Source organism: Falsiroseomonas sp. E2-1-a4 (assembly GCF_051433165.1).
Classification (GTDB): Bacteria; Pseudomonadota; Alphaproteobacteria; order Acetobacterales; family Acetobacteraceae; genus Falsiroseomonas.
Map to the genome: position 1 here is coordinate 221,031 of NZ_JBHMFS010000005.1, position 44,209 is coordinate 265,239.

44 protein-coding genes and 1 pseudogene (1 of these 45 running past the window's edge) are annotated in these 44,209 nt (G+C 68.6%); 28 read left to right on the forward strand and 17 right to left on the reverse strand.

Annotated features, from left to right (window positions below; translation table 11 throughout):
- The 7 genes from ACFHNC_RS07880 to ACFHNC_RS07910 all read left to right on the forward strand — a co-directional run.
- Window positions 1–112, forward strand: the 3' portion of a protein-coding gene (locus ACFHNC_RS07880; protein ID WP_437168670.1) for a pyruvate dehydrogenase complex E1 component subunit beta. 1,247 nt of this gene lie to the left of the window's left edge; only the last 112 of its 1,359 coding nucleotides appear in the window; its start codon lies off the left edge, out of view; its stop codon occupies window positions 110–112.
- Between the two features lie 12 nt (window positions 113–124).
- A complete protein-coding gene (locus ACFHNC_RS07885) occupies window positions 125–1,462 on the forward strand; it encodes a pyruvate dehydrogenase complex dihydrolipoamide acetyltransferase (RefSeq protein ID WP_437168671.1) in 1,338 nt (445 codons plus the stop codon).
- A gap of 127 nt (window positions 1,463–1,589) precedes the next feature.
- Window positions 1,590–2,075, forward strand: a complete 486-nt coding sequence (locus ACFHNC_RS07890; RefSeq protein WP_437168672.1) for an N-acetyltransferase family protein — start codon at window positions 1,590–1,592, stop codon at window positions 2,073–2,075.
- 1 nt (window position 2,076) lies between these two features.
- Window positions 2,077–3,471, forward strand: a complete 1,395-nt coding sequence (gene lpdA / locus ACFHNC_RS07895; RefSeq protein WP_437168673.1) for a dihydrolipoyl dehydrogenase — start codon at window positions 2,077–2,079, stop codon at window positions 3,469–3,471.
- On the forward strand, window positions 3,449–4,288 hold the full coding sequence (locus tag ACFHNC_RS07900) for a class I SAM-dependent methyltransferase (RefSeq protein WP_437168674.1): 840 nt from the start codon (window positions 3,449–3,451) through the stop codon (window positions 4,286–4,288). Before lpdA ends, ACFHNC_RS07900 begins: the two co-directional genes overlap by 23 nt.
- A gap of 40 nt (window positions 4,289–4,328) precedes the next feature.
- Window positions 4,329–5,294 carry a lipoyl synthase gene (gene lipA / locus ACFHNC_RS07905; protein WP_437168675.1) on the forward strand — a complete coding sequence of 322 codons (966 nt, stop codon included), beginning with the start codon at window positions 4,329–4,331 and terminating at the stop codon, window positions 5,292–5,294.
- Window positions 5,294–5,767, forward strand: coding sequence for a type II toxin-antitoxin system RatA family toxin (locus ACFHNC_RS07910; protein ID WP_437168676.1), 474 nt, complete (start codon window positions 5,294–5,296; stop codon window positions 5,765–5,767). The genes lipA and ACFHNC_RS07910 overlap by 1 nt, the downstream gene beginning before the upstream one ends.
- Window positions 5,768–5,841: 74 nt before the next feature.
- Here ACFHNC_RS07910 and ACFHNC_RS07915 read toward each other — a convergent pair whose 3' ends face one another.
- A complete protein-coding gene (locus ACFHNC_RS07915; RefSeq protein WP_437168677.1) occupies window positions 5,842–6,846 on the reverse strand; it encodes a TraB/GumN family protein in 1,005 nt (334 codons plus the stop codon).
- A 124-nt stretch (window positions 6,847–6,970) separates the two neighbouring features.
- On the opposite strand from ACFHNC_RS07915, the gene ACFHNC_RS07920 reads away from it, so the two are divergent.
- On the forward strand, window positions 6,971–8,038 hold the full coding sequence (locus ACFHNC_RS07920) for a threonine aldolase family protein (RefSeq protein ID WP_437168678.1): 1,068 nt from the start codon (window positions 6,971–6,973) through the stop codon (window positions 8,036–8,038).
- 48 nt (window positions 8,039–8,086) lie between these two features.
- On the opposite strand, the gene ACFHNC_RS07925 is transcribed toward ACFHNC_RS07920, so the two are convergent.
- The 5 genes from ACFHNC_RS07925 to ACFHNC_RS07945 are packed head-to-tail and all read right to left on the reverse strand — an operon-like array spanning window position 8,087 to window position 13,215.
- On the reverse strand, window positions 8,087–9,472 hold the full coding sequence (locus tag ACFHNC_RS07925; protein ID WP_437168679.1) for a dipeptidase: 1,386 nt from the start codon (window positions 9,470–9,472) through the stop codon (window positions 8,087–8,089).
- Window positions 9,469–9,966 (reverse strand): CinA family protein, encoded by a 498-nt coding sequence (locus tag ACFHNC_RS07930; protein ID WP_437168680.1) that lies wholly within the window; start codon window positions 9,964–9,966, stop codon window positions 9,469–9,471. The genes ACFHNC_RS07925 and ACFHNC_RS07930 overlap by 4 nt, the downstream gene beginning before the upstream one ends.
- Entirely contained in the window at window positions 9,966–10,412 is a 447-nt protein-coding gene (locus tag ACFHNC_RS07935) for a phosphatidylglycerophosphatase A family protein (RefSeq protein ID WP_437168681.1), read from the reverse strand. Before ACFHNC_RS07935 ends, ACFHNC_RS07930 begins: the two co-directional genes overlap by 1 nt.
- On the reverse strand, window positions 10,409–11,260 hold the full coding sequence (locus ACFHNC_RS07940) for an alpha/beta fold hydrolase (RefSeq protein ID WP_437168682.1): 852 nt from the start codon (window positions 11,258–11,260) through the stop codon (window positions 10,409–10,411). Before ACFHNC_RS07940 ends, ACFHNC_RS07935 begins: the two co-directional genes overlap by 4 nt.
- On the reverse strand, window positions 11,257–13,215 hold the full coding sequence (locus ACFHNC_RS07945) for a transglycosylase SLT domain-containing protein (RefSeq protein ID WP_437168683.1): 1,959 nt from the start codon (window positions 13,213–13,215) through the stop codon (window positions 11,257–11,259). The genes ACFHNC_RS07940 and ACFHNC_RS07945 overlap by 4 nt, the downstream gene beginning before the upstream one ends.
- Window positions 13,216–13,319: 104 nt before the next feature.
- Between ACFHNC_RS07945 and dapA the strand changes: the two genes are divergently transcribed.
- Both dapA and smpB read left to right on the forward strand, forming a co-directional pair.
- On the forward strand, window positions 13,320–14,198 hold the full coding sequence (dapA, locus tag ACFHNC_RS07950) for a 4-hydroxy-tetrahydrodipicolinate synthase (RefSeq protein ID WP_437168684.1): 879 nt from the start codon (window positions 13,320–13,322) through the stop codon (window positions 14,196–14,198).
- Window positions 14,198–14,686 (forward strand): SsrA-binding protein SmpB, encoded by a 489-nt coding sequence (gene smpB, locus ACFHNC_RS07955; RefSeq protein WP_437168685.1) that lies wholly within the window; start codon window positions 14,198–14,200, stop codon window positions 14,684–14,686. The genes dapA and smpB overlap by 1 nt, the downstream gene beginning before the upstream one ends.
- A 10-nt stretch (window positions 14,687–14,696) precedes the next feature.
- Here smpB and ACFHNC_RS07960 read toward each other — a convergent pair whose 3' ends face one another.
- Window positions 14,697–15,092, reverse strand: coding sequence for a hypothetical protein (locus tag ACFHNC_RS07960; RefSeq protein WP_437168686.1), 396 nt, complete (start codon window positions 15,090–15,092; stop codon window positions 14,697–14,699).
- A 90-nt stretch (window positions 15,093–15,182) separates the two neighbouring features.
- Between ACFHNC_RS07960 and ACFHNC_RS07965 the strand changes: the two genes are divergently transcribed.
- Window positions 15,183–16,016 carry an alpha/beta hydrolase family protein gene (locus ACFHNC_RS07965; protein ID WP_437168687.1) on the forward strand — a complete coding sequence of 278 codons (834 nt, stop codon included), beginning with the start codon at window positions 15,183–15,185 and terminating at the stop codon, window positions 16,014–16,016.
- A 3-nt stretch (window positions 16,017–16,019) separates the two neighbouring features.
- On the opposite strand, the gene ACFHNC_RS07970 is transcribed toward ACFHNC_RS07965, so the two are convergent.
- A complete protein-coding gene (locus ACFHNC_RS07970; RefSeq protein ID WP_437168688.1) occupies window positions 16,020–16,487 on the reverse strand; it encodes a hypothetical protein in 468 nt (155 codons plus the stop codon).
- Complete coding sequence (locus ACFHNC_RS07975) at window positions 16,484–16,981, reverse strand: hypothetical protein (RefSeq protein ID WP_437168689.1); 498 nt, start codon at window positions 16,979–16,981, stop codon at window positions 16,484–16,486. Before ACFHNC_RS07975 ends, ACFHNC_RS07970 begins: the two co-directional genes overlap by 4 nt.
- 138 nt (window positions 16,982–17,119) lie before the next feature.
- On the opposite strand from ACFHNC_RS07975, the gene ACFHNC_RS07980 reads away from it, so the two are divergent.
- Both ACFHNC_RS07980 and ACFHNC_RS07985 read left to right on the forward strand, forming a co-directional pair.
- Window positions 17,120–17,791: a sulfite oxidase-like oxidoreductase gene (locus tag ACFHNC_RS07980; protein ID WP_437168690.1), complete on the forward strand. Its 672-nt coding sequence runs from the start codon at window positions 17,120–17,122 to the stop codon at window positions 17,789–17,791.
- Window positions 17,784–18,329: a glutathione peroxidase gene (locus ACFHNC_RS07985; protein ID WP_437168691.1), complete on the forward strand. Its 546-nt coding sequence runs from the start codon at window positions 17,784–17,786 to the stop codon at window positions 18,327–18,329. The genes ACFHNC_RS07980 and ACFHNC_RS07985 overlap by 8 nt, the downstream gene beginning before the upstream one ends.
- Window positions 18,330–18,516: 187 nt before the next feature.
- On the opposite strand, the gene ACFHNC_RS07990 is transcribed toward ACFHNC_RS07985, so the two are convergent.
- Entirely contained in the window at window positions 18,517–19,197 is a 681-nt protein-coding gene (locus ACFHNC_RS07990; RefSeq protein ID WP_437168692.1) for a uracil-DNA glycosylase, read from the reverse strand.
- Between ACFHNC_RS07990 and folK the strand changes: the two genes are divergently transcribed.
- The 7 genes from folK to era all read left to right on the forward strand — a co-directional run bounded on the left by folK (window position 19,196) and on the right by era (window position 25,587).
- Window positions 19,196–19,705: a 2-amino-4-hydroxy-6-hydroxymethyldihydropteridine diphosphokinase gene (folK, locus tag ACFHNC_RS07995; RefSeq protein WP_437168693.1), complete on the forward strand. Its 510-nt coding sequence runs from the start codon at window positions 19,196–19,198 to the stop codon at window positions 19,703–19,705. The genes ACFHNC_RS07990 and folK overlap by 2 nt on opposite strands.
- 117 nt (window positions 19,706–19,822) lie before the next feature.
- Window positions 19,823–20,218, forward strand: a complete 396-nt coding sequence (rpoZ, locus tag ACFHNC_RS08000) for a DNA-directed RNA polymerase subunit omega (protein WP_168052456.1) — start codon at window positions 19,823–19,825, stop codon at window positions 20,216–20,218.
- Window positions 20,219–20,285: 67 nt separating this feature from the next.
- Entirely contained in the window at window positions 20,286–22,556 is a 2,271-nt protein-coding gene (locus ACFHNC_RS08005; RefSeq protein ID WP_437168694.1) for a RelA/SpoT family protein, read from the forward strand.
- Window positions 22,557–22,565: 9 nt separating this feature from the next.
- Complete coding sequence (gene acpS, locus ACFHNC_RS08010) at window positions 22,566–22,988, forward strand: holo-ACP synthase (protein WP_437168695.1); 423 nt, start codon at window positions 22,566–22,568, stop codon at window positions 22,986–22,988.
- Window positions 22,989–23,093: 105 nt separating this feature from the next.
- Window positions 23,094–23,846: a signal peptidase I gene (gene lepB / locus ACFHNC_RS08015; RefSeq protein ID WP_437168696.1), complete on the forward strand. Its 753-nt coding sequence runs from the start codon at window positions 23,094–23,096 to the stop codon at window positions 23,844–23,846.
- An 89-nt stretch (window positions 23,847–23,935) separates the two neighbouring features.
- Complete coding sequence (gene rnc, locus ACFHNC_RS08020; RefSeq protein WP_437168717.1) at window positions 23,936–24,664, forward strand: ribonuclease III; 729 nt, start codon at window positions 23,936–23,938, stop codon at window positions 24,662–24,664.
- Window positions 24,661–25,587 carry a GTPase Era gene (era, locus tag ACFHNC_RS08025; RefSeq protein WP_437168697.1) on the forward strand — a complete coding sequence of 309 codons (927 nt, stop codon included), beginning with the start codon at window positions 24,661–24,663 and terminating at the stop codon, window positions 25,585–25,587. The genes rnc and era overlap by 4 nt, the downstream gene beginning before the upstream one ends.
- Here era and ACFHNC_RS08030 read toward each other — a convergent pair whose 3' ends face one another.
- The gene (locus ACFHNC_RS08030; protein ID WP_437168698.1) at window positions 25,588–26,259 is read right to left on the reverse strand and encodes a DUF6498-containing protein; all 672 of its coding nucleotides are present in this window, start codon (window positions 26,257–26,259) and stop codon (window positions 25,588–25,590) included. It lies immediately after the preceding gene.
- A gap of 63 nt (window positions 26,260–26,322) precedes the next feature.
- Between ACFHNC_RS08030 and recO the strand changes: the two genes are divergently transcribed.
- The 4 genes from recO (at window position 26,323) to ACFHNC_RS08050 (ending at window position 32,681) form a co-directional block, all read left to right on the forward strand.
- Window positions 26,323–27,051, forward strand: coding sequence for a DNA repair protein RecO (gene recO / locus ACFHNC_RS08035; RefSeq protein ID WP_437168718.1), 729 nt, complete (start codon window positions 26,323–26,325; stop codon window positions 27,049–27,051).
- A gap of 77 nt (window positions 27,052–27,128) precedes the next feature.
- On the forward strand, window positions 27,129–29,144 hold the full coding sequence (locus ACFHNC_RS08040) for a cache domain-containing protein (protein ID WP_437168699.1): 2,016 nt from the start codon (window positions 27,129–27,131) through the stop codon (window positions 29,142–29,144).
- Window positions 29,145–29,231: 87 nt separating this feature from the next.
- A complete protein-coding gene (gene parC / locus ACFHNC_RS08045; RefSeq protein WP_437168700.1) occupies window positions 29,232–31,472 on the forward strand; it encodes a DNA topoisomerase IV subunit A in 2,241 nt (746 codons plus the stop codon).
- A gap of 63 nt (window positions 31,473–31,535) precedes the next feature.
- Window positions 31,536–32,681 (forward strand): alpha/beta hydrolase, encoded by a 1,146-nt coding sequence (locus ACFHNC_RS08050; RefSeq protein WP_437168701.1) that lies wholly within the window; start codon window positions 31,536–31,538, stop codon window positions 32,679–32,681.
- Window positions 32,682–32,684: 3 nt separating this feature from the next.
- Here ACFHNC_RS08050 and ACFHNC_RS08055 read toward each other — a convergent pair whose 3' ends face one another.
- The 6 genes and pseudogenes from ACFHNC_RS08055 to ACFHNC_RS08080 form a co-directional block, all read right to left on the reverse strand.
- Complete coding sequence (locus tag ACFHNC_RS08055; protein ID WP_437168702.1) at window positions 32,685–33,467, reverse strand: arginyltransferase; 783 nt, start codon at window positions 33,465–33,467, stop codon at window positions 32,685–32,687.
- 38 nt (window positions 33,468–33,505) lie between these two features.
- Window positions 33,506–33,988, reverse strand: coding sequence for an RDD family protein (locus ACFHNC_RS08060; protein ID WP_437168703.1), 483 nt, complete (start codon window positions 33,986–33,988; stop codon window positions 33,506–33,508).
- A gap of 19 nt (window positions 33,989–34,007) precedes the next feature.
- Window positions 34,008–36,347 carry a penicillin acylase family protein gene (locus ACFHNC_RS08065; protein ID WP_437168704.1) on the reverse strand — a complete coding sequence of 780 codons (2,340 nt, stop codon included), beginning with the start codon at window positions 36,345–36,347 and terminating at the stop codon, window positions 34,008–34,010.
- A gap of 47 nt (window positions 36,348–36,394) precedes the next feature.
- A complete protein-coding gene (locus ACFHNC_RS08070) occupies window positions 36,395–36,958 on the reverse strand; it encodes a hypothetical protein (protein ID WP_437168705.1) in 564 nt (187 codons plus the stop codon).
- A complete protein-coding gene (locus ACFHNC_RS08075; protein WP_437168706.1) occupies window positions 36,955–38,466 on the reverse strand; it encodes an aldehyde dehydrogenase family protein in 1,512 nt (503 codons plus the stop codon). Before ACFHNC_RS08075 ends, ACFHNC_RS08070 begins: the two co-directional genes overlap by 4 nt.
- 148 nt (window positions 38,467–38,614) lie before the next feature.
- Window positions 38,615–39,028 (reverse strand): annotated as a pseudogene (locus ACFHNC_RS08080) (Bug family tripartite tricarboxylate transporter substrate binding protein); the annotation flags it as partial.
- 244 nt (window positions 39,029–39,272) lie between these two features.
- Here ACFHNC_RS08080 and ACFHNC_RS08085 point away from each other — a divergent pair.
- From ACFHNC_RS08085 to ACFHNC_RS08100, 4 genes are all read left to right on the forward strand, one after another.
- On the forward strand, window positions 39,273–40,298 hold the full coding sequence (locus tag ACFHNC_RS08085; protein ID WP_437168707.1) for an AI-2E family transporter: 1,026 nt from the start codon (window positions 39,273–39,275) through the stop codon (window positions 40,296–40,298).
- Window positions 40,299–40,606: 308 nt separating this feature from the next.
- A complete protein-coding gene (locus ACFHNC_RS08090; protein WP_437168708.1) occupies window positions 40,607–41,833 on the forward strand; it encodes an HlyD family efflux transporter periplasmic adaptor subunit in 1,227 nt (408 codons plus the stop codon).
- A 6-nt stretch (window positions 41,834–41,839) separates the two neighbouring features.
- A complete protein-coding gene (locus tag ACFHNC_RS08095; protein ID WP_437168709.1) occupies window positions 41,840–43,801 on the forward strand; it encodes a glycosyltransferase in 1,962 nt (653 codons plus the stop codon).
- Window positions 43,802–43,821: 20 nt separating this feature from the next.
- Window positions 43,822–44,091: a S24 family peptidase gene (locus ACFHNC_RS08100; protein WP_437168719.1), complete on the forward strand. Its 270-nt coding sequence runs from the start codon at window positions 43,822–43,824 to the stop codon at window positions 44,089–44,091.
- The last annotated feature ends 118 nt before the right edge of the window (window positions 44,092–44,209 follow it).

Sequence of the window (44,209 nt, forward strand, 5' to 3'; positions counted from 1 at the left end):
GCGCGTGCATGGGCTGGACATTCCGATGCCCTATGCCGCGAATCTGGAGAAGCTGGCCCTTCCGCGGCTGGAACAGGTGGTCGATGCCGCCAAGCGCGTGACCTACAAGTAAGGGGGACAGCTCATGGCCACGAACATCCTGATGCCGGCGCTGTCCCCCACCATGACCGAGGGCACGCTGGCGCGCTGGCTGAAGAACGAAGGCGACACGGTCAAGGCCGGCGACATCATCGCCGAGATCGAGACCGACAAGGCGACCATGGAAGTGGAAGCCGTGGATGAGGGCGTGCTGGGCAAAATCCTGGTGCAGGGCGGCACTGCCGGCGTGAAGGTCAACGACCCGATCGCCGTGCTGGTGGAGCCGGGCGAGAGCGTCGCGCCGCAAGGTGCGCCAGAGGCTCAGGCCGCGCCGGCGCCGAAGGCGGAGGCTCCGAAGGCCGAAGCCGCCAAGCCGGCGCCTGCGCCGGAGACTCCGAAGACCGAGCCGGCCGCGGCTCCGAAGGCGGAAGCGCCGAAAACGGTGGAATCGGGCGACCGCACCATCGCCTCGCCGCTCGCCCGCCGCATGGCGGCGCAGGCCGGGCTGGACCTGGCTGGCATCAGCGGCACCGGGCCGAATGGCCGCATCGTGAAGACCGATGTGGAGGCCGCGCTGGCCAAGCCGCAGGTCGCCACGAAGGCCGAGGCAGCACCGGCGCCCGTATCGGCCCCGGCACCTGCCGCCGCACCTGCGCCGAAGGCGGCGCCTGCGCCGGCCATCACGGCGCCGCACACCGCGGTGCCGAACAGCAGCATCCGCAAGGTGATTGCGCGCCGCCTGTCGGAATCGAAGCAGCAGGTGCCGCATTTCTATGTCTCGATGGATATCGAGATCGACGCGCTGCTGAAGCTGCGCTCGCAGTTGAATGCGACGTCCCCGAAGGATGGGCCGGGCGCCTTCAAGCTTTCGGTGAATGACCTGGTCATCAAGGCTGCCGCCGTGACGTTGCGGCGTCTGCCGCAGGTCAATGCGACCTGGACCGAGGATGCGATCCTTCAGTACCACGACGTCGATATCTCGATCGCCGTCAGCATTCCGGACGGTCTGATCACGCCGATCATCCGCAAGGCCGACCAGACAGGGCTTGCCTCCATCAGCGCGCAGATGAAGGACCTCGCGGCGCGGGCCAAATCCGGCAAGCTGAAGCCTGAGGAGTTCCAGGGCGGCGGCTTCTCCATCTCCAACATGGGCATGTATGGCGTGCGCGACTTCGCCGCCATCATCAACCCGCCGCAGGCCGGCATCCTGGCGGTCTCCGCCGGGGAGCAGCGGCCGGTGGTGAAGGATGGCGCGCTGGCGATCGCGACGGTGATGACCTGCACCCTGTCCGTCGATCACCGCGTGGTGGATGGCGCGCTGGCGGCGGAGTGGATCGCGGCGTTCAAGAAGATCGTCGAGGAGCCGTTGAGCTTGATGCTGTGATGATGCGCCGGCCCCCACCCCGACCCTCCCCCGCAAATGCGGGGGAGGGAGCTGTAGTCCGTCCCCCGCTCGCGGGGGGTCGCGGCACTGCCGCGACGCCATGGGCTGGTCGGGGTGGGGGTGTGACGTGACGGACTTCACCCTGCGCGACGCGACCGAGGCGGATCTGCCGGAAATCCTCCGCCTGGTCCGCGACCTCGCCGAGTACGAGAAGCTGCTGCACGAGGCGGTCGGCACCGAGGCCGATTTCCGCGAGGCCCTGTTCGGCGCCAACCCGCGCGTGTTCTGCACCCTGGCCGAGCGTGATGGCCGCGCCGTTGGCCAGGCGATCTGGTTCTACAATTTCTCCACCTTCACCGGCCGGCCGGGCATCTATCTCGAAGACATCTATGTCGAGCCGGAACACCGCGGCCTCGGCGTCGGCATGGCCTTCTTCCGGCACCTGGCGCAGCGCGCGGTGGCGGAGAACTGCACGCGGATGGAATGGCAGGTGCTCGATTGGAACGCCCCCTCCATCCGCTTCTATGACCGCATCGGCTCGGAAAGCCGCGATGAATGGCGCTCACGGCGCCTCTCGGGCGACGCGCTGCGCGCCCTCGCAGGAGAATTCTGAAATGGCCGAGACTTTCGATCTCGTCGTCGTCGGCGGCGGCCCCGGTGGCTATGTCGGCGCCATCCGCGCCAGCCAGCTCGGCATGAAGGTCGCGCTGGTGGAGCGGGAGAATCTGGGCGGCATCTGCCTCAACTGGGGCTGCATCCCGACCAAGGCGCTGCTGCGCGCCAGCGAGATCAACCATCTGCTGCACAGCCTCGATGCCTATGGCTTCGCGGCGGACAACATCCGTTTCGACTTCGCCAAGGTGGTAAAGCGCAGCCGGCAGGTCGCCGGGCAGCTCTCGGGTGGCGTGAAGCACCTGATGAAGAAGAACAAGATTACCGTCTTTGACGGCCACGCGAAGCTCGCCGGTCCGGGCAAGGTTTCGGTGTCGAAGGACGGCAAGCCCGTTGCGGAGCTTTCGGCCAAGCACATCCTGCTGGCCACCGGCGCGCGCGCGCGCATGCTGCCGGGCATGGAGCCGGACGGCAAGCTGATCTGGTCCTACCGGGAGGCGATGACGCCCGCGGCGCTGCCGAAAAAGCTCATCGTCATGGGCAGCGGCGCCATCGGCTCCGAATTCGCCAGCTTCTACCTGAACATGGGCGCCGAGGTCACATTGATCGAGGTGATGGACCGCATCCTGCCGGTGGAGGACGAGGAAATCTCCGCCTTCGTCCACAAGGCCTTCACCAAGCAGAAGATGCAGATCATCACCGGCGCCCGCGTGCAGGGCGTGCGCAAGGGCGCGGACAGCATCACCGCCATCGTCGAGGCGAACGGCAAGGTGCAGGAGATTACCGCAGACCGCATGATCTCTGCCGTCGGCATCGTGGGCAATGTGGAAGACCTCGGCCTCGAAGGCACGAAGGTGAAGGTGGAGCGCACCCACATCGTCACCGACGCCTTCGGCAATACCGGCGAGCCGGGCGTCTATGCCATTGGCGACCTCACCGGCGCCCCCTGGCTGGCCCATAAGGCGAGCCATGAAGCCGTGATCTGCGTCGAGGCCATCGCCGGTAAGCACCCGCACCCGATGGACGTGCTGAATATCCCCGGCTGCACCTATTGCCGCCCGCAGGTCGCCAGCGTCGGCCTGACGGAGAAGCGCGCAAAGGAGCTCGGCCACGAGGTCCGCGTTGGCCGCTTCCCCTTCATCGGCAACGGCAAGGCCATCGCCATGGGTGAGCCGGAGGGCCTGGTGAAGACCGTGTTCGACGCCAAGACCGGCGAATTGCTCGGCGCCCACATGGTCGGCCCGGAGGTCACCGAGATGATCCAGGGCTACGGCATCGCCCGCACCCTCGAATCGACCGAGGCCGAGCTGATGCACACGGTCTTCCCGCACCCGACAGTGTCTGAGACGATGCATGAATCGGTGCTGGACGCCTATGGCCGCGTCATCCACATCTGATTGGCGCCGCCTGAACCAGGCCAATTGGGATGAACGTACCGGCGTTCATCTTGGCCCGCGCGGCTACGACCTGTCGCGTGTGCGGGCGGGACTTGGGCGGCTGGATGCGATTGTGGCGGCCGAGATTGGCGATGTCGCCGGGCTGAACATCCTGCATCTGCAATGCCATCTCGGCGACGACAGCATCGCGCTGGCGCAGCGCGGCGCAGCGCGGGTGGTGGGGCTGGATTTCAGCCCGCCGGCGCTGCAGGCGGCGCGCAGCCTCGCCACGGAATGCGGCCTGACCAATCTGCGCTTCGTGCTGGCGAATGTGCTGGAAACGCCCGCCGCGATCCCGGAGGAGAGGGGTGCATTCGACCTGGTGTTCACCAGTTGGGGCACCATCACCTGGCTGCCGGACCTCGATGCCTGGGCGGCCGCCATTGCCTTCGCGCTCCGTCCCGGCGGCGCCTTCTATTTCGCCGACATGCACCCCGTCGCCTGGGTCTTCGATGATACGGGCCTCGCCGTTCCAGGCTTTCCCGGCTGGCGTTATCCCTATTTCGAGCCCGGCCCGGTCGCCTTCGACAACCCGACCGACTACATGGACACTGAGGCCGCGTTGACCAACCGCCAGACCATCGAGTTCCCGCACAGCCTGGCGGAGATCCTCGGCGCGCTGCGGCGTGCCGGCCTTCGGCTGGACTGGCTGCACGAACACCCGCGCATGGTCTGGAAACAATTCGAAGGCAGTGTGCAGGATGCGGAAGGGATGTGGACGTGGCCAGATCGGCCCTGGCTGCCTTTGGCGCTCAGCCTTCGCGCGGTAAAGCCATGAAGCCCTCGTCGGATCGGCTGCGCGTCGCTATATCCATGCCATGATCACACGCGTCGAGATCAATCACGCCCGGACGGGCGCCGAACGGCACCCTGAGAAGGCCAAACGCCCCGACAACCCGATCCAGCGCAAGCCTGACTGGATCCGGGTGAAGGCGCCCACCAGCCCGGTCTATCGGGAGACCCAGGCGCTGATGCGCGCAAATGGCCTGGTCACGGTGTGTGAGGAAGCGGCCTGCCCGAATATCGGGGAATGCTGGTCGCAGCGCCACGCCACCATGATGATCATGGGTGACACCTGCACGCGCGCGTGCAGCTTCTGCAACGTCATCACCGGCATGCCCAAGGCGCTGGATACGGATGAGCCGCGCCGGGTCGCCGATGCGGTGCAAAAACTCGGCCTGCGCCATGTGGTGATCACCTCCGTGGACCGGGACGACCTGGCCGACGGGGGCGCGGAGCATTTCGCCCAGACCATCCGCGCCCTCCGCGCCGCAGCACCCGAGACCACCATCGAGATCCTGACGCCCGACTTCCTCCGCAAGGATGGCGCGCTGGAGGTGGTGATCGATGCGCGGCCGGATGTGTTCAACCACAATCTGGAAACCGTGCCGGCGTTGTACCCCTCCATCCGCCCCGGCGCGCGCTACTACCATTCGCTGCGGCTGCTGGACCGGGTGAAGCAGCGCGACCCGACCATCTTCACCAAATCCGGCATCATGGTCGGCCTCGGCGAGAAACGGATCGAGGTGCTGCAGGTGATGGATGATCTGCGCAGCGCGGAGGTCGATTTCCTCACCATCGGCCAGTACCTCCAGCCTTCCGTGAAGCACGCCGCGGTGGATCGCTTCGTCACGCCGGATGAATTCGCCGACTATGCCCAGGCGGCGCGCGGCAAGGGCTTCCTGCTGGTGTCCGCCACGCCCCTGACCCGGTCTTCCTATCATGCCGATCGTGACTTCGCGGCGCTGCGGGATGCGCGGATCGCGAAGCTGAAGGCCGCCTGATGCCCACCCATGCCGAAAAGCGCGTGCTGCCCTACACGGATGAACAGTTGTTCGACATGGTGGCGGATGTGCGCCGCTATCCCGAATTCCTGCCCTGGTGCGTTGGCGCGCGCATCGTCTCCCGCACCGAAAGCGAACTGGTCGCTGACCTCACCATCGGCTTCAAGATGTTCCGCGAGACCTTCCGCAGCCATGTGACGCTGGAGCGGCCGCATCATGTGCATGTGCGCTACCTGACCGGTCCCTTCCGCTATCTGAACAACCACTGGCGCTTCCGGCCCGTCGCCAACGGGACCGAGGTCGATTTCTTCGTCGATTTCGAATTCAAGTCGCGTCTGTTGCAGGCCGTGATCGGCACCGTGTTCAATGAGGCGGTGCGGCTGATGGTGCGGTCGTTTGAGCGCCGCGCCACCATCCTGTACCGCCGCGCATCGCCGCCGCCCGCGGCCGCGACGCCCGCACCCTCCGCCTGAGCGACGCCCTACGGCCTGCCGGCCGGTGGGCAGGTAGGGCCAGACCCAGCCGGCTTCACGCCGCGGGTTGCTTTCTACCGGCGTGCCGCAGCACCTGCGCCATAGGCGGGAATCCGCACCCGTTCCACCCGCAGCCCGGCCTGGCGCAGCAATTCGGGCACGCCGGTGGGGCCGGCGACATGGGTCGAGCCGAGTGCAACGACCACGCTCTGTCGCTGCAGGACCGGCAGCAGGCGCGCGGCCATCAACGCGTTGCGCTCATCGATGAAGTACCGGCCCAGAATGATGCGGTCTGCCGGGTCGGCCGCGAGACTTGCCAGGGCTGCCGCGCGAAGCCGTTCAAAATCATGGTTGGCGGAGGCATCCTCGCGGCTGCGCCGCAGCAGGGTTTCGCGTTCCGCGGCGGCCTGGTCGGCCAGGACGTCCAGGGTCTGCCGCCAGACGCCATACCAGATCCGGTCCGGCGTTCGCGCGATGATCGCCATGGCCTCGGTATGCGTCTCGACCCCGTCCAGGGAAATGTTCCGCCTGCGGGCTTCGGCGGCCAGCCATCGATCGCCACCAATTCCGGGTGGTGGCATCGGCAGCCTGGGTGGTGAGGTGGCTGCGCGTGCCGGCATCGCTCGCCTTGCGACGCCCATCGGCTGGACGCAGGCCCCCTGCGTCAGTTGCGCGGGCGAAATCGCCGCGAAGCGGCTGAAAAGATAATATGGGCGAAGCCGCGCCAGGGGGGTGTCCGAGAGGCCCAGGCAATGGGTAACGGCGGTCAGAAAGGCAATGTGCCGAGGCTCCAGATAGGCCGCGGGGTCCAGGGGCGGATCGGCCAATGCTGGCGCCGCATCAACGCGCCCGTCATTGCGCGATTCCAGCAGGAACCGGCTGGCGCCATCCAGGATTGAGGGATCCGGCGGCCAGTAGCCTGGCGCCGGGCGATGCGGTCCGGGCAGGATGTGGGAGACAGGCGTCGCACGATCAGCCGGCGTTATGCGGAAGGCGATGACGGTGGCCGGGCCAGGCGGCGCCGTTCCACACGCGGCCAGCAGCAGCAGCCAGAATGCGAACAAGCCCATGCGCATCATGCCACGCATCCTGCATACCATCCTGCCGCGCGCAAAGAACTTAAAGCTGGCATCAGCGCCACCGGCTTGACGTCGCCCGCCCGGCATAGCGGAGTGCGCCGGCACAAGCCGGAGCCCTAGCCTGATGGTCCATGCCCCCGAACGCCCGCCCGAGGGCGCGCCACCCGTCCGCATCAACCTGTATTCGGACACCCAGACCAAGCCCAGCGCGGCGATGCTGGAGGCGATGATGCGCGCCGAGGTCGGCGACGAGCAGCATGGCGACGACCCCACCGTGCACGCTTTGTGCGACCGCATGGCGGCGCTGATGGGCAAGGAGGCGGCGGTTTTCATGCCGACCGGCACCATGTGCAACGTCGCCTCCACCCTGGTGCATTGCCGCCCGGGGGAGGAGATCATCGCGCATGAGACGGCGCATATCCTGACCAGCGAGGGCGGCGCCCATGCGGCGCTCGGCAGCGTCCAGATCTACCCGCTGAAGGGTCCGCGCGGCATGTACACGCCGGACCAGTTGCGCGGCGCGCTGCGCGGCAAATCCCGCCACACGCCGACGCAGCGCCTGGTGGAGGTGGAGCAGACGGCGAATACCGGCGGCGGCGCCGTCTGGGACCACACCGTGCTGGCGGAGATCGCGGAGATCGCCCACGGCGCCGGCCTGTCCACCCATATGGACGGCGCGCGGCTGATGAATGCCTGCGTCGCCGCCGGCATTGCGCCGGCCGAGATGGTGGCGGGCTATGACAGCGTCTGGCTGGATTTCACCAAGGGACTGGGTGCGCCGCTGGGTGCCGTGCTCTGCGGCTCGCGCGACTTCATCGACGAGGCCTGGCGCTGGAAGCAGCGGCTGGGCGGCGCGATGCGGCAGGCAGGCGTCTGCGCCGCGGGCTGCCTCTATGCGCTGGACCACAACATCGACCGCCTGGCGGAGGACCATGCCAATGCCAAGGCGCTGGCCCGCGGCCTGGCGCAGATGGAAGGCGTGGAGGTGCAGGACCCCGACACCAACCTGGTCTTCTTCACCATCCCCGGCACCGGCGTGGCGGCGGCCGATCTGGTGAAGCGCCTGCGGATGGAAGGTGTGGCGCTGTCCCTGCTCGGCGGGCGCCTGCGCGCCTGCACGCACCTGGATGTGACGGCGCCGATGATCGAGGAGGCGCTGACGGCGATCCGCGGGGCGCTCGCCCGCGGCTGATCCAGGCGGCGGCGCGGACCGCGCCGCCGTCCCAAACCTGCCCCAGCTTCAGCCCAGCTTCGCCAGCAGCCGCGCATGGCTGCGCGCGCCCTGGTGGAAGCAGCGCAGGTCGAACTTCTCGTTCGGGCTGTGAACCTGGTCGTCCTCCAGGCCGAAGCCCATCAGCACGGTATCCAGCCCCAGCACCTCCTTCATCGAGGAGACGATGGGAATGGACCCGCCGCAGCCGATCATGGCGGCTGGGCGGCCGTATTCATCAGCCAGCGCCGCCTGGGCGGCCTTCACGAAGTCGCTGTCCGCCGGCACCTCGATTCCCGGGCTGGCGCCGCCGCCCTGGAAGGTGGCGGTGGCGTCGGCGGGAAGCCGCGCCCGCACGAATTCCTGGAACGCCGCAAAAACCTTCTCGTGGTGCTGGCCGGGGACGAGCCGGAAGGTGATCTTGGCGTGCGCCTCGCTGGGAATGACCGTCTTGCTGCCGGCGCCGATATAGCCACCCCAGATGCCGTTGATATCCGCCGTCGGCCGCGCCCACAGGCGTTCCAGCGCGCCGCGATCCTTCTCCCCCACCGGGACCGAAAGACCGATGGCGCCGAGGAAATCGTGCTCGGAAAAGCCCAGCGCCTGCCACTGCGCGCGCAGTTCGGGCGAAAGCTCCGGCACGCCGTCATAGAAGCCGGGAAGCTGCACGCGGCCATTCGCGTCGTGCAGGTCGCCGAGGATCTTCGTGATCAGGTTGTTCGGGTTCAGCGCGCTGCCGCCATACATGCCCGAATGCAGGTCCCGGCTGGCCGCCTTGATGTCGAGCTGCACGAAACACATGCCGCGCAGGCGGGTGGACAGCGCCGGCGTGTCGATGTCCCACATGCCGGTATCGCTGATGATGGCGACGTCGGCCTTCAGCTCCGCCGCATTCGCCGCCATGAAGGGGGCGAGATTGGGGGAGCCGATTTCTTCCTCGCCCTCGATCACCGCGGTGATGGCGCAGGGCGGGCCGCCGGCCACCTTCTGCCAAGCGCGCAGCGCCTCGATCCACATCAGCACCTGACCCTTGTCGTCCACCGCGCCGCGGGCGACCACGCGCTGGCCGTTCGGGCCATGCACCAGCACCGGCTCGAAGGGTGGGCTGGTCCACAGCTCCAGCGGGTCCGGCGGCTGCACGTCGTAATGGCCGTAATACAGCAGGTGGCGCTTGGCGCCGCCGGCGGGGCCGGGGTGATGCGCGACCACCACCGGGTGCTTCGGCGTCTGCCGCAAGCTGGCCGTGAAGCCGAGTTCCAGAAGTTGGTCGCGCACCCATTCGGCGGCGCGCACGCAATCCGCCGCATGGTCCGGCTGGGCGCTGACGGAAGGGATGCGGAGCCACTCCACCAGGCGTGCCACCGCGGCGTCGCGGTCCGCATCCAGGGTGGAAAGAAGCTGGTCGGTCAGGCTCATGCGTGGTGCTCCAGGGCGCGGCGGATCAGGGCGAAGGCGGCGGTGACGGTGGCGGCCCGGATGGCGGTGCGATCGCCGGGAAAGATGTGGTGCTCGGCGAGCGTCGGCGACCCCCGCAGCGCGCAGGCCAAATGTACCAGCCCCACAGGCTTGGCCGTGCTGCCGCCTGCGGGGCCGGCGATGCCGGTGCAGGAGACGGCGATGTCCGCGCCGGAATCGCGCGCGGCGCCTTCGGCCATCTGCCGCGCCACCGGCTCGCTCACCGCGCCCATCGCCTCGATCATCGGGGCGGGCACGCCGAGCATGCGGGTCTTGGCCTCATTCGAATAGGTGACGTAGCCGGCCAGCACCGTGGCGGAGGACCCGGCGACGGCTGTCAGCGCCGCGGCGATCAGCCCGCCGGTGCAGGATTCGCCAGTGGCGAGGGTGAGCTTGCGCGCTTGCAGCTCCGACAGCAGGCGTTGCGCATCGTCGAGTGTATCGGCGGGCAGCATCACGAAAGCCCTCCCGGAAAGAAGTGGAAAAATGCCAGCAGCGCAGCGCCGGCGATGGCACCCGCGACCACATCATCCAGCATCACGCCGAAGGCGCCGGGCTGGCGGTCGAACCAGGAAATCGGCCAAGGCTTCGCAATGTCCAGCAGCCGGAACAGCGCGAAGGCCGCCAGCGCGCCGGGCAGGGTGGCCGCGGGCAGCGCGGCCAGCGCCAACAGCATCCCCGCGCCCTCATCCGCCACGAACCAGCCGGGGTCCTCGGCGCCGTCGTGCAGCACCTCGCCTGCCGCCCACCAGCCCGCCACCAGGCACAGCGCCGCCAGGCCGAGGCAGGCCCAGGGGCCGAGCCACAGCGCCGGCAGCACGATGGCCGAGCCCCAGGTGCCGGGCCCCGGCCGCAGCCGGCCAACCCCGCCGAGCGTTGCCACCAGCAGGGCCGGCGTCATGGGATGCGATCGAGGAAGGCGTCCAGCGCCGCCACCGCCTCCGGCTCCTCCAGCGTCGGGCAGTGGCCGGTGCCGGCGATCTCGACGAAGCGCATGTCGTGCCGCGCATCGGCCATGCGGATCGCGGTGTCTTCCGACAGCAGCGCGGACAGCGCGCCGCGCAGCAGCATCAGCGGCGCATGCGCCAGCGCGCCGAAGGCGGGCCAGAGTTCAGGCATGGCGCCGCCCCCCTGCATCGCCTGGGCAATGCGGATGTCCCAGCGCGGATGCCAGGCGCCATCCGGCCCCGCCCGAAAGGTGCCGGCGGTGAAGCGCTGCCAGGCGGCCTCATCCATCACCATCGGCGGCAGCGTGGTTTTCAGATGCGCGACGGCTTCTTCCATCGAGGGCAGCGCCGGGTCGCGGCCGACGAAATTCTGCACATGGTCCAGGCCCACCGGCTCCAGCACGGGCCCGACATCGTTCAGCACCACGCCGGCCAGCGCAGTGGGCCGCAGGACGCCCAGAATCATGGCCAGAATGCCGCCATAGCTGGTGCCGACCACCACGGCGCGGTGGCAATGCAGCGCCGCCATGCAATCCAGCACGTCGCGCAGACTGTGCTCGATGCCGTAGCGGCTGACGGCATCGGCCCGGCCGCTCTCGCCATGCCCGGCATGGTCCAGCGCCAGCACCCGCCGCTTGCGCGCATGGCGATCCGCGAGCGCGTCAAAATCCTCCGCCGTGCGGGTCAGGCCGGGCAGGCACAGGATCGGCGTGCGCCCCTCCGGTCCCGCATGGTCCAGCGCGGCCAGCTTCAAGCCATCCCGCGCCGTGACAAAGACTCGGCTCACCGTTTGGCTGGTCATCGGCGGCCCGCCATCAGCGCGGCGAGGGGGTGCGGCAGGTCGCCGGTGGTGGCGGTGCGGGCGCGATAGACCACGACATTCTCGATCACCCGCTGCACATAGTTGCGGGTTTCGCTGAAGGGAATCTGCTCGATCCAGTCGAGCACATGCGGTCCGTCCGGCGCGCGCGGGTCGCCATAGGTGGCCAGCCACTGGTCCACCCGGCCCGGTCCGGCATTGTAGGCGGCGGCGGCCAGCGGCATCGCGCCGCCGAAGCGGTTCAGCATCTGGTCGATGAAGGCGCTGCCGAGCCGCAGGTTGTGCGCCGCATCGGTGGTCAGCATGCCCGTGCTATGCGGCACGCCCAGCCGCCGCGCGACGCCGGCGGCCGTCGCCGGCAGCAACTGCATCGGCCCGCGCGCATTGGCGGATGAAACCGCGGAGAGGTCGAAATTGCTCTCCTGTCGCGTGATGGCATTCACCAGCGCCGGCTCCGCGCCATCGGTGGGGGTGGGGTAGGGGGTGGGCCAGCCATCCTCGAGCAGGATCACCCCATCCGCCCCGGCGCGGCGGGCGATCCAGACCGCATGGTCCGGCCGGCCGATGGCCACGCCGAGGCGCGCGATCAGCCAATGGTCGCCCGGATTGGCCGCCAGCTCCTCCATCCGCAGCAGGAACATCCGCGCCCGGTCGGATTGGCCGAGATCGGACAGCGCCGCCACCGCCCGCACCAGCTCCCGCCCCAGGAAGCCGGAGGCCTGGTCCTGGCCCGGCGCCGGGGAGGGGATGGCGCCGATGCGCGCCGAAAGCTGCGCCGGGCTTTCGCCCAAAGCGAGGCTGGCAAGCTGGCCGTAGAAGGTGACGGGCAGCGTCGCCGCCTCCCGCCATTGTGCCTGCGCCTGCGCGGTGCGGCCGAGGGTTGCCAGCGCCGCCCCCTGCCAATAGGCGCTGCGGGCGCGGGTGATGACGCTGAGGCTGCCCTCGCCGACGCGGGCGAAGTGCCCGAGCGCCTGAGCGGGCTGGTTCAGCATCCGCAGCGCGATGAAGCCGGCGAGGAACTCCCCCTCCTGCCGCGGCAACCCGTCATCGGTCTGGCCATGATTGGCCGCCAGTCGATAGGCGGTGGCCGGGTCGCCCAGCCGCAGGATCTTGCGCGACAGCACCTGGCGTTCCACCCAGATGGCGCGCTGCGCCTCGGACGGGAGATCGCGCTGGAGAGGCTCGGCGGCGTGCCAGATGGCGGCGGCCTCGGCGTCGCGATCGGCGCGGCGCGCGATGCGGGCCAGTTCATGCGCCACGCCAATCTCTTGCGCCGTGCCGGCGAAGGTGCCGGCGCGGGCTGAAAGACGCGCCTCCAGCGTGGCGCGGCGGGCGGCGTCCAGCATCGGCAGCACGCGCGCCGCGGGGCCGGCCTGGTTTGCCCAGAATAGCCGGTCGGCGCGGCGCCAGTGATCATCCGTGGTCAGCTGCGCGGCGTAGCGGGCGAGGAGTTCCTGTTCCGCAAAGCCATCGCCATCCGCATCCCGCCAGCCCGCGCGCAGCGCCGCCTGGGCCTCCGCGGTGCGCCCGGCGCGGATCAGCGCATCGGCATGGCGCAGCACGCCGGGCAGGGTGGCGGCGGGGTTGCGGGCGAATTGCCGCAGCGCCAGCGCATCATCCGCATCGCCGACCAGTGCCTCCTCGGCACGGATTGCAACGGTGTTGGGCAGCGGCCAATCCGGGCTGGCATCCAGCCAGCGCACGATCTCCGCCGCGCCGGCGCCGCCATTGCGATTCTGCACGCGGCCCCAGACCACCAGCTTGCGCACCACCGGATCGGCGGCGAGCGAGAGGCTGTCGGCTTCCAGGAAGCGGTTCTGCCGCAGCGCCTCCAGCGCCTGGCGGCCGGCGGCCCGGGTCGAATCGTCCGCCCAGGGCTGCGCCGCGACCGGCGTGGCAAGGGCGAGGAGCATTAGGATCAAGGGGGTGCGTCGCATGGGGTGAGTGTAGCCTAAATTGCGGCGGGTCTGGCGCCCTTGTCGCAGGGCGGGCCGGCCACTACTCTCCTTCCCCTTCATCAGCTTGGCACGGCAGGAAAAACATGTTCAGGGGATCGCTCGTCGCGTTGATCACGCCCATGCACGCCGATGGGTCCCTGGACGCCAAGGCTTTTTCCAATTTTGTCGCCTGGCAGATCGCGGAAGGCACGCAAGGGCTGATCCCGGTCGGCACCACCGGCGAAAGCCCGACGCTGAGCCATGCCGAGCATCATGAGGTGGTCGATCTCTGCGTCGCCGCCGCCGCCGGCCGCGTGCCGGTGATCGCCGGCACCGGCTCCAACAGCACGTCCGAGGCCGTGGATCTTACGCGCCACGCCAAGGCGGCGGGGGCCGATGCCGCGCTGGTGGTGACGCCCTACTACAACAAGCCGACGCAGGAAGGGCTGTACCGCCACTTCATGGCGATCGCCGATGCGGTGGAACTGCCCATCATCATCTACAACATTCCGCCGCGCAGCGTGGTGGACATGTCGGTGGAGACGATGGCGCGGCTGGCGAAGCACCCGAACATCGTCGGCGTGAAGGACGCGACCGCCAACCTGACCCGCCCGCTGCACACCACCGCCGCCATCGGTGAGGATTTCTGCCAGCTTTCGGGCGAGGACCACACGGCGCTCGCCTTCCTGGCGGCCGGCGGGCATGGCTGCATCAGCGTCACCGCCAATATCGCGCCCCGCCTGTGCCGGCAGATGCACGACGCCTGGGCGGAGGGCCGCATCAAGGACGCCATGGCGATCCAGGCGCGGCTGACCCCGGTGCATGATGCGATGTTCTGCGAGACCTCGCCCGGCCCCGTGAAGCTCGCCGCCAGCCTGCTCGGCCACGGCACCGATCACTGCCGCCTGCCGATGGCCCCCGTGGCGGAGGCGACGCAGGCCCGCGTGCGCGCTGCCATGACGGGGGCCGGGCTGCTCAACTGATGGCGGAACCCAAGAAGAAGAGCGCGCTGATCAGCCACGGCATCGCCGCCCAGAACCGCAAGGCCCGCTACGACTACAAGATCGGCGAGGAGATTGAGGCCGGCGTGATGCTGGTCGGCCCCGAGGTGAAGTCGCTGCGCGCCGGCCGCGCCACGCTGACCGAGGCCTGGGCCGGGGAGCGGGACGGGGAGATGTGGCTGTTCAACTGCTACATCCCCGAATGGCAGGCCGGCAGCCACGTCGCCACCTTCGAGCCGCGCCGCCCGCGCAAGCTTCTGCTGCACCGCAAGCAGGTGAAGGAGTTGGCCGCGAGCATCGCCCGCGACGGCATTTCCCTCGTGCCGCTCGCCATCCAGTTCAATGAACGGGGCGTCGCGAAAATCCTGCTCGGCGTGGGCGAGGGCAAGAAAAAGCACGACAAGCGCGCCGCCATCGCGGAACGGGACTGGTCGCGCGACAAGGCCAGGCTGATGCGCGACCGGGGCTGATAGCGCCGCCTCAAATGCGGGAGAGGCGGATGGTGTCGACCAGGCCGTCCGGCCTCCTTCGTTCCCCACTCATGCGACCATCTGGCAGGAGGCGGAAGGTGAAGCGAAATGTGCTGCCGAAGCCGAACGCGTTGCCCTCTATCGGAGCTTGGAAGCGCGATGGGGGCGTTTGCATGAACTGGTAGCTGCCGACTGCTTCGCCAGCGGGGCTGATGCTCTCCACGATCAGCGTGCTTTCGGCATTTCCCCCCCAGTATCCGGTCCAGCGGCCGACGAATGCGGCGGGGCCGGTCTGCACTTGCGCCGTCGGCGCAGCGGTGGCCGTGGTTGCAGGGCGCGCAGGACCTTCCGCGGCGCAGCCGATAAGGACGACGCTTGCCAGGAGAAGTGGCGACTGTCGGATCATTCTGTTACCCCCATACCGGTATCAGCCGATCATCATGATAATCGACCCGTAACGGTGTCAACGGACTTCGAGATCTGGATTGGGTTGAGGATGCGCGGAACCCTGCTGGCCCTTATCCTCACCGCCTGCGCCGCGACACCTGACCCCACACTGCACAGCATTCCCGTACCTGGCACCGGCCGCAGCATCGAGGCTCGGCTATGCCGGCCAGAAATCGGCGGGCCGGTACCGCTGGCCATCATCAACCATGGCTCCCCCGGCCAGGCCGCCGCCCGCGGCGCGATGCGGCCGCAGCCCTGCACGGCGGAGGCGGTGCGCTGGTTTCTCGATCGCGGCTTCGCCGTGTTGCTGCCGCTGCGGCGCGGCTATGGCGCCGGTACAGGCGGTTGGGCCGAGGGCTTTGGCAACTGCGCCAGCCCGGATTATGCGGCGGCCGCGCGGCAGACGGCGCGGGATATTGCCGCGGCGGTGGCGCATGGAAGCCGCCTGCCGGGCATCAGGCCGCAGGGCGTGCTCGTGGTGGGCCAATCCGCTGGTGGCTGGGGCGCGCTGGCCCTGGCGGCAAACCCGCCGGAGGAGCTGGCGGCAGTGGTGAACATGGCAGGCGGCCGCGGTGGCTGGGCCGGTGGCCAGGCCAATGCGGTCTGCGCTGCGCCGCGCCTGGTAGCGGCCGCAGGCGAGTTCGGCCGCACGGCACGGCTGCCGACGCTGTGGGTCTACACGGCCAATGACAGTTTCTTCGGCCCGGACCTCGCTGGCGCCCTGCACCGCGCCTTCACCGATTCCGGCGGCCGCGCCCGCTTCCAGCCGATGCCGCCCTTCGGCCGCGATGGCCACAGCCTGTTCTTCGGCCCTGGCGGCAGCGCGATGTGGGGACCGGTGGTGGAGACATTCCTGCGCGTCGAAGGCTACGCGCCCCGGTAGTTGCTACTGCAGACCGCCCCAGCGTTCCGTCGCCGGTTCCGCGGCGGCCCATTTCCAGCCCGAATCCTGGCGGCAGGCGGTGGTGACGAACCACTGGCCCTCGCCCTCGATCGCGAAGGCAGCCTCCCGGCACTCCGCCAGCGGGTTGTCGATGACCCGCACCAGTCGCACCTGGCCGCTGCGGTTGCCGATCGGGATGAAGTGGCGCACCTGCCAGGACCCGGCCTCGCCGGGGTCGAGGCCGCCGATCGCCTCCGCCAGCGCGTCCTGTTCCGCCCGCTGCCGGCGGCGCATCACCGTCTGCATCCCGGCGGTGACGCCAGCGCGCACGCTCATGCCGATGGCATAGCCAACCGCCGGGTTGCTGCTGGCCAATGCCGCGCCGCCCCCGGCCACTGCGCCGGACAAATCCGCCACCTGGCCGCAGCCCGCCAGCATCGCGGCGAGACCCGCCACCGCGAGACGCCTCACTGCAGGCTGCCCCAGCGTTCCGTGGCAGGTTCGGCGGAGGCCCAGCGCCAGGTGGTGTCGTCGCGGCAGATGGTCGCGGTGTAAAAGCGGCGGGTCTCCGGCTCGACCACGGAGAACACGATCTCCTTGCAATCCAGCGTGCCGGCCGTGATCTGCCGCGTCACCGCAACCTCGCCGGCCTCATCCGGCTGCAACGGGATGGTGTGGTTCACGGACCAGGCGGCGACCTGGCCCACCTCCAGCGGCCCGGCGGTGGCGGCCAACCGCAGCTGGGCGCTGCGCTGGGTGCGTCGCTGGGCGTATTGCAGCCCGGCCCGCGCGCCCGCCTGCACGCCAATGCCGATTCCGGTGGTGGCCGCCGCGCTGGCGCCCACCGCCTCCGCCAGGCTGGCGCTGCCGATGCCGGCGGCGGCACCCGTGCCCTCGGATAGCAGCGCGCCGCAGCCGGGCAGGGCGGTGGCGCAGACAAGCAGCAGGCAGTGTATGCGGGTCATGTTCAATCGGATGGCCGATGCAACCGGCCCTCGCAACCCCGCATCACCATCCGGATTGTTTCGGAGAGGAATGGGTGTCAGGCGGCCCCCTCTTGCAACTCGCCCCTGTCACGGTACCTATCGCAGCAGGAGATCCCCATGCCTGACAACGAAGACATTCCGCTGACGGGCAAGCTCCGCGATAAGCTTGTGGAGGCCAAGCAGGAGTGGGCGCGGGAAGGGCGACTGTTGACCGGTACCACCGCCACGCCGGAGACCGCGCGCCTGCCGCCGGGCCAGCGCCTGGTGACGGATTTTCCGGTCCTCGACCTTGGCGTGCAGCCGGATGTCAGCGTGGAGAAGTACCGCCTGCGGATCGAGGGTCTGGTGGCCGCGCCGCTGCGACTGACGCTGGCTGAGTTCCGGGCCTTGCCACAGGCCAGCCGGACGAACGACATCCACTGCGTCACCCAATGGTCGCGCTACGACAATGCCTGGGACGGCGTGCCGGTGCCCGATCTGCTGGCGCTCGCGCGGCCGAAGGACGAGGCGCGTTTCGTCGCGCTCACCAGCTATGATGGCTACACCACCAACCTCGCGATCGAGGATTTTGCCCGGCCGGAAAACCTGGTCGCGCATGCATGGGCGGGTGCGCCGCTGGAACGGCAGCATGGCGGGCCGCTGCGGTTGGTGGTGCCGCATCTGTATTTCTGGAAAAGCCCGAAATGGCTGACCCGCATCGAATTGCTGCGCGAGGACCGGCCCGGATTCTGGGAGGTGCGCGGCTATCACAATCGGGGCGATCCCTGGATGGAGGAACGCTATGGCTGAGCTTTCGCGACGTGCGATCCTGGCCACGCCCCTGCTGATGGCCGCCGCACCCGCACCCACCATCTTCGATTTCCGGCTGGATGCGCTGGAAGGCGGGCCATTGGCGCTGGCGGATTTCCAGGGCCACGCGCTGATGGTGGTGAACACCGCCAGCTTCTGCGGCTACACCCCGCAATATGAGGGGCTGCAGGCGCTGCATGACCGCTTCGCCGGGCGCGGCTTCAGCGTTATCGGCGTGCCCTCAAACGATTTCCGTCAGGAGAACACGGACGCGGCGAAGATCCGGGAATTCTGCGAGACGGTCTATGGCATCACCTTTCCCATGGCTGGGCTGACGGAGGTGCGTGGGCCGCGAGCGCACCCGCTATTCGCCTGGCTGGCAGCGCGGGCCGGTGGGCCGCCGCGCTGGAATTTTCACAAATATCTGGTCGCGCGAGACGGGATGGCAGTGCGCGCCTTTCCCACCTCGGTCAATCCATCGAACCCGGTGCTGGTACAGGCGGTGGAGACTGCTTTGACGCAATCTGCGGTGGGGTGAAACGAAGTCTGCAACTCTGCCGCTGCTGCCTCGTTGTCCCGTCGTCGTGAACCGAGGGACATCCCATGAACAGCATCGTCTACATTGTTGGCGCCGTGGTTATCGTTATTGCCATCCTGAGCTTCATCGGGCTGCGCTGATCCGGTCCGGGGGCGCGGTTCCGCCGCGCTCCTGACCAGCCAAGCCCCTATTGCAGCAGGGGCAGGATCGCCCGCACCGCGGATTCGAACATTTCCGTGGTCAGGCGGCCCGTATTCGTGTTGTAGCGACTGACATGATAGCTGTTGGCCAGCACCACGCCATCCGGCAGCGTGTGCTGTGCGCCATGGGCGAATTTGTAGCGGGCGACCGGAATCCGGTGGCTTTTCAGCAGCGCGTTATGCGCCACCAACCCCAGCGCCAGAACCACGCGCAGACCCGGCATCGCCAGCCGTTCCGCCAGGACGAAGCGGTTGCAGGTGGTGATCTCCGCCGGTGTCGGCAGATTCTCCGGCGGCACGCAGCGCACGGCATTGGCGATGCGGACGCCGCGCAGCTCCATCCCGTCTTTCGGATCCTCCCGGTATTCGCCCGTGGCCAGCCCGTATTTCAGCAGCGTCGCATAAAGCAGCCTGCCGGCATGGTCGCCTGTGAAGGGCCGGCCGGTGCGGTTGGCACCGCGGACGCCCGGCGCAAGGCCCAGCACCAGCAGCCTGGCCTCACTGTGCCCCCAGCATGGAACAGGGCCATTGTGCCACTCCGGCCATTTGGCGCGGTTCTCCAGCCGATAGGCGACCAGGCGCGGGCAGAGCGGGCAGTCGTGGCTGGGCGTCTCCGGCAGGGGCAAGGCGTGGTCTTTCGCGGCTGCGGCTTGTATGGCGCCGAACATGATCCTGATCGCCCTTGGCGCCAACCTGCCCGGCCCGGATGGGCGGGATGCGCTGGAGACCTGCCGTGCCGCCGCGGCGCTGCTGGATACGTTGCCCGGACTGCGATTGCGGGCCCTGTCCCGCTGGTACGGCACCGCGCCGGTGCCGCCCAGCCCCGGCGTGCCGGATTACGTAAACGGCGTGGCGCGCCTCGCCCCGCACCCCGGCGCCGCGCCACCCGACCCGGCCGCGCTGCTGGCGGAATTGCAGCGAATCGAGCACCGCTTCGGCCGGGTGCGGCCCTATCCCAATGCACCGCGCACGCTGGACCTGGATTTGATCGACCTGGATGGTGCGCTGCGCGACGCACCGGACCCGATCCTGCCGCACCCGCGCGCCCATCTTCGCGCCTTCGTCTTGGCCCCGCTGGCCGATGTGGCGCCGGGCTGGGTGCATCCCCGGCTTGGTGTGACCGCGGCGGCTTTGCTGGGAACCACTGACCAGGAGGGTGTCCGGGTTCTTGCGTAATTGGCCCCGGCTGGCTACATGGAGCGTTCACCATAGGGTGGGGAGGGGAGTCCCGCGCGCAGTCGCCGCGCTTCGGGTTACCCGGACTATTCCCCCCGCATCGGGATTGGAGCCGCCATGGCGCGCGTTACTGTCGAGGACTGCATCCTCCGCGTCCCCAACCGCTTCGAACTGGTCCTGCACGCGGCGCAGCGCGCCCGCAATGTCAGCCGGGGCGAGGAACTGACGGTCGAGCGGGACAATGACAAGAACCCCGTCGTCGCCCTGCGCGAGATCGCCGAGGGCACGGTCGACCTCGACCTGCTCCAGGCGGATCTGGTCAAGTCGCTCCAGCGCGCGCCGGAGCCGGAGCCGGCGGAGGAGGAGGTGCTCGACCTCATCGCCACCGACGAGAACATTTTCGGCGTCATGGACGTGAACGAGGAAGCGATCGGCGAGGGTGCCGGCCTGGAAGATCTCTCGCCCGACGATATCGAGGCGGCGATCGCTGCCGAACTCGGCGGAAAGCGCTGACGCCAGGGCGAATGCGCAGCGGCGCTACCGCCGCCGCGCACCCGCCAACGGCCTCACGGGGCCGCGAATGAACACGCCCGGCGATCCCCCCGCGGGTCTTTCGCTGGAGCCACCGCCGCCGGCGCCGGCCCTGCTGCCCGCCGGGTCTCCGCCGGCCGGCGAGACCATCGGCCAGGAACTTGCCCGCCTTGTCTCGGCCTATGCGCCGCGGGCGGATACCTCCCTCATCGAACGCGCCTGGGTCACCGCCTGCGCCGCGCATGAGGGGCAGAAGCGGGACAACGGCGACCCCTACATCATCCATCCCGTCGCCGTGGCCCGCACACTGGTGCAGTACCGGCTGGACGCGGCCTCCATCGCCACCGCGCTGCTGCATGACGTGGCGGAAGATACCAAGGTCGGACTGGCGGAGCTGGAAAAGCGCTTCGGCAAGGAAGTCGCCCGGCTGGTGGATGGCGTCACCAAGCTGACCCGCCTCGAACTGCAATCCGAGCGCACCAAGCAGGCCGAGAATTTTCGGAAGCTGGTCCTGGCGATGTCGGAAGACATCCGGGTGCTGCTGGTGAAGCTGGCGGACCGTCTGCACAACATGCAAACGCTGCATTTCGTCCCGCAGGAAGCCCGCCGCCGCAAGACGGCGCGGGAGACCATGGAAATCTTCGCCCCGCTGGCGGAGCGCATCGGCATGGATGCGCTGAAGACTGAGCTGGAGACGCTCGCCTTCCGCGAGCTGGAGCCGGATGCCAGCCAGTCCATCGTCGCCCGCCGTGGCTTCCTCTATGGCCAGGGCGCCGACCTGATCGTCGAGATCCGGGAGGATCTGAAGCGGGTGCTGGAGGAAGCTGGCATCAACCTGCTGGAGCTGACGGGGCGGGAGAAGTCGCCCTATGCCATCTGGCTGAAGATGCACGGCAAGAGCATCGAGTTCGAGCAGCTCTCGGACATCATGGCCTTCCGCGTCATCGTCCCGGACCAGGCCGCCTGCTACCAGGCGCTCGGGGTGCTGCATTCGGCCTATCGGGTCGTGCCCGGGCGGTTCAAGGACTACATCTCGACGCCGAAGACCAACGGCTACCAGTCCATCCACACCGGCCTGACGGTACCGGAACGCCGCAACGCCAAGATCGAGGTGCAGATCCGCACGCGGGAGATGCATGAGGTCGCCGAATACGGCGTCGCGGCGCACTGGATCTACAAGCAGGGCGGCGAGGCCGCGCGCGACCAGCAGAAATTCCCCTGGGTGAAGGCGCTGCTGGAAATCCTGGAACAGGCCAGCGAGCCGCAGGAATTCCTCGACGCCACGCGCCTCGAACTGCACCGGGACGAGGTGTTCTGCTTCACCCCGAAGGGCGAGCTCATCGCGCTGCCGCGGGGTTCGACCTGCGTCGATTTCGCCTATCAGGTGCACAGCCAGGTCGGTGACCAATGCGTCGGCGCCAAGATCAACGGCCAGATCAAGCCGCTGCGCACGCCGCTGGAAAACGGCGACCAGGTGGAGATCATCACCGCGCGCGGCGGCACGCCGAACCCGCAATGGGCGCGCTTCGTCGTCACCGGCAAGGCGCGCGCGCGCATCCGCCGCTTCGTCCATGCCGAACAGCGCCAGCAGCAGCAGCAGGAAGGCCGCGCCGCGATCGCCAAGGTGTTCCGGGCGGAGGGCGTGGAATTCTCCGAGAAGCAGATGGACCCAGCGCTGAAGGCGCTGAAGCAATCGAGCTTCGAGGAATTGTGCCTGGTGGTCGCCGCCGGCGCCGTCTCGGCCAAGGATGTGCTGCACGCCATCTACCCGGAACTGCGGGGCCCGCCGCGGGCGGCCGATTCGCTGCCCCTCGCAAGGTCACGCCCGCGCGCCGTGCCGCTGGCCAAGGGCGGCTTCAAGCGCGACGTCACCATGGGCATCACCGGCCTGGTGGCGGGGATGGAGGTGCATTTCGCCGGCTGCTGCCACCCGCTGCCGGGTGACCGCATCCTGGGCATCGTCACCACGGGCAAGGGCGTGACCGTCCACAAGACGGATTGCCACAACCTGTCCGGCTTCGCCGAAAGCCCGGAGCGCTTCATCGACATCGACTGGGATTACGGCGGCGGCGTCGGCGTGGCGCATACCGGGCGGATCGAGGTGGTCACCGCCAATGACCGCGGCGCGCTGTCCGCCGTGACGGATGCGATTGCGCGCCAGGACGGCGCCATCGAGAACCTCCGCATCGTCCATCGCGGCCCGGATTTCCAGGAGATCGCGGTGGATGTGGAGGTGCAGGACCTCCGCCACCTGTCCAACATCATTGCCGCCTTGCGGGCGCTGCAGGGCGTGGCGCAGGTCGAGCGGTCGAAGGGTTAGCGCGACTTCATGATCATCGGCCTGGGCAGCGACATCATCGACATCCGCCGGATCGAGCGGGTGATGGCCAAGTACGGCGACCGTTTCCTTGCCCGCATCTACACCCCGGCGGAGCGCGCGAAGGCCGAACGGCGCACCGAAAAGATCCGCGCCGCCACCTACGCCAAGCGCTATGCGGCGAAAGAGGCGGCCTCCAAGGCGCTCGGCACCGGCTTCCGGGCGGGCGTCTTTTGGCGCGACCTGGGGGTGGTCAACCTGTCCTCCGGCCAGCCCACCCTGCGGATGACGGGCGGTGCCGCGGCGCGGCTGGCGGCGATCACCCCCCCGGGCCATGGCGCCCATGTGGCGCTGACCATGACGGATGAGTTCCCCTATGCGCAGGCCATGGTCATCATCACGGCGGTGCCGCTGCCGCGCATGATGCCGGCGTAACGGCACGTTCCTTGACAGGCCCCATCGCCTCGCGCTCTATCCCGCCCGTAGAGACGCGTCCGGCATTTGGGGCGTCCGTTGAGGATGCCCGCGCAAATTCCCTCCATGGCCAAACATAAGTCGGGCGGCTGGCTCGAATCCATCAAGACGGTGGTTTATGCCGGGCTGATTGCCATCGGCATCCGCACCGTTGCGTTCGAGCCCTTCAACATCCCGTCCGGCAGCATGATCCCCACGCTGCTGGTGGGGGATTACCTGTTCGTCTCGAAGTATTCCTACGGCTATTCGCGGCATTCCATGCCGTTCAGCCCGAACCTGTTCGACGGCCGCATCCTTGGCAGCCTGCCGCAGCGCGGCGACGTGGCGGTGTTCAAGCTGCCGCGGGACAATGCCACCGACTACATCAAGCGCATCATCGGCCTGCCCGGGGACCGCATCCAGGTCCGCGCCGGCGTGCTGCACCTGAACGGCCAGGCGGTGCGGCGCGAGCTGATCGGGCCCTTCACGGTGGAAGGCGACGGGCCCCGCCTGGTGGTGCGCGAATACCGCGAAATCCTGCCGCCGCAGCCGGGCGTCGAGTCGCATGCCCACAACATCCTCGAAATGTCGGACGACCAGCCCTTCGACAACACCTCGGAATACGTCGTGCCGGCCGGCCATGTCTTCGCCATGGGTGACAACCGCGACAACAGCCTGGACAGCCGGGCACAGAATGCGGTGGGCTTCATCCCGGTCGAAAACCTGGTGGGCCGCGCGGAGTTCATCTTCTTCTCCGTCGATGGCTCCGCCCGTTGGTGGGAGGTATGGGGCTGGCCAACGGCAATCCGCTGGAGCCGCCTGCTCAGCGCGGTGCGGTGAACCCTTCCGAGGACGGTCCGGCCGGGTCGCTGCGCGACCGGATGGACGAGGCGCTGCGCCTGGAACGCAGCCAGCGCCGGCGGGTGAAGGTGCAGGCGAAACGGGCGGAGGTGGCCGAGACCACCCGCAGCGCGCATGACGCCGCACTGACCAGCTTCGCCGCCACCCTGCCGCACCACTTCGCCCGGCCGGAATTGCTGGTGGAGGCGCTGACCCATCGCTCCTCCGCCGACCCGAACCGCCAGCAGCTCGACAGCAATGAAAGGCTGGAATTCCTGGGCGACCGGGTGCTGGCGCTGATCATGGCCGAATGGCTGGCGGAGCGGTTTCCGCAGGAGCGGGAAGGGGCGCTGGGTAAGCGGCTGGGCGCGCTGGTCTCGGCCGAGACGCTCGGCCGCGTGGCGGAACGCATGGGCCTTGGCGCAGCACTGCGGGTGCCGCCCGGCGAACAGCGGGCCGGGGTGATGGCGCGGCAATCCGTGGTGGCGGATGCGCTGGAGGCGCTGCTCGGCGCGTTGTATGTGGATGGCGGTCTGGATGCCGCCCGGGCGCTGATCCGGCGGGAATGGGAATCGCTGCTGGAGGTTTCCTCCCGCCCGCCTTCCTCGCCGAAAAGCCGGCTGCAGGAATGGACGCTGGGGCGAGCGCTCGGACTGCCGGACTATGTGCTGGTCTCCACCAGCGGCCCGCCGCATGCGCCCGTGTTTCTGGTGCGCGCCGTGGCGGCGGGGCGGGAGGCGGAGGCGACAGGCGACAACAAGCGGGCCGCGGAACAGGCGGCGGCTGAACAACTTTTGCAGGTATTGGGCGCGGCATGAGCGAGACGGAAACCCCCATCGAGGCTGAAGGCCCGCGCCGTTGCGGGCTGGTGGCCATTGTGGGTGCGCCGAACGCGGGCAAGTCCACGCTGGTGAATGCGCTGACGGGGACCAAGGTCTCGATCGTCTCGCCCAAGCCGCAGACCACGCGCTTCCGCATCCGCGCCGTGGTCATGCAGGGCCAGGCGCAGATCATCCTGGTGGACACGCCCGGCATCTTCGCCCCCCGCCGCCGGCTGGACCGTGCCATGGTCGCCGCCGCCTGGGGTGGCGCGCAGGATGCGGACCTCGCCGTGCTCATCGTCGATGCCCGCGCCGGGCTGACGGATGAGGTGCGCCAGATCACCGAGAAGCTGAAGAAGGGCGGCCGGCGGGCGATGCTGCTGCTCAACAAGGCGGATCTGGTGGATCCGACCCGGTTGCTGCCGCTGTCGCGCGACCTGAACGAGATCCTGCCCTTTGCCGAGACTTTCATGGTCTCCGCCCTGAAGGGCCGGGGTCTCGACAAGGTGCTGGCCGTGCTGGCCAACAGCCTGCCGGAAGGCCCGTGGCTGTTCCCGGAGGACGATCTTTCCGACCTGCCGCAGCGCATGTTGGCCGCCGAGATCGTGCGCGAACAGGTGCTGCGCCAGACGCATGAGGAAGTGCCCCACCACGCGACGGTGGAGACGGAAAGCTGGGCAGAGCGCAAGGATGGCAGCGCCCGGATCGACGTGACCATCTACGTCACCCGCGCCACCCAGAAAGCTATCCTGATCGGCGATGGCGGCGCCAAGATCAAATCCATCGGCCAGACCGCGCGGCGCGAACTGGAGGCGCTGCTGGAGCGGCGCATCCATCTGTTCGTCAACGTCAAGGAACGCGCCGGCTGGGACGAGGAACGCGGCCGCATCCGCGCGCTGGGGCTCGACGACCCGGGCTGATCAGGCGGCCGGTGCCTGGGCCGCACTATGCTCCGCCCGGTGCGCCCGAAGGTCCAGCACCAGCTTCAGCACCACCAGCAAGGCCAGCAGCGCCGAAGGCGAACCCAACGCCATGGTCACGGCGCCGCCCAGGATGATGACCAGGTGCAGCACGATGATACGCGGATAGGGCTGCTTCATCAGGCTGATGGCATCCGCCTGCCGCCATTCGCCCTGGCCCAGATAATTCACCACGAGTGAGAACAGGTGGCTGGCCAGCAGGGCCAGCATCGCCCAGCGCAGCCCGTCCGGCGCCAGCAGGAAGGCCAGCGCCCCACCCAGTTCCTGCCCCGTCGGCCCCAGCATGCCGACCACGAACTGGCCGTGCACGAAGGTGAACAGCCCGTAGTGCAGGGTGAAGAACCCCATCACCAGGGCCATCGGCCAGAGGCGCTTCAGCACCATCAGGCTGCCCATCCGCAGCAGCACCATCACGCCGATGACGATGTTTTCCGCCCAGAACAGCAACACGATCTCATAGACCGACCAGTAGCCCAGCAGCACCCCGCCCAGCGGCACCAGATTGGCCAGCACCAGCGCGGCGGAGGAGGCCATCAGCGGCACGGTCACCGCGCCGATCATCGCGGCGGCGCCCTTCGGATTGGCCCGCGCCGCCGTGGGGGGTTTCGTCAATGGTTTCTCCCGCGCCTGCCGCTTTTCAGTCTCTCACCAAGCGCCCACCTTATTGGCGTGAGCATCGAATGGACCGCCCCGGCAATCATCCTCGACATCCGCCCGCATGGCGAGGGTGGCGTCATCGCGACGCTGCTGACGGAGGAACACGGCCGCCATGCGGGGCTTGCCAAGGGCGGTGCCTCCCGCGGCCAATCGGCGCTGTGGCAGCCGGGCAATCTGGTGGAGGCGCGCTGGGTGGCGCGGCTGCCGGAACAACTCGGCGCGCTGAGCGCGGAACTGGTGCACCCCGCCGCGGCACTGGCGATGGAAGACCCGCTGGCGCTCGCCGCACTGCGTTCCGCCTGTGCTGTGGCGGAATCGGCGCTGCCGGAGCGGGAGGCGCATCCGCGCATCTTCCACGGCCTGGTCGCCTTCATCGCCACCCTGGCGCGCGGCACCGAACTGGCGCTGCCGGATCTGGTGCGGTGGGAGGCGGAATTGCTGGCGGATCTCGGCTATGGGCTGGATTTCTCGGCCTGTGCGGTCACCGGCAGCCGGGAGGATCTGGCCTTCGTCTCCCCGCGTTCCGCCCGCGCCGTCTCTTCCGCCGGCGCTGGGGAATGGCGCGAGCGGCTGCTGCCGCTGCCCGCCTTCCTGCTCGGCCAGGGGCCGTCCGGGCCGCTGGATTGGGCGGCGGGACTGCGGCTGACCGGGCATTTCCTGGCCCGCGACGTGTACGGGGTGCATAATCGCGGCTTGCCCGCGGCGCGGGACCTGCTGACGGATCGGGTCGCTGGCCTGGCTGCCTGAGGCCGGCCGGGTCGGCTTAACCTAGTCATTACTCACATGTCGCATGCTGAACCGGTCTCCTGAACGGACCGACCACCATGATGACCAAGCCACGCCTGACCACCATCTCTTTCCGGCTTCACCTTGTCGCACTGTTCGCCATGGTCGGGCTGATGGCGCTGGCGGCGCTGCAAACCTCGGACAAGATCGGACGGTTGGAGGCGGAGCGTGTCGCGGTGCTCAAAAGCGTCAGCGAATCGGCCACCGGTATTCTCGCCCACTACCATACGGAGGAGCGGGAAGGCCGGATGCCGCGCGCCGAGGCGCAGCGCCTGGCGGCGGAGGCGCTGCGCGGCATTCGCTATCACGACAACGAGTATGTCTGGATCAACGACCTTTTTCCCCGGGTCGTGATGCACCCGTTCCGGCCAGATCTGGAGGGGCGCGACGTCTCGAATGTGCGGGATCCGAACGGACTTGCGCTGTTCATCGCCTTCGCTGAGACCGCGCGCAGTCGCGGTGCCGGTGTCGTTCCCTATCTCTGGCCGCGCCCTGGCGCCAACCAGGCGGCGGCCGTGCCGACCGAGAAGCTCTCCTACGTGCAGCGTTTCCTGCCCTGGGACTGGGTCGTTGGCACGGGTCTCTATGTCGATGACCTGCGCGCGGCGCAGCGCTACGCCCTTTGGTTCGGCCTCGCCCAGGCCGGTGGTGTCGCCCTGGCCGTGGCGCTGCTGGTCGGGTTGGTGGTGCGCAGCATCACGCGGCCGCTCGCCACGCTGATCGGTGCCACTCGCAGCTTGGGCGAAAGCGGCCTGGCGACACCGGTGCCAGAGATTGGTCGGCGGGACGAGTTTGGCGACCTGGCCCGTGCGCTGGAAGGGTTTCGTGTTCAGGGTCTGGAGAAGATGCGGGTGGAGCAGGCGGCCGGCGAGATGCGAACCCTGGCCGCGCGCCGGCAGGCGGCGATGGATCGCCATACCCAGGATTTCGGCGGGTCCGTCGCGGGGGTCATGGCCTCGCTCACCGCATCATCCGAAGGCATGCGCCAGGCGGCTGGCGATATGGCGCAGGCCATGTCCTTGACCCAGGCGGGCGCGGCAAACACGGCGCAGGGCGTCGAGGACAGCCAGCACGACCTCGCCTCCGTTGCCGCGGCGACGGAAGAACTGACTGCGACGATCGCCGAGATCGCCCGCCAGGTCGGCGATGCGGCGGACAAGGCGCGTCAGGCAAAGGACCGCGCAACGGCCACAGATGCCTCCGTGCGCGGCCTGACCCATGCGGCGGGTGAGATCGGCGAGGTTGTGCGCCTGATTACCGGCATCGCGCAGCAAACCAACCTGCTGGCGCTGAACGCGACGATCGAGGCGGCGCGGGCCGGCGATGCCGGCAAGGGCTTCGCCGTCGTCGCCTCCGAGGTCAAGCAGCTTGCGGCCCAAACCGCGCGGGCGACAGAGCAGATCGGCAGCCAGATCGCCGCCATGCAGGCCGCCACCAGCGATGCGGCCGGCGCGGTCGGCGCGGTCGGCCTGGCCATCGCGCAGGTCAGCGGCGCTACGGACGGCATTGCCTCCGCGGTGGAACAGCAGGGGGGCGCAACCCGCGAGATCGCCGCCAGCGTGCAGGCGGTGGTGCAGCGCAACGCCATGGCGAGTGCGGCGATGCGGGACGTTCGTGGCGCGGTCCAGCAGGCCGACGGCACGGCACAGGCTGTGCAGCAGGCGGCGAACGAGGTGACGCGGACCTCCGCAGCGCTGGAGCAGGAATTGCGGGGTTTTCTGGCGGCAATGGGCAGCGCCGCCAGCGACCGCAGGGGCTATGAACGACTGCCTGGCGGCGGCGCCCGCGCGACGCTGCTGTTGGCGGGCGGGGCCAGGCAGTCGTTGACGATCCGCGATGCGTCCCGCGGCGGCATGGCCCTTGATTGTCCGACGGTGCTTGAGCCTGGCCTCGAAGTGCGGGTCGAATGGCCAATGGCTGAGGAGCCGGTTGCGGCGAGGGTGGTGCGCAGTTGCCCCGGTGAATTGGCGCTCATCTTCAAGCCCGACCCGGCCAGCCTGGCGCGCATCGATGGCCTGCTGGCCCGGCTTGGACCGCAGCCGGCTGCCGCGTGAGGCTGGCCGCGGCAGCTTGCCCCTCAACAGGAAGCCCGGCTTGCGCTAGAAGAGGTTCGGACAAGAACGAAGCGCGAATCTCAAACCATGCCGGATGACATCAAGACGCTGCCCGAGGGTGGCGACATGCGGGAGACCGGGCTCGCGGCGGCCCTGTCCGAGCGCTACCTGGCCTATGCGCTGTCCACCATCGTCAGCCGCTCCCTGCCCGATGTGCGGGACGGGCTGAAGCCGGTGCACCGGCGGCTGCTCTATGCCATGCACCAGTTGAAGCTCGACCCCGCCGCCGGCTTCAAGAAATGCGCCCGTATCGTCGGCGACGTGATGGGCAAATATCATCCGCATGGCGACAGCAGCATCTATGAGGCGCTGGTCCGCCAGGCGCAGGATTTCGCGGCGCGCTACCCGCTGGTCGAGGGCCAGGGCAATTTCGGTAACATCGACGGCGATAACGCCGCGGCCATGCGCTACACGGAGGCCCGCCTCACCGAGGTCGCCCAGGCGCTGCTGGAGGGCATCGAGGAGAATGCGGTCGATTTCCGCGCCACCTATGACGGCGAGGAAAAGGAACCGCTGGTGCTCGCCGCCGCCTTCCCGAACCTGCTGGCCAATGGCGCGGCCGGCATCGCGGTGGGCATGGCCACCTCGATCCCGCCGCACAATGCCGGGGAGCTCTGCGACGCCGCGCTGGTGCTGATCGAGAACCCCGAGGCAGGCATCGATGAACTTCTGGCGCATGTGAAGGGGCCGGATTTCCCCACCGGCGGGCTGCTGGTGGAAAGCCCGGAATCGATGCGGGAGGCCTATGCCACCGGCCGTGGCGGCTTCCGGTTGCGGGCGCAGTGGAATGTGGAGCCGCTGAAGAACGGCACCTGGCAGGTCGTCGTCACCGAAATTCCCTACCAGGTGCAGAAATCCCGCCTGATCGAGCAGATTGCGGCGCTGATGGAGGAGAAGAAGCTCCCGCTGCTCGGCGATGTGCGGGATGAATCGACGGACGTCGTGCGGCTGGTGCTGGAGCCGAAGACCCGCGCCATCGATGCGAAGATGCTGATGGAGACGCTGTTCCGTCACACCCAGCTCGAAACCCGCTTTCCGCTCAACATGAACGTGCTGGACGCGAACCGCACGCCCCGTGTGATGGGGCTGCGGGAGGTGCTGCGCTCCTGGCTGGACCACCGCCATGTGGTGCTGGTGCGGCGGTCGGAGCACCGGCTGGCGGCGATCGCGCGGCGGCTGGAGATCCTCGACGGCTACCTGATTGTCTATCTCAACCTGGATGAAGTGATCCGCATCGTGCGGGAGGAGGACAAGCCCAAGGACGCGCTGATGGCCACCTTCGGCCTGAACGAAACCCAGGCCAACGCGATACTCGACATGCGGCTGCGTGCGTTGCGCAAGCTCGAGGAAATGGAAATCCGCAAGGAGCATACGAAGCTCAGCCGCGAACAGGCAAAGCTGCGCGGGTTGCTGACCAGCGAGGCAAAACGCTGGGCCACCATTGCCGATGAGGTGCGCGCGACGCGGGACAAGTTCGGCCAGGCCACCACGCTGGGCCGCCGCCGCACCATCCCCGGCACCATCGAGGCTGGCGCCGTGGTGGACGAGACCGCCTTCATCGAACGCGAGCCGATTACCGTCATCCTGTCCGAGAAGGGCTGGATTCGGGCGCAGAAGGGCCATCTGGGCGCCGATGCGGAGCTGCGCTTCAAGGAAGGCGACAGCCTGAAATACGCCCTGCATGCGGAGACGACGGATCGCATCGTGGTGCTGGCGACCAACGGCAAGGCCTACACCGTGAAGGCCGAGACCATCCCGCGCGGCCGCGGCGATGGCCAGCCGGTGCGGCTGCTGCTGGACCTGTCCAATGGCGATGATGTGGTGACGCTGTTCGTCCACAAGGATGGCCGCCGCTTCCTGATCGCCGCGACCGACGGCAAGGGCTTCGTGGTGAAGGGGGAGGAGCTGCTGGCGGAAAAGCGCACCGGCAAGCAGGTGCTGGTGGTGGATGCGGCGGTGGAGACGCTGCTGTGTGTGCCAGCCGAGGGCGACAGCGTGGCGACCATCGGCAGCAACAACCGCCTGCTGGTCTTCCCACTCTCCCGGGTGCCGGAAATGGCGCGCGGCCGCGGCGTGCAGCTGATGCAGCTGAAGGACGGCGCGACGCTGAACGACGCCAAGGTGTTCAGCGCCAAGGAAGGCCTGGCTTGGCGCTATGGCGGCGGGGTGAAGATGGAGACGGACCTCCGCACCTGGACCGGCCAGCGCGCCGGCGCCGGCCGCATGCCGCCGGACCGTTTCCCGAAGTCGCGCAAGTTCGGCGTGTAGAAGATGGTGGACAGCCGGCCGCCTGGATGATCCGATCCGCCCCCAGAAGAACAGGGGGCGGACATGCCGAAGCGGAAATCGCCGAAGTCCCACGCCAAGTCTGCAAAGCGGGACAGTACCACCCTGCACTTCGCAACCAACCGCCCGCGCCTGTCGGACGGGTTCGCGCAGGATGCGGACCTTCTGGCCGGCGCGCACCACCCGCTGTTCCTCGGACGGGCGGAGGTGGGCTGGGTCGGCGACCCGATCGACACGGAGGCGCCGCGCACCCTGCTGCGCGCGCCGGAGATTGCCGGCGACGATGATTTCGTCGATCCGGTGGGCGGTGCCTGCGCCCGCGTGCTGGATGACTGGCTGGCCAGTGCCGCCGCGCGCGGTGCCGTGCCGCTGTTCTACCTCCACGGCTTCTCCAACAGCTTCAGCCAGGCGCTGCAACGCGCCGCGCAGATTGAGGAGTTCTATGAGGCCGAGGGACTTGCCTTGGCGCCGCTGGTCTTCTCCTGGCCTTCCGACGGCCGCCTGCTGGACCCGCGGCTGTTCGCCGCCGATGCGGGATTGCGGGAGCAGTATCTGGACGACCAGCGGGATGCCACCGCCTCCGGCCCTGCGCTCGCCCGGCTGCTGCGGGAGGTCTGGCGCGCCCGCAACCGGGCCGGGCAGGGCGATGCGGCACCGCGGCTGGTGCTGCTGGCGCACAGCATGGGCAACCACGCGCTGGCCTGTGGGTTGGAGGCGATGAACAACGGGCTGCTGACGCGGGAAATGGAGGGGCTGTTCGCCCAGGCCGTGCTGGTCAGCGCCGATGTCGCCAGCGATGCGCTGGAGCCGGGCCAGCCACTGCGCCTGCTGCCGCAGATGGCGGAGAAGGTGACGGTCTGCATCAGCCCGGACTCAACCCTGTCCGTCGCCAGCCAGATCGCCAACGGCAATCGCCGCCTCGGCCACTACGGGCCGACGACGCTGGCGGACCTGCCGCCGGGGGTGGAGGTGGTGGATTGCTTCAACGGCCTCGACTGGGGCTCGCGCGATCGCATCCTGGCCAAGGGCGGCAGTGAATGGGACGTGGTGCAGCACCAATGGTACCGCAACGACCTGAAGGCCCGCGCGGCCCTCGCCGCGCTGCTGGCTGGCAAGAAGGCGCCCTTCAAGACGCTGGAACTGGCGCAGCAGCTGGATAGCCAGCGCAACCGGCACGCCATACTGGTCTGAAGCTCAGCCTGTGACGGTCAGCTTTTCCTGGTGGTCCGGGGCCAGCGGTTCGGCATGGTCCTGGTGCTCGGCCAGCACCCGCCAGACGCCGCCGGCCAGGGTCTCGCTCGGCCGGAAGCGGGATTTGTAGGACATCTTGGCGCTCTGCGGCACCCAGTAGCCCAGATAGACAAAGGGCAGGCCCAGCGCCCGGGCGCGGGCGACCAGCCACAGGATGGTGTAGGTGCCCAGGCTGCGCTTGCCGCTATCGGCCTCGAAGAAGGAATAGACGGCGGACAGGCCATCCGAGAGCCAATCCGTCAGGCAGGCGCCGACCAGCCGCCCGGTGGGGTCGCGGAATTCCACCACGCCGGTGGTGATCGGCGTGTCCTCGACCATGGCGCGGTAATCGTAGAAGCCCATCGCCGCCATGTCGCCGTCGCCGTGGCGGGCGCCCTGGTAGCGCTGGAACAGGGCGAATTGCTCGGCTGTCGCGCGCGCCGGCAGTTCCGCCGTGGTCAGGTCGGCGTTCTGGCGGGAGATGCGGCGCTGGGTGCGGTCCGGCTGGAAGGCGCCTGCGACGATGCGGATGGGGATGCAGGCGCGGCAGCCCGGACAGACCGGCGAATAGGCGATGTTGTGGCTGCGGCGGAAGCCTGCGCGCGACAGCCTATCGTGAAGCGGCTCGGCCTCCGCGCCCGACAACTCGGTCACGATCTTCCGTTCCGTCCGCCCGGCGAGGTAGGGGCAGGGCAGAGGCGCGGTGGTGTAAAAGAATTGGGGGCGGCGTGCGGGGCGTTGCAACATCTGATTGAGACATAGTCTCGGCCTTCACCAGCCGCAAATCAACCATCCTCGGCAGCGTAGCCCGGTGTTCTTTCCGGCTGCGCCAGTACGGCGCTGCGGACCACCAGCGTGCCGGAAAACAGGTCGTGCAGGGCGCGGTTGCGGAAGGAGAACAGCGCCGCCAGCAGCGGCAGGGCGCCAGCGGCCCAGGACAGCGCAAACAAGGTGGTGGAGGTGAAGGCCTGCCCCAGCGTTGGCGCCGAACCATCCACATCCGACCTCACCGCCAGCCCCATCACCGCCTGGCCCGGCGTCGCCGAGAGTGGGGAGGCGATGGAGAGCGTGCCGTACAGAATCGGGAGAATCATCGCATAAGGCAGCAGCAGCAGCCCGCCCGCCAGCCCAATGGTGAACACCGCGAGCAGCGCCGCCTCGCCCCAGACGACCCAGGACAGCATCAGCACCAGTGCCGCATCGATAGCCCAGGCCACGAGCCGGCGGCGCAATACACCGTCGAACGCGCGGGGGTTGGAGATGGGCACAGGTTTTCTCCGAATCTGTTCACGGAGTTAGCCGGATGGAACCTGTCTCATTTTCCACGCGACGCCCCAGCCGCACAACGTCACCAGAACGCCACAGTTCCACCATGCTCGCGAAATTATCGGAGAGGGGGTGTCCGGACTGGCCGGTGGCGATGATCGCCCAGGCGCCCTCGGTATCCGCCAGATCGGAGACCATGCGCAGCCCGGCGCCATGCTGGTGCGCGAAGGGGGTCCCCCCGACGCCGCGCATGCCGCCGCGCGACAGGGTCTCGTTGTCGCCGCCGGTGCCGACCTCAAGCCGCGTCAGCGCCCCGAGCACGGGCACGAAGCGCAGCAGCGGGTGTTCGAAGCGGGCGACATGCGCAGCGCCCCAACGCCAGGCGGACGGGTCGCCGCCGTGCCCGGCTTCGAGATCCGCCACGGCCAGCCCCAGCGCGCGGGCCAGCAGCGGGGTGCAGCCCTGGGCGCCGCACCAGGCCTCGCCCCGGCCGGGTTGCAGCAACAGGCGGGCGAGGAATTCCGGCCCGGCCGCCGTGCCCTCCGGCGCCCCGCCTTCGCGCAGAGCCAATTCGCGGAACCGGCGCAGCCAGGCGTGGTGGATCAGCGGCTGCGGCAGGTCGGCGCGCATGTCCCCATTCCAATCCGCCAGCAGCGCATGGGCGCGGGCCGGCAGCCCCGGCGGCGGCGGCACCGCGCGCAGCACTGGCAGGATCTCCCGCGCCAGCAGGGAGACCACGTCATTCTGCATGGCGGCGAAGCCGGCGGCATTGTGGGTCGGGCGGGTGGCCAGCAATTCGCGGATGCGGCGCAGGCGCCAGTCGCCATACCAGTCGCGGCCGAGGAACACCGGGTGGTCGGCCGGCGCCGGGCGGGAATTGGCGTTTGCGATCAGGCCCGACTCCGGATCCTCGACATGCGCCATGGCATCGAAGGGCACGAAGCCGGTCCAGTCCATGCTGCCATCCCAGCCCCGCGCCGGCAGGCTGCCATCGCCGCTGGCGCGGATCGGCGTGCGGCCGAGCAGGTATTGCGCGATGCGCCCGGCGCTGTCCGCCACCAGCAGGGTCTGCGGCGGGCTGCTGAACAATGCGCCGGCGGCGCGGGCTTCCGCCACATTCGTCGCACGGTTCAGCGCCACCATCGCCGCGGCGGCCGTGTCGTTCGGCTGGAGGTTGGCCATGGCGACGGCCAGCACATAGCCTTCCGCGGCCGCCAACCCATCGAGCCCCGAGATCACCGGTCCGTGCCGCGTCTCACGCACCTGCAGGATCTCAGGCTCATCCCGCCCGCGGATGGCGATGCGTTCCTCGCGAACCGTGAAGGGGCGGGGGCCGTCCGGCGTCAGGTAGGCATCGGGGCCGGCCAGGCGTTCCACGAACACATCCTGGGTGTCTGAATGGGTGGTGGTGAAGCCCCAGGCGATGGATTGGTTGCGGCCGATGACGATGCCGGGCACGCCGGGGGCCGTGGCCCCGGCGCGGAACTGGCCGCCCGGCAGCTCGATCCGCGCCAGGTACCACAACACCGGCGCGTTGAAGCCGAGATGCGGGTCGTTCGCCAGGATCGGCGCGCCGCTGGCGCTGCGGCGGCCGGCCACCACCCAGGCGTTGGAGGCGGAGCCGGGCAGGGGGGCGTCCTCCCCGAAGACCGGGATCGCCGCCAGCACGCGGGCCAGATGCGGCGCGCTCGGCAGGTAGGCGAGGTCCGGGCGGCCGGAGCTTTCAGGCGGGGGCCAGAGGTCCTCCACCTTCGCGGGCGGCAGCGCCTCGGCCAGCGCGGCGCGCTCCAGCTCCCGCCGCCAATTGCCGGACAGCCACAGCCCCATCACCTTGCCCCAGAGCAGGGAGTGTTCGGGCCGCCAGGGCTCAGGCTCCCCGATCACCATGAATTCGGGCGCGGCCAGGCGGCCGCGCACGGCGAGTTGCGCGTTCACCCCTTCCGCATAGGCGGCCAGCATGTCTCGCGTGTCCGCGTCCAGCGCCGCCAGATCAGCCTCCGCCCGCGGCAGCAGGCCGAGGGTGCGGGAGAAACGGTCCAGGCGCAGCGCGGAGGGGCCGGCGAGCTCCGCCAGCCGCCCGGCGGCGCTGCGGCGCATCGCCTCCATCTGGAACATTCGGTCCCGCGCATGCAGCCAGCCCAGCGCCACCGCCGCATCCCGTTCCGTAGCTGCCTGGATGCGGGGGATGCCGTGCTGGTCAAGGCTGACCTCGACGGGTGCGGAAAGGCCGGGGACCGCCAGCTCCTCCCGCGCATTCGGCAGGGTGGTGAAGACCAGCGCCGCGGCAAAGGCGGTGGCCAGCACGCCCAGCACGAGGAACAGCAGGATGAGGCGGCCCGAGAGGCGAAGGAAAAAGCGCATGGCCGCCAGATGGACCGGATGGGCGGGGAAGGGAAGGGAGCGGCCGCCTACCGCCGGGGCGTGCCCATGGCGTCCAGCTTCTTCAGGAAGGCGGCGGATGCGGTGGCAAAGTCCGCGGCCGATGGATCCGCGGCCGGCTCGCCCGTATCGCCCAGATACCAGGCGCCGCCGGTCTCGCCGTCCTCGTCCAGCCGCCGCAGCCAGCCGAGGGCCGCGACCTCGTCGCCGCGGCGGTGCGAGATGTAGCGGTCCGCGGCCACCTCGCGCTTGCGCTGCCGGCCGCCGACCTTGGGCGTCCCGTCCTTGGCGACAAGCTGATGCGGATGCTTCGTGTCCGCCGGGGGCGACAGGTCGTATTCCGCCGCCAGGCGTGCCGTGAATTGCTTCAGCTGCGCCACCGCCTGCTGCGTCGCGCCGTTGCCGCCGCCGCTGCTTCGGCTGCCGTTGCCCCGACTGATCGGTGGCGGGGCGACGGGCAGCGAGTCCAGCATGCGCTGCGCCTCGGCATGGCGCGCACTCCGCTTCGGGTCGGCCAACACGCGTTCGGCATTGGCGCGCAGCGTGGCCAGCTCGGCCTTGGTCTTGCTGGTCAGATCGATGGAGGAGGTCATCCCATGTTCACCATGATGGTCTTCTTGTGGGTGAAGTGCTCCAGCATGGATTCCAGCGAGGCTTCCTTGCCGAGGCCGGAGGATTTCACGCCGCCATAGGACAGGTTGGCCTGCACCACGAGGTTCTGGTTGATCTGCACCAGCCCCGCCTCCAACCGGTGCGCCAGGTCCAGGCCGACCTTGAGGTTGTTGGTCCAGAGGCTCGCCGCCAGGCCGTATTCGCTGTCATTGGCCTCGGCCAGCACAGCCTCCGCATCGTCGAAGGGCTGCATCACGGTGACGGGGCCGAAGATTTCCTCCCGTACCAGGCGGCTATTGGCATCGAGGCCGGTGAAGATCACCGGGCGGATGAACAGGCCCTTCTTCAAGGCGGGGTCGGATGGCATGGCGGAGCAGACATGGGCGGTGGCGCCTGGGGTCTTGGTGCCTTCCTCGATGAAGGCCTGCACCTTCTCGAACTGGCCCTGGCTGATGATGGTGCCGATATCCGTCTTTTCATCCAGCGGGTCGCCCATCACCATCGCATCGACCGCCACCTTCATGGCAGCAACGAAGCGGTCGAAGATCGGGCGTTCCACATAGATGCGGCTGGCCGCCGTGCAGGACTGGCCCTGGCGGGTGAAACGCATGGAGGTGATGGCGCCGGCCACGGTCTTGTCGAAGTTGCAATCGGCGAAGACGATCATCGGCGACTTGCCGCCAAGCTCCAACGTCACCGGAATCAGCTTCTCGGCGGCCGCCTTGGCGACAATCTTGCCGGTCTCGACGGAGCCGGTGAAGGTCACCTTCTTCACCAGCGGGTGCGCCACCAGCGGCGCGCCGCATTCCGGGCCCTGGCCCGAGACCATGTTGAACACGCCCGGCGGCAGGATGCGGTTCATGATCTCGCAGATCCGCAGCACGGCGAGCGGCGCTTCCTCGGCCGACTTCACCACCACGGCGTTGCCGGCCACCAAGGCGGGCGCCACCTTCAGCGCCATCAGCAGCATCGGCACGTTCCACGGGATGATGGCGCCGACCACGCCCAGCGGTTCCCGCACCGTGACGGACAGCACATCGGGGGCGAAGGGCACGCTCTCGCCCTTCAGCTCACCGCCCAGGCCGCCGAAGAACTCGAAGACATCGGCCACCACATTGGCCTCGACGCGGGATTCGGTGCGCAGCGCCTTGCCGGTCTCCAGCGCGATCAGCAGGCCGAGTTCATCCACATGGGCGCGGATGGCGGCGGCGCAGGCATGCACCATGGCGCCGCGCTTGCGGGCCGGGACCTTGGCCCAGGCCTTCTGGGCCTTCGCCGCATCCTGCACGGCGGCGTCCACATCCGCCGCATCGCCCTCCGCCGCCGTCGCCACCTGCATGCCGGTTGCCGGATTCACGACGGCAAAAGTCTTGCCGGAGCCGGCCGGCACGTAGCGCCCGCCGATGAAATGCAGGCCGGACATGGCTTTCGCCAGCGCGAAGGGATCGGCGCTCGGCGCCTCGGGCGTCGGGTGGGCGTGTGCGGGCATATCGGACACCTCCGTGGATTTGCGCCCAGGCATAGACCTGGGCGCGTCCGGAGGGAACCGGCAGGCTGTCAGCTCCTCTGGATGCGAAGCCGGCGCGCTGAACCACGCCACGCCAGCGCGCGATTTCGGCCCGGACATGCGCCGCGGCGTTCTCCGGCGTGCTGTCCGAAATCGGCTCCGTGCCGATCTCGGACAGGCGGCGGCCCAGCTCCGGCTCCGCCACCGCCGCGTTGAAGCCGGCATTCAGCCGGGTCAGCACGGCGGGCGGCGTGCCAGCCGGGGCGGTGGCCATGATCCAGGTCTCGGCATCGAGGTCGGCGACGCCGAGTTCGGCCAGGGACGGGATGTTGCCACAGCGGCCGCCCGGGCGCCTGGTGGCCCGCGCATGGGCGCGCACCCGGCCATCGGCCAGGGCACCGGCGAGCGTCGGGATGGATTCGATGGTGTAGCCGACCTCGCCGGTCAGCAGCGCCTGCAGGGCAGGGCCGCCGCCGCGATCGGCCACATGTTCCACCTGCGCGCCGATCTTTGACTTGAACCACCCGCCGGCCAGATGCGGCATGTAGCCGACGCCGGCCGAGGCATCATTGGCCGCCCTGGCTCACGCTTCAGCACTTCGACCAGCTCCGACGGGTTAGGGCTGAGCCTGGCTGTCTGACGGCGCGCCGGATGTATAAGTAGCCCGCCTTTTTTTATGGTGCTTCCGGCAGCATCGCCAACAGTCCGGCAGCCCTGCCACCCAGAGCGTTGATGTGTGCATCGTCCGGTATGCTGGCAGCTTCGCGCTATCTTTGAAGGAAACGACGTTGGGACTCCTCGGCCCTTTTGCGCGCCGTGCCTTGGTGTTCTGGTTCCTGGCCGCCCTCTTTGTGCTTGCCTGGTACCTCACTGAAATCGCCGTCATAGTTTTTGGTGGGATCGTCCTCGCAACGGCGCTGAACGCCATGGCACGCCGTGTCTCGCGGCTGATCGGGTTACCCGACACGATTGCATTGGCCGGCGTCGTCATTGGCCTGGTAGCCCTGCTCCTGCTGCTGGTCTGGCTGCTGGGCCAGCAGGTTGCGCAACAAATCGGGGAGCTGCGCAGCACGCTGCCCCAGGCCATCGAGGCCGCAAGCCAGTGGTTGAAGATGGAGTCGCCCGTCGGGCTGTCCCTGTCGGAAGTCTGGACTCTCGCCAAGGAGGGCGGGGTGCCCTGGGCGAGGGTGGCCTCCTACGCCTCCATCGCAACTGGCGGTCTGCTGAACGTCGCATTGATCGCCTTCATTGGGCTCTATCTGGCCGTCTCGCCCGGGTCTTATTTCGGTGGCGCGCTTAAACTGGTGCCAAACGATTTGCGCCCGCGAGTGGCCACAGCTTTCCGCGCGGCGGGGCGGGGGCTGGAGAAGTGGCTGCTGGGCCAATTGCTCTCCATGGCCGCCATCGGCGCTTTGACCATGATCGGCCTGCTTGTACTGGGTGCGCCTCTGGCCGTGGCGCTCGGGGTGCTGGCGGGCATTCTGGCGTTCGTGCCGTTCTTTGGGCCGCTGGCCTTCGGCGGCCTCGCCGTGTTGATCGCTTTCACGGACAGCCCGACGCTCGCGCTTTACGTGGGCCTGCTGTGCCTTGGTGTCCAACAGCTCGAGGGTTACGTCATCACACCGTTCATCCAGCGATGGGCGGTGGCGCTGCCGCCAGTGCTTGGCCTGCTGGCTGTGATTATTTTTGGGTTGCTGTTCGGCATCATGGGTGTGCTGCTCGCCACGCCGATGATGGTGGTCCTGATGATCCTGGTGGAGAAGCTCTACGTCGAGGCGGGGCCGCCTTCCGAGGGCCATGTGGCGTCAGGCTGAACGCGACGCAGTTGCCACGGCCATGGGTCTTTGGCTGATGAGGTTCGTCAGCCGTCAGCGGCGCCAGATGTTCCTGGCCATGACGGGCACGGTGTTTTTTGGTCCAGGCCACGGCGTCGAGTTCCACGAATCGGGTCGACGGCACCAGCGCCGCGGACGCGTAGTTCCCTGCCGCGACGCCGGAAACGCCCGGGGTCTGTTGCCTGCGCGATGCACTCCACAAACCTAAAGGTATTCGCTGCGAGTTTAGGTTGATTTGACGAACACGTCATCATACTCAGGGCAACTGAGTACAAGGCGTTTGTCTCTTGCCCGACGAAGTGCGACCCCCTGACATGGCGTCGATTGGTTCAAGCCAGTCCGTCCGGCATCGTCTAAGGACCGTACAGCAGCGTCTACCTTCGCCCGGCAGAACGTTCCGTATCGCTCTTGGTATTTTGTTCATCGGCATCGGTGGCGTCTTCCTGCAGGACCGATTTTTGGCCACGGAAGTGCGCCAGGCCGTACTCTCCGGAGCCCTGGTCACATTGCGCACCCCGATCGAGGGCGTGCTGGCCATCAACCCTGATTCAGCGGCTGGTCTGATCCTTCCAACGGGTACCGGCCTGGCGCAGGTGCGAAACCCCCGAGTTGACACCACGCGCCTTAGTGATCTCACCCGGCAGCGCCAACTTGCCGAAGCCGAACGCGACACCCTGACCCGCCGCGCAGCCGAAACGGCCCAGGCGGTCATGATTGCCACCCGGCGTGCGGAGGCCTTCAGCGATGCGCGGCGCCAGATGCTGACCGCGCGCGTGCTGGAAATGGAAGCCAACGAAGCCGCCGCGGCAAGCCGCGCGCAGGAGGCGGGCGCGACACTGCGCCGAACCACAACGCTCACCGCGAGCGGCGTTCAAGCGCGCGCCACCCTGGAGACAGCCCGTCGCAGCGCGGCGGTGGCGGAGGCTGAGCTACGCGCCGCCAGAGACCGGCGCCGCAGCGCACTGGCAGAGCGCGACGCGGCGCTGTCCGGTGTGTTCGCCAGTGATCCCGCCAATGACCGCTCCACATCCGCCCAGACCGAGGACAGGCTTCGCCTGCTCGTGGCCGATCTCGCTGCGCAGCGTGACGAATTTGCTGCCCGCGTTGCGGCCCTGCGTATGCAGGAGGAGGCGGAGGAGGCCCGCATGGCCCTGCTTCGAGAGGCCCAGCTGACCGTACCGGTGCGGGCGCGCGTGGTGCGGTGGCTTGCGCAGCCCGGCGAGCAGATACGTGCCGGACAGGACATCGTGCTGCTGGCCGATTGTGGCCAGCCCGAGGTGACGGGCGGCGTCGAGCCACGCGTCCTGGCTCGCCTCACCCCTGGCGACCCCGTCCGCTTCCGCGCGGAAGGCGAGAGCGAGTGGCGGGCGGGGCATGTGACGGCCCTGCATGCTGAAGCGCCTGCCGCGGACGGCTCCGGCGGGCGCTACCAGGTGGTGGCGCGCCTTGCGCCGCGGCCTGACGGCCAGTTGACCTGCGACACAGGCCGGCTCGGCCGGCTGGTTTTTGACTGACGCGAAATGGGAGAACTGGCCACCGCAGCGGCACCCACGCTGATCCTGGCTGGCTTCGCGCTGCTGGCCCTGCCACATCTCAACCCCGACGGGCGCTGGCCGCGGCTGCTCGGCGCCATGTTCGTGACGGCGATGCTGCTGCGCTACATGGCTTGGCGCGTGACGGATACGCTGCCCTCGGCGGGGATGGACTTCAACTTCTTCGCCGCGATTGTCTTCCTGGTCGTCGAGATGTCGTCCTGCCTCGCCGGGATGCTGATGCTGCATGCCTTGTCGCGAACCACCAACCGAAGCGCGGAAGTGGAGGCCCACCCACCCGAGGGATTCCCAGGTGGAGCACCTCTGGTCGACGTTCTCATCCCGACCTACAACGAAAAGCGCGAGATCCTTCTGCGCACGCTGGTCGGCGCGTTGTCACAGGACTACCCGAATTTCCGGGTCTGGATCCTGGATGACGGCAGGCGCCCCTGGCTCAAGGAAATGACCGAGGATCTGGGCGCCCATTACCTGACGCGCGATGAAAACAGCCACGGCAAGGCCGGCAACATGAACGCCGCCATCCGGAAGCTGCTGCAGCGGCCCGATCGACCAGACTTCTTCGCGGTGCTGGACGCGGATTTCGTGCCGACACCCGTCTTCCTGCGCCGAACGGTCGCCCTGATGCACGACCCGGCCGTGGCCTGCGTCCAGACGCCGCAGTATTTCTTCAATCCCGACCCGATCCAGTTGAACCTGCGCGCAACCGGCGTGATCGCGGACGAGCAGCGCTTCTTCTTCGATGTCATCCTCGCTTCCAAGGATGCACATGGCACCGCCTTCTCCTGCGGCACTTCGGCTCTGGTGCGCCGGACGGCGCTGGAGGGCATCGGGCTGTTCCCGACCGAGAGCGTGACGGAGGACCTGCTGCTCTCCATCAAGTTCAGCGGGCAGGGCTTCCGGACCGTCTACCTGAACGAACCGCTCTCGGCCGGCCTGGCGCCGGAGGGGATGGGTGAATACCTGACGCAGCGCGGTCGCTGGTGCCTGGGCACGATGCAGATCGTGCGTACGCCCTGGGGTCCCTTCTCGAAAGGTCCGACGCCCTGGCTGATGCGCTTCCACACCATGGACACGGTCCTGTTCTGGACCGTCGGGTCGCTGGTGAAGATCCTCGGGCTGCTGGTGCCCATACTGTACTGGTGGTTCGGGCTGACGGTCATCCAGACCGACCTGCCCAGCATCATCTCCCATCTCGCGCCCTACTGGGTTGGCTGTGTCGTTTTCCTCGGCTGGGTCAGCCGCGGCACCAACCTGCCGGTGATGGCAGAGGCGGTCGGCCTGCTTGTCGCCAAGGAAGCGTTGAAGGCCAGCTGGATCGGGCTTTTCGGCTCGAAGAACCAGAAATTCCAGGTGACGGCCAAGGGCACGAACCGCGACCAGGTGGTTGTCCAGTGGCGGTTGATCACGCCGTACCTCCTGCTGGTCATGGCCACGCTGGGCGGGCTCGGCTGGCGCGTGCTGATGGGCCCTCTGCCCGGCACACCGCCGGACATCGAGGCGATGAACCTGTTCTGGAGCCTCTACAACTGCCTGGTGCTGTTCATTGCCTGCATGATCTGCGTCGAGCAGCCGCGCTTCCGGTCGGAGGAACGCTTCATCGCGGATGAGGAGGTGACGCTGATCGACTCCGGCGGCACCTGCTGGCCTGCGCGGATGCGGGACATCTCGATCGTTGGCGCACAGCTTGAGATGGCGGCGGCACCGCCGCTGGCAGAGCCGCTCCTGTTGCTCCGAGGGGCAGGTTTGCCGGACATACCGGTGACGGTGCGGCGTTCGGGCCCCGGCGTGGTGAACCTGGCTTTCGAGCCCTCATCTTTCGAGCGGGAGGCAATCATCCGCAAGATTTTCTCGGGCGCCTATATCGCACCGGTGACGCGCACGCCCCCCTTCGCGCTTATCCGGAGCCTCGCGCGGCGCGCGCTTGGGTAGCCGGGATCGGGTCGTTGGCGGTGGACGGCGACTCGATGGAACCCACCCTGCGAACCGGGGATACGGTGCCGATCGACTTCCGGCAGAACCAGCCCGGGGACAAGGACGGCATCTACGTGATCCGCACCGGCAACGGGCTGCAGGTGAAGCGGGTGCAGGTCGAGCTTGGCAAGCAGTTGATCACGGTGCTCTCGGATAATCCCGCCTATTTCCCGCAGCCGAATCTCAACCCAGACGACATTCATGTCATCGGGCGGGTGATCTGGCTGGGGCGGCAGGTCGGGGCATAGAACCGATCATGCGCAAAAGAGTGTAGCGCTACACAATCGCACTCCCCAAACCGCTGGCGATTCGTATTGTCACGGGATGCAGCGTCCCGCACCCCCCAATCCCCACCTTCCGCCGCAC

Excerpts from the sequence above, each read along its gene's own strand:
- ACFHNC_RS07885 (WP_437168671.1), top strand. The coding sequence starts at position 125 with ATGGCCACGAACATCCTGATGCCGGCGCTGTCCCCCACCATGACCGAG.
- lpdA (WP_437168673.1), top strand. The coding sequence starts at position 2,077 with ATGGCCGAGACTTTCGATCTCGTCGTCGTCGGCGGCGGCCCCGGTGGC.
- ACFHNC_RS07900 (WP_437168674.1), top strand. The coding sequence starts at position 3,449 with ATGGCCGCGTCATCCACATCTGATTGGCGCCGCCTGAACCAGGCCAAT.
- lipA (WP_437168675.1), top strand. The coding sequence starts at position 4,329 with ATGATCACACGCGTCGAGATCAATCACGCCCGGACGGGCGCCGAACGG.
- ACFHNC_RS07910 (WP_437168676.1), top strand. The coding sequence starts at position 5,294 with ATGCCCACCCATGCCGAAAAGCGCGTGCTGCCCTACACGGATGAACAG.
- ACFHNC_RS07915 (WP_437168677.1), bottom strand. The coding sequence starts at position 6,846 with ATGATGCGCATGGGCTTGTTCGCATTCTGGCTGCTGCTGCTGGCCGCG.
- ACFHNC_RS07920 (WP_437168678.1), top strand. The coding sequence starts at position 6,971 with ATGGTCCATGCCCCCGAACGCCCGCCCGAGGGCGCGCCACCCGTCCGC.
- ACFHNC_RS07925 (WP_437168679.1), bottom strand. The coding sequence starts at position 9,472 with ATGAGCCTGACCGACCAGCTTCTTTCCACCCTGGATGCGGACCGCGAC.
- ACFHNC_RS07930 (WP_437168680.1), bottom strand. The coding sequence starts at position 9,966 with ATGCTGCCCGCCGATACACTCGACGATGCGCAACGCCTGCTGTCGGAG.
- ACFHNC_RS07935 (WP_437168681.1), bottom strand. The coding sequence starts at position 10,412 with ATGACGCCGGCCCTGCTGGTGGCAACGCTCGGCGGGGTTGGCCGGCTG.
- ACFHNC_RS07940 (WP_437168682.1), bottom strand. The coding sequence starts at position 11,260 with ATGACCAGCCAAACGGTGAGCCGAGTCTTTGTCACGGCGCGGGATGGC.
- ACFHNC_RS07945 (WP_437168683.1), bottom strand. The coding sequence starts at position 13,215 with ATGCGACGCACCCCCTTGATCCTAATGCTCCTCGCCCTTGCCACGCCG.
- dapA (WP_437168684.1), top strand. The coding sequence starts at position 13,320 with ATGTTCAGGGGATCGCTCGTCGCGTTGATCACGCCCATGCACGCCGAT.
- smpB (WP_437168685.1), top strand. The coding sequence starts at position 14,198 with ATGGCGGAACCCAAGAAGAAGAGCGCGCTGATCAGCCACGGCATCGCC.
- ACFHNC_RS07960 (WP_437168686.1), bottom strand. The coding sequence starts at position 15,092 with ATGATCCGACAGTCGCCACTTCTCCTGGCAAGCGTCGTCCTTATCGGC.
- ACFHNC_RS07965 (WP_437168687.1), top strand. The coding sequence starts at position 15,183 with ATGCGCGGAACCCTGCTGGCCCTTATCCTCACCGCCTGCGCCGCGACA.
- ACFHNC_RS07975 (WP_437168689.1), bottom strand. The coding sequence starts at position 16,981 with ATGACCCGCATACACTGCCTGCTGCTTGTCTGCGCCACCGCCCTGCCC.
- ACFHNC_RS07980 (WP_437168690.1), top strand. The coding sequence starts at position 17,120 with ATGCCTGACAACGAAGACATTCCGCTGACGGGCAAGCTCCGCGATAAG.
- ACFHNC_RS07985 (WP_437168691.1), top strand. The coding sequence starts at position 17,784 with ATGGCTGAGCTTTCGCGACGTGCGATCCTGGCCACGCCCCTGCTGATG.
- folK (WP_437168693.1), top strand. The coding sequence starts at position 19,196 with ATGATCCTGATCGCCCTTGGCGCCAACCTGCCCGGCCCGGATGGGCGG.
- ACFHNC_RS07990 (WP_437168692.1), bottom strand. The coding sequence starts at position 19,197 with ATGTTCGGCGCCATACAAGCCGCAGCCGCGAAAGACCACGCCTTGCCC.
- rpoZ (WP_168052456.1), top strand. The coding sequence starts at position 19,823 with ATGGCGCGCGTTACTGTCGAGGACTGCATCCTCCGCGTCCCCAACCGC.
- ACFHNC_RS08005 (WP_437168694.1), top strand. The coding sequence starts at position 20,286 with ATGAACACGCCCGGCGATCCCCCCGCGGGTCTTTCGCTGGAGCCACCG.
- acpS (WP_437168695.1), top strand. The coding sequence starts at position 22,566 with ATGATCATCGGCCTGGGCAGCGACATCATCGACATCCGCCGGATCGAG.
- lepB (WP_437168696.1), top strand. The coding sequence starts at position 23,094 with ATGGCCAAACATAAGTCGGGCGGCTGGCTCGAATCCATCAAGACGGTG.
- era (WP_437168697.1), top strand. The coding sequence starts at position 24,661 with ATGAGCGAGACGGAAACCCCCATCGAGGCTGAAGGCCCGCGCCGTTGC.
- ACFHNC_RS08040 (WP_437168699.1), top strand. The coding sequence starts at position 27,129 with ATGATGACCAAGCCACGCCTGACCACCATCTCTTTCCGGCTTCACCTT.
- parC (WP_437168700.1), top strand. The coding sequence starts at position 29,232 with ATGCCGGATGACATCAAGACGCTGCCCGAGGGTGGCGACATGCGGGAG.
- ACFHNC_RS08050 (WP_437168701.1), top strand. The coding sequence starts at position 31,536 with ATGCCGAAGCGGAAATCGCCGAAGTCCCACGCCAAGTCTGCAAAGCGG.
- ACFHNC_RS08055 (WP_437168702.1), bottom strand. The coding sequence starts at position 33,467 with ATGTTGCAACGCCCCGCACGCCGCCCCCAATTCTTTTACACCACCGCG.
- ACFHNC_RS08065 (WP_437168704.1), bottom strand. The coding sequence starts at position 36,347 with ATGCGCTTTTTCCTTCGCCTCTCGGGCCGCCTCATCCTGCTGTTCCTC.
- ACFHNC_RS08070 (WP_437168705.1), bottom strand. The coding sequence starts at position 36,958 with ATGACCTCCTCCATCGATCTGACCAGCAAGACCAAGGCCGAGCTGGCC.
- ACFHNC_RS08075 (WP_437168706.1), bottom strand. The coding sequence starts at position 38,466 with ATGCCCGCACACGCCCACCCGACGCCCGAGGCGCCGAGCGCCGATCCC.
- ACFHNC_RS08095 (WP_437168709.1), top strand. The coding sequence starts at position 41,840 with ATGGGAGAACTGGCCACCGCAGCGGCACCCACGCTGATCCTGGCTGGC.